Consider the following 57671-nt stretch of genomic DNA (forward strand, 5'->3'; position numbering starts at 1 on the left):
TATCAAATAACCTAGCCCGTTATTTTGATGATAAAAATGCTCCTATTCATTGCCATCATTGTAGTGTTTGCGATGGTCGAACAGCAAAATTACCCATAACTCAGATTAAACAAGTTATTGATGATGCTAAACTTAGACAATACATAGATGAATTAAAACAACACGTTGCCAGTAAAAATATTACTTTAACCCATACTACAATTATTAAGTTTTTAGCGGGTATGAGTGTGCCGATATTTGCTCGGTTGAAAGTTAATAATTTAGCTGGGCACGGGGCGTTAAATGAATGGCGTTATCAAGATATCGCAAATGCAATAAACACTTTGGAGGATAAATGATAACTGACAGTGATGAATTATTAAAAAAACATTCCAATCTAATCCACAGTGATGGGGTTACAGTTGAATCGCACACCCAGCGAGAGCAAGGTGAATGGTTTTTACAAACATTAATGGTTAAAGGTTATGATGTACCTTTTAAGTATCGCCGTAATAAAAAATATAAAAATCTAACCGGACAAAAAGTCAATTTAACCTATTATCCAAAAGAAGAGGTTATTGCAGGCTTTAAAGTTGAAACCATGCAAGTGGTGCGGATCAGAAGATATTAGTTTAGCGATAAACTTAAGCTCGGCGTGCAACCGAGCGTAAGAAAAAACACATATTATTTGCTAAAATTGAATGGGGATTCCGCGCGCCAAACTCTATATCGCAATTCAGTATTTTCCGGTAAATAATATATTTTGGGTAAACGACTGTCGTACTTAACCTTGATACTTTCCCCTAACATAACAAATTGAGTTGTTTTAGGTTCGGTGCACATCATCATAGTGCTTGGTCCAGACATGATCTTATCGACTTTATAATAATCATATCCCCATCCTTCAAGAGTGATTTTTTGCAAATCACCCATCAATTTATGTCGATTACAATCAACCAGTTTATTTTGGCCGATTTGAATCTCGATTAGAAAATCGTCTTCATTCGCTAATTTCTTAAGCGTAATCACGTGTTGTTGCATACCAGTTTCAGCAACAGGGAACATTTTTATTTGTTGCGAAGTACTTGGTTGACTAGCAGTAAATACCCCTGTTTGAATTGATGGAGTATTCAGTTCATTCTGTTTGATAGGACTTGTTGCCATTGCACTTCCTGAGACTGCAAAACCAAAACCGATAAAAGCAGCCATTAAACGGGATGTTTTAATCATAAAAACCTCTGTTGAAAGCCTTAATTTTTAAAGACTTTTAAATGATGTAATTCTGTAACGATAAGTGTAAACGTAATTTTTATTGAATAGGGTTAAAAATTCTAAAAAAACTTCTCAACTTGATTTTGTTTATTATTTTGCGATAAATACGCAAATTAGCACTAACATATAACAGGTAAACATTTGTTTTCCTGTAACAAGTATGACATAACATAGTGACAAGATTTAACATGACAATAGATATTCTTAGGTAGTCCTTGATGATGCAACATAACCAAAACATAGAACAAACTGCTGACATATTAAGATTGGCCGTGCCTAAAATGACAGATCTTGATATTCCTATTACCCCAGAAAACTATGCCATCTGGTATGATTACTTTGCTGAAACAAACTTAAATTTAAAACGCGCCATCGATGGACTGATTGCCAATCAAGTTGTGTTTACCCCTAGTGTAAATGCCGGACTTTATAATCGTTTTATTGAAGAGCGTAGCCCTGAAATCATTGAAAATGTTCAAATTGAAACTCAAATTCTAATAAAAAGCTTATTTAACAAAATTGAAGAGGTAACCGAAGGGACAAGTTCCTTTGGTGAAAACCTACACCAGTTTGGCAGCCAATTGCAGCAAAACCCCACAGCAGAAGAACTGAGTGGGTTGGTATTTAATTTAGTCGCAGAAGTCGACCAAGTCATAGCCACCAATGCAAAAATGAAAACCGATTTATCAGCACTTAGTGAGGAACTATTTAATCTTAAAGATGAAATGGATAATTTAAGTAAAGTCGCTATGACCGATGAGTTAACATCTTTAAATAACCGCAGAGCCTATGAAGCTTTTGCCTTAGAGCAACTTACACGTTTTCAAGATGCACAGGTTGATTGCTGTTTATTATTAATTGATATTGATCATTTTAAAATTTTTAATGATACCTACGGCCATCTAATTGGCGATAAAGTGTTAGCTTATGTGGCTTTAGCGCTAAAGAACGCCGTTAAAGGTGATGACTTTGTCGCCCGTTACGGCGGTGAAGAATTTATTATTATGCTTCCAGACACTAAAATAGCTGACGCATTGACAGTGGCAGAAAAGCTACGTGAACGGGTATGTGCCAAGCAGCTCACTATTGGCAAAGAAACCAAGCAAAATTTAGGTCATATTACCGTATCTATTGGAGTGGCTAAGTTTAAAACGGGAGATGATCTCGATACATTACTAGCAAGGGCGGATAAACAATTATATTTGGCTAAATCTGATGGCAGAAACTGCGTCAAATATTATCAAGAATAACGTTTTAGTGACTAAAATTACGCAGCAGAAATCGATCGATTTCTGCCTAATTTTTTGGCTTCATAAAGCGCTTTATCGGCATCATTAATTAGCTGATCAACTGACAGTCCCATATGATACTCTTTAACCCCAATACTGATTGTGACCTTAATGTCTTCATCATCTAGACTCACAGATTGTTCAAATACAGCACTCCTCAATCGCTCAGCCACTTCAAAAGCCTCTATCTGATCAGTCTGCGGCAAAATAAATAAAAACTCTTCACCGCCCCAACGTGAAACATAATCAGTTTGATTTTTTGTTCTTTGAAATACTTCAGATATTTTAACCAGCACTAAATCACCCGCACCATGGCCATATTTATCGTTTACAAGCTTAAAGTAATCGATATCACATAATAAAATCGAAAATCGCTGTTCAGGGTTAAACACGGCGATATTTTGATTCAATTTAAGTTGCGCATCTCGACGATTATGTAATCCAGTTAATTCGTCAAAATGCGCTAATTTATGTAACTTTTGATTCAATTCTAGGGCATTGTTGTACAATTCATTGCGAGAAAACTCATATAAAGCGGATAAAAAACTGATGGTTAAAAATGAGTAAAGTAAACGTAATTTAAATTCAAAAGGGTAAATGTCTTGGGCGTAAACTGAGTGTGGAAAAAACATAATTAAACAAGTCAATGACACAAAAATGGCAATATTAAGCAGCCCCTTTTTTAAACCATGAACATACAAAGATACAGGTGGAACAATAAAAATCCATAAGGGGCCAGTGGAAGCCACTCCACCGGTGTAAACAAGGTACAACATTAAAATATAAAGTGAATAAATGATGATATAAGAACTGAGTTTGACCTTGCCTTTATTTTTAACCCAATAAAATGCTAACCCATAAATCGCGCTTGCGCTAAGTAAGCACAAGGCAAGGGGCGTGTCATTGTTTAACAGCGCAAAACACATCATCAAAAAGGTTATTGACAGACCTACTAGTGAGAACAAGGCGATCACACGGGCTTGTTGCAATTCTCCAAAACGCTGTAGTTTGTTCTGGTTCTTTATTCTCAAAAGGTGTTCCTTACCAAGGTGACCGTTTTCTCAATAGTATCATCGAGAGTTATAATGGCAAATTGTTGTTTACTATATGAAATAGTCATAAAAACTATATAAGCTGCTTAATTATAAGCCGTTTACAGCATTTATGAATGCTTTAAACCCTGATGAATAGATATCAAATATTCAATCAGTTAATATTCATTGCATCAAATAGAAATTATTGCATCAAGGGCCGAGTATTTATGACACAAGACGTTTATTTTCCAATAGGAACTCCTGGACAACCATGGAATGAACAACACAAGGCGCAGTGGTTAGCGCAAGTGACAATCAAACGTAGTTATCAAGATGAAGTGGTTAGTCAGTTATCTGATTTAAATGATGTATTTGAGCAGGTCAATTACGGCTCGCTTGATTTTGATCCTGTGAAATATCCACTATTTGCATTCAAATCTAAACAGTGGGATAGCAATAAAAAAACAATTTTGGTTACCGGCGGAGTACATGGTTACGAAACCAGTGGTGTGCATGGTGCAATCCAATTTTTAAAGACTAAAGCAGCCTCTTATCAGACTTTCTTTAATATTGTTGTCGCGCCCTGTGTTAGCCCTTGGGGATATGAAACGATTAATCGTTGGAACCCTTATGCAGTAGATCCAAATCGTTCATTTTATGCCAATAGCCCAGCCAATGAATCCGCAGCATTAATGTCCTTTGTCGCCACTCTGGGTGATATTTATGCTCATATTGACTTGCACGAGACTACAGACACTGATGAGCTAGAGTTTCGTCCAGCACTATCTGCACGAGATGGTAAACACTATGAAAAGGGGATTATTCCAGATGGTTTTTACCTAGTCGGTGATTCTGATAACCCAAGCCCTGAATTTCAAAAAGCTATCATTGAATCTGTTGAAAAAGTTACCCATATAGCACCTGACGATGACGGTGAATTAATTGGTGTTGCCATAGAACAGTTTGGGGTAATCAATTATCCAACTAAGAAATTGGGATTATGTGCTGGAATGACTAATAACCAATTCAATACCACCACAGAGGTATACCCAGACAGTCCCTTAGTGACAATTAAGCAATGTAATGATGCTCAGGTTGCTGCGATCACTGGGGCGTTTGACTATATCATTGATTATTTAAAGTAAGCGTTTTTGGGCCTGTTGAGCTTTAAAAGGTTATTTTACAGGGAAGGGTTCAGCAAGAAACTCTTACTATTTGTTGAATGCATCTTTGTGAATACAGAGTTGCTTAGATGGCAGGGTTCAACCCACGGCCTCAATAAAACGTTTTAACTCGAACAAAATTCAACCAGCAAAGAACACAGACCTATTGCAACACTAAAGCAAAATGTACTTGCTTTAGTGTTGTATCCAATGTGTCACCAGTATTTCGTTATACATTCATTTCTCTGAATAATAATTGCATTGTTTATTGCTAATACAGGGCTTTTGGTTGATACACCCTGTAAAAATCTCTATAATACAGCGCTTATTTTTGCTCTGTTTTAATACTTTTTTGTCTATGCCTTGCATGGTGCAGGTCATTATTTTGTCAACTATGCTTGCTAAAGTACGGCATTCGCAGACAACCCGATTTGGAATTTCATTTTGATTACTACAGCTAATATCACAATGCAGTTTGGCGCAAAGCCACTGTTTGAAAACATCTCTGTTAAATTTGGTGGCGGTAATCGCTACGGTTTAATTGGCGCAAATGGTTGTGGTAAATCCACCTTTATGAAAATTCTTGCTGGTGATCTAGAGCCATCAAGCGGCAACGTATCATTAGATGTTAATGAGCGTATGGGTAAATTGAACCAGGATCAATTTGCTTATGAGTCTTTCTCGGTAGTTGATACGGTTATTATGGGTCACCGTGAGCTATGGAAAGTTAAACTTGAGCGCGATCGTATTTACTCACTTCCAGAAATGAGTGAGGAAGATGGCATTAAAGTGGCTGAGCTCGAAATGGAGTTTGCCGAAATGGATGGCTACACAGCTGAATCACGTGCGGGAGATTTACTCTTAGGCGTGGGTATCGGTACTGATCAGCATTTTGGTTTAATGAGTGAAATCGCACCAGGTTTCAAATTACGTGTATTGTTGGCTCAAGCGCTATTTTCTGATCCAGATCTACTGCTTCTTGATGAACCAACCAACAACTTGGATATCGATACCATTCGTTGGTTACAAGACATGTTGAACCAACGTAATAGCACCATGATCATCATTTCGCATGACCGTTATTTCCTCAACTCAGTTTGTACCCACATGGCTGATCTAGATTACGGCGCTTTACGCGTTTATCCTGGTAACTATGATGAATACATGATGGCGGCGCAGCAAGCGCGTGAACGTTTGCAATCTGATAATGCTAAGAAAAAAGCTCAGATAGCTGAATTACAAACCTTCGTAGCGCGCTTCTCTGCTAACGCTTCGAAAGCAAAGCAGGCAACTTCTCGTGCTAAGCAAATTGACAAAATCAAACTTGATGAGATTAAAGCTTCAAGCCGTGTCAATCCGTTTATTCGCTTCGAGCAAGAAAAGAAATTATTCCGTAATGCTTTAGTCGTTGAAAACCTTGCTAAAGGTTATGATGCGCCATTATTCAGTAACTTAAACCTTATGGTTGAAGTCGGTGAGCGCATTGCCATTTTGGGTGAAAACGGTATAGGTAAAACAACATTACTACGGACCTTAGTACACGATATCCCACAGGATGAAGGGACAATCCAATGGTCTGAAAACTCAAATATTGGCTACTACGCGCAGGATCATGAGTCTGATTTTGCCAATGACATGACCTTGTTTGAATGGATGAGTCAGTGGCGTAAAGAAAATGATGACGATCAATCAGTGCGTGGCATTTTAGGTCGTATGTTATTTGGGTCTGATGATATTAAAAAGTCAGTTAAAGTATTATCTGGTGGTGAAAAAGGCCGTATGTATTTCGGCAAGCTCATCATGCAAAAACCTAATATTTTATTGCTTGATGAACCGACCAACCACATGGACATGGAATCGATTGAGTCACTGAATAATGCATTAGAGCTTTACGAAGGTACATTAATATTCGTATCTCACGACCGCGCATTTGTGTCTTCTTTGGCTACGCGTATTATTGAAATTACTGCAAACGGAATTAATGACTTTAAAGGAACTTATGATGAGTTCCTTGCAAGCAAAGGCATCGAAGGTTAATTACAATATTTAAAAATAACTAAGCCCTGAACGAAAGTTCGGGGCTTTTTGTTTTCAGGGATGTAGACTCAATTCATTACTAATCATCAGAGATCATTATGAGCTTAACTCACGAGCAAGTTGTTCAAACTATGACAAAAATGCTTTGTCGAAGTAATTTTAATATTAAGAATGTCACCGAATTTATGCTACCTGAGTTAAAAGAAGCGGTTTATTTACATCAAGAAGCTAAAACGCCTTTATTGATAATTAGACCCGCTTTTGAGGTTTTTTCTGGCGAATTAGCTACCCTTAATGGTGTGCATGCAAAATATGATTATCATCATAATGCACAAATGACACGTTTCCCAACACGCCGTAATAAAGGGGTTTCAGAAGTCCATTACGGTTTAGCTTTTAAGTTTGATGACCAAGATGCCGTTGAAGCGTTTATTTCTCGCCTCATCGAAATAATAACAGGCTGACAATGATCGGCTAATTTTAAGTAAAGGAGGCCTTCATGCCACAGTCGTTTGATATTAATAAATTTAATTATCGATCCACTGGATTCGGTTCGCCTCTTGTTTGGTCTCATGGTTTATTAGCTTGTATGCAAAGCGAGGACGCTTTAGGGATATATGCCTGGCATCGTTTTCCCAAAAAGCTGACTTTACTCAGATATGATGCTTGTGGTCATGGTCTTTCTGCATCATCAAATAACAAAACTGATTATCTATGGACTAATCTTGCGACTAACATAGAACAATTAATATCTGCGGTACTGGGAGATCAAACCGTAATATTAGGTGGCCAGTCAATGGGGTGCGCCAGCAGTTTATTTACGGCATTGAACCACCCCGACAAAGTCAAAGGACTCATTTTAATGAATCCTCCCACGGCCTGGAAATTAAGAGCTTCACAACACGATTACTATATTAAAGTCGCTAAAGCTGCAAAAATTCTTGGTGGAAAAGGGCTGGCAAAGATCAACGCCAATCATATTGATAGAATGCTACCGCCTTGGCTCATTGAGGCACATAAACACAGTGTTCTTGGCATGTTAGACGGTTTAAAAAGTATGAAGCGTTCAAGTCTTGAGTCTATATTCTTAGCTGCAGCAGAAAATGATTTGCCCTCCCATGAGCAGCTTTCGCAATTACACATTCCTTGCTTAATCCTTGCTTGGGATAATGATGTAAATCATCCGTTATCCTCAGCTAAAACCTTAGCGTCATTGCTACCTTCCTCTGAATTGCATCAAGCAAAGAATATGGCTGATGTTGATGAATGGCCGCAGTTAATCATCGACTTCTGTTTAAAATTAGCCTAAATACATGACAGAACTCACAAATATTTGATTATTTTGGGCTGTCACACTTTAGTTTTTTCGCGCTTAGTCCGATATAGTTTATTATTAAAAAGAATAAACACGTGTTAAAAATAGGGATATATATGAATTGGCAATGGATTGGTAACCTTACAATTTTTCAAAAGCTTGCATTACTAGCGCTTCCCCCTTTATTCATATCCATTATTTATGGCGGCATGTTTGTTCATAATAAATATCAAACTCGCCAACAGTTAACGCTTATCATGTCGTTAACAGAGCTCGCAGTCACCAACAGCGCTTTTGTACATGAACTGCAAAAAGAACGTGGCATGAGTGCGGGTTTTATCGGTTCACAAGGTAATGCGTTTAAAGATAATTTGCCCCAACAACGCCAATTAACCAATCAACAAATGCAGCAATTTAACAATTTCATTGCCAATGTTGAGTTGCCACAGGTTTTCAATGCAAAACTCAATCAAGTTTCACAAGCGTTAACTCAGCTTAATTCGATGAGAGACTCAGTTGATTCACTCAGTATTTCAGTGGCTGAAGAAGTGAAATATTACACCTTAATGAATACATTACTTTTATCTATGGTGGATGATGCAGCAACCGAAACCCAAATCAGTGAGCTCGCGTTAAGGTTAAAATCATTCGCTTCTTTTTTACAAGCTAAAGAGCGCGCAGGCATAGAAAGGGCAGTATTAAGCTCCACTTTTGGCCAGCCAGGGTTTAAACCGGGCATGTATCGCAAATTTATTACCTTAGTGGCTGAACAAAACACTTATGCTGAGCGCTTTCTAGCATCTGCTATGCCAGATGAAGCGCAATTATATCAACGCGCGTTAAATACAAGTGCATTTACCGATGTTGACGACATGCGCGAAATTGCTTTTTCACAAGAACCAAGCAAAATTTCACAACAGTCACCTGAAGCTTGGTTCAAAACCTCTTCGGCACGAATTAATGGCTTAAAGGATATTGAAAATCAGCTAACGGAAATGCTGCATCAATCTTCGCAATCGAAGCTTGATAATGCTTCTCAGCATATGTTGACCTCGCTAGTCGCGTTAATTATTGCACTGTCCTTTGTTATCTCGATCACTATGAGTATTTCAAAATATTTGCATGTTAGCTTACGCAAAGTGCAAAAAACTATTACCCATGTGGGCGCTAATTTTGATTTAACCTCTCGGATTGAGCATCAAACTTCCGATGAGTTCGGTCAATTAGCATCTTCTTTTAACAGCATGATGAATGAGTTTGAAACCATCATTTATCAAGTCAGAAAAAATGCCATTACGCTTGTCAATGCTGTAGAAACCATGAATGGCTTTACTCACTCTATGCAAAATGATGTATCTCAAGGTTCAGCAGAAGCGGAACAAGTCGCATCGGCAATGACAGAAATGAGCGCGACAGTTACCCAAATTGCCGCCAATGCGGTGCAAGCCTCCGAAGCTTCAGCTCAAGCTAATTCCGAAGCTAAAACGGGTAACAGTGACGTCAGCAAAACCAGTAATGCGATTAAAACCTTAGCGGTTGAAATTGGTGATGCAGCTGAAGCGATTCAAACCTTAGATAAGGATGTTCAGGATATCGTCGCCCTATTAGATGTGATCAGTTCAATTGCAGAGCAAACCAACTTACTTGCCCTTAATGCAGCAATTGAAGCCGCAAGAGCTGGTGAACAAGGCAGGGGTTTTGCCGTGGTTGCTGATGAAGTAAGAACATTAGCTCAACGTTCGCAAAAGTCGACAGAAGACATTAAATGCATGACAGACAAACTGAAATCTGGCGCAGCACTCGCGGTTCAAGCAATGGAACGCGGTCGAACTCAGGCGCAGCAAAGTGTTGAGGAAGCTGTGCATGCTGGCAAAGAACTTAATTTGATTGTTACACATGTTGGTGTGATCGATAGCATGAACGAGCAAATTGCCACTTCGACCCATGAGCAGTCAGCGGTTGCTGAAGAGGTAAATCGTAATGCACTTAAAATCAGTGAAATATACCAACATACTCGAGAAACAGCGCAACAAATATCAGAGCTGAATGATCAATTACTCAATGACGCTAGTGCTATGTCAAATATTGTCAGTAAGTTTACACTTAACCGTTAATATGATTAAACTTGAGTACTCGCATCATGTTATCTTCAATATATTGAAATTACGGTTAAATAATACGTTTTTGCATTAAGCATTAATTTCACCGATACCGATGACGAGAAAGCATGTATTTTTACATTATTAAACCGAGCAACAGCTCGGTTTTTTTATAGGAAAAAGTCGAATGGATTTATGTAAAGACTACCTCACAGTCAATAAGCAGTCTTGGAATGCGCGAACTGACATTCATGTTGCATCCAAGTTTTACGATATTGACAATTTCTTACTGGGCACATCATCGTTAACTGAAATCGAAACCGCAGAGTTGGGTGACGTGAATGGTAAAAGGTTGTTGCATTTACAGTGTCACTTTGGTCTTGATAGCCTTTCGTTTGCAAGAAAAGGAGCGATAGTTACCGGTGTCGATTTATCCGATAAGGCAATTGATAAAGCCAATGCATTAGCCACTGAAACTCAGTTAAATGCTAAATTTGTTTGTCAGGACGTTTGTGAATTTGGTCAGACGGCTAAAGCCGATTTTGATATTGTGTTTACGTCTTTTGGCGTAATTTGCTGGCTGCCAAACCTATCACTATGGGCTCAAACGATTGCTAACAGTTTAAGATCTGGTGGTACGTTTTACATGGCTGAATTTCATCCATTTCACGATGTTTTTGAAGGCTACCCTTATTTTCATCGTCAGCAGCCAGATGTAGAGCAAGAGAGTACTTATACTGAAAACTGTACTGGCGAAAAACACACCATTATCACCTGGACTCATCCAATTAGTGACGTGATTAATGCGTTACTGTCTGCGGGATTACAACTAAAACATTTCAATGAGTTCGATTATAGCCCTTACAACTGCTTTGCTGAACTGACTCAAGATAACAGTCATTCCACGCCGCGTTATCAGCTGATAAAAAATGACATCCCGATGCCATTAGTTTATTCATTAAGCGCCTTAAAACCTTAATGCGAGTCAGCGATAATTTAAGTTGCCATTTTTATGCGGTGATCAAAGCTTCGCTCACACACTAAATACTTTATGCCAATATACAACGAAAAACTTTGCAAAAAAACTAAAACACCCTAAAATTACTGTATATAAAAACAGTGGTTGTGGTTATGCGTATTATTCCTATCCATGCCAGTGCGGGGATTACCGGTTTTGAATCGCCCGCAGCTGAGTATTTGCAATTATCTTTAAGCTTAGATGAGCTGCTTGTTGAACATCCTAATGCAACATTTATCGGTATTGCTAAGGGAGATTCAATGCAGGGATGCGGTATTTTTTATGGCGATCTATTAATTGTAGATCGACATGAAACCGCACGTCATGGTGATGTGATCGTGGCTAATTTTAATGGTGAGTTTGTCTGTAAAATTCTAGATAAGCACCGCCGAATGTTGCTTTCATCTAATGAAATGCATCAACCGCAGGTGATTAATGCCTATGACTCATTCAATATAGAGGGGGTGGTGATCCGTTCTATTCGTTGTCATCGTCAAAGCCCTTTGCTAACAACACAAATTTAAGTAGCAAGCTATGTTTGCCTTAGTTGATGCCAACTCATTTTACTGCAGTGCTGAGCAGGTTTTTCGCCCCGATTGGCGTGGAAAACCTCTCATTGTATTAAGCAATAACGACGGTTGTATCGTTGCAGCAAACCGTCAAGCTAAAGAACTTGGCGTGCCTAAGTTTGCACCTTATTTTCAAGTAAAAGACTTATGCACCAAACAGGGCGTGATTGTTTGCTCTAGTAATTATGAACTCTATGCCGATTTATCCATGAAAATGATGAATATTATTGGCCGTTTTGCTCCAGATCAGCACGTATATTCAATTGATGAAAGTTTCTTATCCTTTAAGCACTCTTATCCAGCTATTCCATGTTTACACACTCAGGGACATCTCATCCGCCAAGCCGTTTGGAAAGAAGCAAGGTTGCCTGTTTGTGTCGGTATAGGGGCAACATTAACCCTAGCTAAAGTTGCCAATCATGCGGCTAAAAAACTCGCAGGTTACCAAGGTGTTTGCGTTATAGATAACGAACAAAAGCGAGTATCCATATTAGAGTCGATGGAAGTCGGTGATGTATGGGGCATTGGTCGACGTATGAGTAAAAAATTAGCCCTAATGAATATCAATACCGCTTTTGAGCTAGCGAACATGCCAAGTGGATTAGCCCGTAAGCAATTCAGCATTGAAATTGAACGCACTGTGCGTGAGTTAAATGGCCAAGCATGTAAAGTATGGGATGAGGCGAGGGCAGATAAGCAGCAAATCTTTTCAACCCGCAGTGTCGGTGAACGTATTGTTGATTATGACTCATTACTGCAAGCCTTAAGTAAACATGTTGCTATTGCTGCGGCAAAAGCACGTCAGCAGGGTTCACATTGTAAAACCATGATGCTATTTGCTAATAATTCTCCCTATGATGAGCATCCCGTTAGCGTTAAAGTGTTGGTTTATTTTGCTTGCCCGACTCATTGTACTGCAGAGTTAACCAAGGCGATGGCAGAAGCGGCGCCTAAACTATTTAGGCTAGGTGTACGTTATTACAAAATAGGCGTAGGGTTAATTAATTTAACCAGCCAAAAACACGTACAACTGGATTTATTTCATCCACCTAAGGCTAATCCAGCCTTAATGCATGCGCTAGATGGTATCAATCAACGTTATGGTACAGACACCTTGTTTTTAGCGGCTCAAGGTATTGAACAGAAATGGGCCATGCGCCGAGAACTGCTCACCCCGCAATACACAACCCAATGGCAGTCAATTCCTGCCATTAAATGCTAAAGGCACAAGCTTTGATACATAGTGATGATGGATGTACAATTTATCACTTTACCAATACAGCTGGCATAAACACAATCTAGCCCTATACGACTAATTTGTATTCAATAACGCAAAGCTTAGATGCTAAAAAAGAGCTTACTATTTGCTAACAAGTAACTGTTCACGAATGATTTGGCGTATTTGGTTATGGAGTTGAAAGACGCGACTGAGGTCGTTAAGATTCAAAGATATGTTTTCTAACATAACCAGATCTAAATTAAACTCAGGATAGTGAAGTGACATTGACATGTAGCCTGGTAAGTAGCCCGTATGGCTATACTCTGTAATGCCATCTTGTCGATTAATTCTCAGTCCATAACCGTAGCTCATATCAGGCCATAAAAATTTAATACTTGTATGAGAGTGAGTCATAAGTTGATAGCTTTCTGGGCTGATAAAATCTCCATTGTGTAATCTGTGCTGAAATGATGCAAAAGCCTTTGCTGATGCAATCAAGCCGCCAGCAGGAAGTAATGACTCATCAATGACGATATTAGACGGAATTAATGTATCTGATTCATTTAACCCTATAGCAAGTGTAGGTAATCGCACACGAATTGCATCAATACTGCCAACTTCAGCATAAAGTGCACTGAGGTGATTAACCTGAGCAAATTGTGCAATCTGACTAGAAAATGATTGTTGATTAACCTTTTCGAGCAACTCACCTAACAAAGCATAACCAAAGTTTGAATATTCAAATTGGCTTCCAGGTTCAAATCGATTCGGTTTGCCTAACTCAGCTACGCCTGAAGTGTGACTCAATAGATGATGTATGGAAATGTTGTCATCATACCGATTGGGAATAGGGGAAATAGGGCCTGCTTTAGTCTCCAGATCAAGATGACTTGTATTCGAAATTACATCAGCAAAAAGATAATTATTCAGTGAGCGGTTTAAATTTAGTTTGCCCGCATCAACCGCTTGTAAAATCAACGTAGCAGTGATCTGTTTGGAGAGTGATGCTATTACAAAACTCGGTTCAGCAATAATCTCATCGCCTTTTTGCAATGCCAATACAGGATCACCATTATCTAACAAGATCACACTACCACTAAATGGCAATAATGATTGATCGATAGCCTTTGTGGTAGCCATCTTTATTAGGTTAATCCGTGAATTTATGGCATTGGATGCTTCTGTAGTATTTAAAGGGAAAGCATTACTTTGTAATAGTGATTTTTTAGCGTCGCAATGCAGACTTAATGGTAATAGAGAAATTAACCCTAAGGTAATGATGAAGCGAAGCTGCATAAGTTGTCCTTAACTCGGTGGCGCAAAAGTAATGTTAATTGAAGCCACTTAGTAGATAGTTAAGTCATTATCCCATAAATGCAGAGACTTAACATACTAGATACAAATGGCAACAGACATAAGGTCATATTTTTTGCCATTTAAATTGGGAATTTCACGCTGGCATGGGAATCTTGAATGCCTTGAGCCGCTAACAACAAGGTGTCAGTACCATAACGTTATTGATAACACATCGCGGATGCATTAAGGCTGAAATTGAGTGACAAAGGTCACATGTGGTTTTTCATATGAAATGACTTTTGCGTACATCTTGAAAGTTCGCTTAGTGAATTCTATTAATCTTTCTAGGGATAACCTAGAAACCGCGCACGTAGCGTCGCGTTATTAGCATATGCAAATAATGTCAGTTTTCAGCCATCAAATGGCAGAATTGTTCAAACCAAATCCCAACAAAGGGATCCAGCGTTAAAGTGCTAATTACATGTGGCTTCTCATATGAAATGACTTTAGCGTATACGGTAAATCAAAGACTTAGAAAAATTTGTCTCATTCAGAATCGTTAAATTCTCAAACTTTTAGACTTTAAACGCATAACAGTTATAAATGTAATACTCTGATATAAAGGGAAAATTTGTCTTTTTTATTTTTTAGAAGTATATGTATTTATAAACATAAAGTAAATGAGTCCGAGCTCTTAATTTCTAGTGTTAACATAGCTTTAGTGCGATGCAAAAGTAACTAAGGAATTGACTTAATTTGCCTCTTTTCAGATATGCCTAATGAATAAGGCAATTATTTGATATTTTTACCTAATAATATTGTGAATGGATTCCTTGATGTTAGACCGCAAACAGAATTACTTTGAAAAGCTTTTTTCGCAATTCAAAGCCTCTCAAAATGAAGAATTTGCATACCAGCAAGTCCTAGAAGTTTATCTGTATAGAAAGCCTGCTAAAAAACAACAAGGCGTACCGACTGTCAGTCGAGAAGACTGCTTTTGGCATTCAACATTTATTGATGATTTTCCACCTCACCTGTTTGAATCCGATGATTTTATCTTAGCTTTAGCTCGTTATTTTGCACAGGATACCGCTTCTAATCCCAAGTTTATCTCAATGGTCATAAATTCAGGTGCTCTCTCAGTGTTGTTAGTGCCTGAACCTTTTTATTAGATTTAAGTCTTTGTATCTGCATGTAATCATTGGTGTTTGAGCTATTTTGTGGCAAACTAATCTCAATTGCAATTTGTTGTTATGCTAGAAGGACCTAGATTTCATATGAGCATCAATAAAGCCAAGCTTTCCGAAACCGATATCATTAGCAAATTCATCATGCCAGCCATTAAACAAGCGGGCTGGAATGATATGTCGCAAATTCGCCAGGAAGTGAAGTTACGCGACGGTAAAGTGATAGTGCGCGGCCAAATGGGCGTGCGGAAAACGGTTAAGTCTGCTGATATTGTGCTGTATCACAAACCCAGCATGCCACTTGCTGTGATTGAGGCGAAAGCCAATAAGCATGAAGTGGGTAAGGGCATGCAACAGGCGCTTGATTATGCTCGTCTGCTCGATGTACCTTTTATCTTTGCCTCTAACGGTGATGGTTTTATCTTTCATGATAAAACCCATGCTGTGACAAACAATCCAGAGACTGCTGATACTCATCACCTTGAAACTGAAATCCGGCTAGAAGACTTCCCGTCACCACAAGAGCTTTGGACTAAATATTGTATTTGGAAAGGCTACACCGAGGCTCAGCTACCGATTATCAATCAAGAATATCATGATGATGGCACGGGTAAGCATCCGCGCTATTATCAACTTCAAGCCATCAATAAAACCATCGAAGCCATTTCATCTGGCAAAGACCGAGTCTTACTTGTTATGGCGACCGGTACCGGTAAAACCTACACCGCATTTCAAATCATATGGCGTTTATGGAAGTCCCGCGCTAAAAAACGCATCTTGTTTTTAGCCGACCGTAATATCCTGGTTGATCAAACTCGCATTAATGATTTTCAGCCCTTTGGCCCCTCAATGACCAAAATTACTGGGCGTACGGTTGATCCTGCATATGAAATTCATTTAGCGCTTTATCAAGCATTAACCGGTCCAGAAGCAAGCCAAAAAGCCTTTAAACAAGTCGACCCAGACTTTTTCGACCTAATCATTATCGACGAGTGTCATCGTGGCAGTGCCTCAGAAGACAGTGCCTGGCGAGAAATTCTTGAGTATTTTAAAAGCGCTGCCCAGGTTGGCCTTACGGCAACGCCTAAAGAAACTGATGAAGTCTCTAACACGGATTATTTTGGTGAGCCGGTTTATACCTATTCCCTTAAAGAAGGCATTGAAGATGGCTTTTTAGCCCCCTATAAAGTGGTGCGTGTCGATATCGATGTTGATTTACAAGGCTGGCGACCCACAAAAGGCCAAATAGATAACAATGGCGAAGTGATTGAAGACCGGATCTACAACCAGAAAGATTTCGACCGCACTATGGTGATAGATGAACGCACTCAGCTTGTTGCCGAAACCATCACTAACTATCTTAAACGTACCGATCCTATGGCCAAAACCATTGTGTTTTGTAACGATATTGACCACGCAGACCGTATGCGCCGTGCACTAGCTAATCTCAATCCTGAGCAGATGGCTAAAAACGAAAAGTACGTCATGAAAATCACCGGTGATGATGAACTGGGTAAAGCCCAGCTTGATAATTTCATCAATCCTAAGAAAGCTTATCCGGTAATCGCCACCACATCCGAGTTAATGTCCACAGGCGTAGACGCCAAAACCTGTAAGCTAGTGGTACTGGATCAAAACATTCAGTCGATGACCAAGTTTAAACAAATTATTGGCCGTGGAACCCGCATCGATGACAGATACGGCAAACTCTGGTTTACCATTTTAGATTTTAAAAAAGCCACTGAACTGTTTGCCGATGAACGCTTTGACGGTACACCAGAAAAAATCATCAAAGTTACCCCCGAAGATATCGAAGATGAGAACATCGATATTGATGCGTCTGATGATGAATTTGCTGGGGCTGATGGGGCCGATATTCAAGGCGAACATCCAGATGATGATGAAGATAGCAATCAAACTGACACTATCAATGAACCTCAAGGTGATGGCAGCTTTGATAATGAATGGGATGATGGCGAGACCCGTAAAATAAACAAGTATCGCGTGTCTGGCGTCACCGTCAGCAAAGTGGCTGAGCGAGTGCAGTATTACGACAGTGACGGCAAGTTAGTCACCGAATCATTTAAAGATTACACCCGCAAAACCATGGCCAAACAATTCAGCTCACTCGACGAGTTCGTAAAGCGTTGGAACGAGTCCGATCGTAAACAAGCCATTATCGATGAGCTCGCGCTAGAGGGCATTATTTGGTCGGCTTTAGAAGATGAAGTCGGCAAAGACATGGATCCCTTCGACATGATTTGCCATGTGGTTTACGACCAGCCGCCACTCACTCGTGCAGAACGGGTAAATAACGTGCAAAAGCGCAATTACTTCACTAAATATTCCGATACTGCACAAGCAGTACTGAAAAATTTACTGGTAAAATATGCCGATGTTGGCGTGCAAGAAATCGAAAACATGCAAGTGCTTAAAGTCGCGCCCTTTACCGAGTACGGTAATTTGAGTGAAATTGTTAAAAAAGGCTTTGGCGGCAAGCAAGAATACGAACAAGCCATTAGTGACCTGGAAGCGCAGATTTACCAAATACATCAGCAATCAGCTTAATGTACGTTTCATTATTCGCGCCATTGGTTGCTTGTTTGAAATATTGTTTTTAAAGCTTTTTTGAAAGTGTAGAAACCGTGCGCACCATGAGCACGGTTTATATACAATTAGATACACCACACCATTTTATACAGCGGCCAATAACAGCCGCAGTAACTGTTTAAGAGAAACCTATGTCTATCAGTTCAGCCATTAAATCCATCCAAGATATTATGCGTAAAGATGCCGGCGTTGACGGCGACGCTCAGCGATTAGGGCAAATGTCTTGGTTACTTTTCTTAAAAGTATTCGACGCCCAAGAGGAAGAGTTAGAGCTTGAATTAGACGACTACCGCGAGCCCATCCCCGAGCAATTTTTATGGCGCAACTGGGCAGCCGACAACGAAGGCATTACCGGTGACGAACTGCTGGAGTTTGTTAATGATGAGCTATTTCCAGAGCTTAAAAACTTAACCGCACCAATCGATAAAAACCCCCGTGGCTTTGTGGTAAAGGCGGCATTTTCAGATGCCTTTAACTACATGAAAAACGGCACGCTACTGCGACAGGTGATCAACAAGCTTAACGAAATTGATTTTACCGACTCAAACGAGCGTCATTTGTTTGGTGACCTGTACGAGCAAATCTTAAAAGACTTACAAAGCGCCGGTAATGCAGGCGAATTTTATACTCCGAGAGCGATTACTAAATTTATTGTGGCGGTAGCTAACCCACAACTTGGCGAGTCGATTATGGATCCTGCCTGCGGTACGGGCGGCTTTTTAGCGTGCGCATTTGACCATGTTAAAGCCAACTACGTTAAAACCAGTGACGACCACCAAACCCTGCAACAGCAAATATTTGGCGTTGAAAAAAAGCAGCTGCCGCATTTACTCTGTACCACCAACATGATGCTGCATGGCATCGAAGTACCGGTACAAATCAAACACGGCAATACGCTGAATAAGCCGCTTTCAAGTTGGGATGAAGCAATTGATGTCATCATCACCAATCCGCCCTTTGGCGGCACAGAAGAAGACGGTATTGAAAAGAACTTCCCCAGCGAATTTCAAACCCGTGAAACCGCCGACTTGTTCCTGCAATTAATTATTGAGGTGCTGGCAGCGCCTTCAGCCGGTAAAGAGGGCGGGCGCGCCGCCGTGGTATTGCCCGACGGCACCTTGTTTGGTGAAGGCGTTAAAACCAAAATCAAAAAGATGTTAATGGATGAATGTAATCTGCACACCATAGTGCGTTTACCCAATGGGGTGTTTAACCCATACACTGGTATTAAAACCAACATCCTATTTTTCACCAAAGGCACACCGACAAAAGAGGTGTGGTTTTACGAACACCCATACCCAGAAGGGGTTAAAAACTACAACAAAACCAAGCCAATGAAGTTTGAAGAGTTCGAGACCGAACTGGCATGGTGGGGCAATGAGGCCGACGGCTTTGCAGCGCGAGTAGAAAACGAGCAAGCATGGAAAGTCTCCATCGACGATATTATTGCCCGTAACTATAACCTCGACATTAAAAACCCCCATGTGGGCGAGGTTATTAGCCATGATCCGCAAGAATTGTTAACGGATTACGCCAAGCAACAAGCCGATATTAAGGCGATACGCGATCAACTAAAAGGCATATTAAGTAACGCATTACAAGGGTCGGCTAATGAGTGACACCATGAGTGATAGCTCAATAACCACACAAGATAACAACCTGATTAATGAGTTAAAAACCCTCATTGCATCCGCCAAGCAACACGCGCAGTTACAGGTCAATGCACAGATGACCTTACTGTATTGGCAGCTTGGCCACAGGTTACAACATCATTTGCTCAGTAACCAAAGAGCCGACTACGCCAAGCAGGTTGTAAAACAGGTCGCGCAACAACTTACCTATGAATATGGCAAAGGGTTTAATGAAAAAAGCCTACGGAAAATGATGCAGTTTTATCAAGTATTTCCGCAGCAGCAGATTGTCTCGACACTGTCGCGACAATTAAGCTGGTCACATTTTGTTGAGTTATTGCCCATCAAAGTGCCCGTAGCGCGTGAGTTTTATTTGCAAATGGCCATTAACGATCGCTGGAGTGTGCGCACCTTACGTAACCGCATCGACGCCATGCTATTTGAACGCACGGCCGTGTCGAAAAAGCCTGACGAGCTCATCAAGCTTGAATTAGCGCAACTCGAAAACAAGCAACTGAGCCCCAACTTGCTATTAAAAGACCCGTATTTATTAGACTTTTTAGGGGTGCAAGATCACTACTTTGAAAAAGACTTAGAAGACGCCATTTTACGCGACTTAGAGCAGTTTTTATTAGAGCTAGGCTCAGGCTTTAGCTTTATTGGCCGTCAGCATAGAGTGCAAATCGGTCAAGAAGATTTTTACATCGATCTGTTGTTTTACAACCGAAAACTCAAACGCTTAGTCGCTATCGACTTAAAACTCGGTAATTTCAAAGCCGCCTACAAAGGCCAAATGGAATTGTATTTACGCTACCTAGCCAAATACGAACAAGAAGCCGATGAGCGGCCACCGCTGGGCATTATATTATGTGCCAGCAAAGACCAAGAACAAGTCGAGCTGCTTGAGCTTGATAAATCGGGCATTCATGTTGCCGAATACCTCACGGCTTTGCCACCCAAAGAGTTATTACAACAAAAACTGCATCAAGCAATCAGCCAAAATCAGCAACGCTTTCTGACTGAACATGCGCTCAACAACCAAACTGGCCCCTCTTCAAACGAAGAGACAAACGAAGAGGCAAACCATGACTGATTTAACACCCCCCACCCATCAAGCGCCAACAGCAGCCAGTTTGATCACCGACCACATTGATATTTGGACCTCGGCCATTGAGCAAAAGTCGTCAGCAGGGCGTGGCACATCGAACAAGTTTTCGTTATACGGTATTAAAAAATTGCGTGAACTGATTTTAGAACTCGCCGTACGCGGCAAGTTAGTGCCGCAAGATCCCAATGACGAGCCAGCATCAGTATTACTTGAGCGTATTGCTGTAGAGAAAGCCCAGTTGGTGAAAGAGGGCAAGCTTAAAAAACAAAAGCCGTTGCCTGAGATTGGCGAAGATGAAAAGCCGTTTGAATTGCCACAAGGGTGGGAGTGGAGCCGTCTAAATGACGTCTATGATGTTAGAGATGGAACACACAGTACACCTAAGTATCAAGATTCTGGTTACCCATTAGTAACCAGTAAAAATCTATCAAGTGGCCGTCTAGATTTGAGAGATGTTAAATTTATATCGGAAGAAGATCACATTGAAATAGCGCAGAGATCAAATGTTGATAAAAACGACATTTTATTTGCGATGATAGGGAGTATTGGAAATGCGGTAATTGTAGATACGGATATCGATTTCAGTATCAAAAATGTTGCTTTATTTAAATATTATTCTAAAAATTTAGCTTCCCCTGAATATCTTTTACGTTTCCTATCTTTTGCCGAAATTAAGTTTAAATTAGAAGCGTCAGGTGCCGTACAATCTTTTGTATCTCTTGGTAAAGTACGTAGCTTTATTATTGCTTTACCCCCACTCGAAGAGCAGCACCGTATCGTCGCGAAAGTCGATGAGTTAATGCTATTGTGTGATGCTCTTGAAGCGCAAACCGAATCCAGTATTTCAGCGCACCAAACCTTAGTCGAAACCTTGCTCAATGCACTGCTACTGCCTAATACAACCCAGCAAGTGCCGATGAATGCGAGCAACACTTTAGCTGACAGCCTAGCACCCGCTTTTGACAATAGTGATGCAAACAGCCCTGAGCCATCTTTGGCAAACAACTTTGACAAGGCTTGGCTACGTATCGCCGAACATTTCGACACGCTATTCACCACCGCAGCCAGCATCGACACCCTAAAACAAACGATCCTCCAACTCGCCGTAATGGGCAAGCTTGTACCACAAAATGTGAACGACGAACCAGCCGCCAAGCTACTCGAACGTATTGCCAAAGAAAAAGCCCAGCTAATCAAAGACGGTAAAATCAAAAAGCAGAAACCACTGCCCCCCATCACAGATGAAGAAAAGCCGTTTGAACTTCCAAAAGGGTGGGCTTATGAAAGAATTGGAACATTTGGAATAGTCGGTACAGGAGCAACGCCATCAAGAAGTAACCCTTTGTATTGGGATCCAGCAGAAGTTAACTGGGTTTCGAGTGGGGAAACTTCAGATTTCTTCGTCGCTCAAACAAAAGAGAAAGTGTCAAAGCTAGCCATCAAAGAGACAAATGTTTCGATTTACCCGGTAGGAACATTAATTGTAGCAATGTATGGGCAAGGTAAAACTAGAGGCCAGATTACGGAGTTATTAGAGCCTGCTGGTACTAACCAAGCTTGTGCAGCCATCAGGTTAGTCGATAAATCTATAAATCATAAAGATTATGTGAAGTTATTCTTTAGAAAGGCTTACTTAGAATTAAGAGAACACGCCGCAGGTGGAGCACAACCAAATTTAAATGTAGGTAAAATTGCTGCCACAATAGTGCCTATTCCTCCACTCGAAGAACAACACCGCATCGTCGCCAAAGTCGATGAGCTAATGGCACTGTGCGACCAACTCAAGGCCCGTTTAAGTAATGCCCAAACCACTCAACTGCACCTCACTGACGCCATCGTCGAACAAGTAACTGGCAATGTTATTAATAATAATAAAAATGAGATACAGGAAGAAGTACCCATGAAAATTATAACACCTTTAACGACTACTTCTGAGTTTCATGGCCAATCTGAAGCTTTGTTGGCAGGAATTATCAGAACTTTAGATGATGCTGATGCTAAAAGTGTTTGGTCAAAGTCAGGGTTAACGTTACCAGACTTTTATAAACAATTAAAAAAAGAAATTGATGCCGGTTTTGTTAACTTGCCCTCGAAAGCAGATTTTTTATAAAGGTATATTATGAAGTTAAAGGAACTAACATTAGATAATTACAAAGGCTTTGTTGATTTTAAAACGACCTTTGATGCTGATTCGCCTATAACGACAATCATTGGGCAAAATGGAGTCGGTAAGTCAAACTTAATTGAAGCTATTATCTCAATTTTTAGGATGCTAGATCTAGGCGGGGCAGATAATACCGACTTCTCTTACGCCTTGATATATGAGTGTCGAGGCCATGAACTTGAGGTTAGATATGATGTAAACAACTCTGCGAAGAGCTTAGTCAATGTTGACGGGACAAAGAAAAGTTTTACTTTTCTTAAGAATAATGCAAATGAATATTTACCCTTAAATGTTTTTGCGTATTACTCTGGTACCAATTGGCGAGTAGAAGAGTTATTTGTAAAACATCAAACTCACTTTTATAAGCGTCTTACAGAGGGTGATGACTCATTGTTGAGGCGTTTTTTTTATTGTAGAGATGTCCATAGCTTTTTTGTGTTATTAGCATTTTTGGTCGACGATGATCCTGCTTGTAAAAATCTATTAAAGAAACTTGATATTAAAAAATTAGATTCAGTTATATTCTGTCTGAAGAAGCCTTACTGGTTTAAAAGTAAACCGAGCGAAATTATGCTTAAAGAAGGTGATCCTCGTTTTTGGTATTCAAGAGGGGTAGTACAAGATTTCTTGGGAAATCTGTGGAATCACTCAATAGCTCCCATAGATAATAAAGAACGGAAAAATATTGATTTTAGAGGTCGTTCTGAGCAACAAGAGCGCCTTTATATGTTTATTCCCAATGAGACAGCATTAAGGTCACTATCCTCCGAGTACGCTAGTACGACATCATTCTTTAAGAATATTGAGAGTACCTATATAGCAGACTTGCTTGAAAGTGTTACTGTTGCTGTGACACTTGAAAATGGACAAGAATTAACATTTGATAAATTGTCTGAGGGTGAGCGTCAACTGATGACGGTCCTTGGATTGATGAAGTTTACTAGAGATGATGAGTCCTTATTTCTTTTAGATGAACCAGATACACATTTAAACCCTCGCTGGAAGTTAGACTATTTTGACCAAATCGAAAGTATTCTGGATCATAAGATTGAGGGTACAGATAAGTCGGCTTGGGATTCAAGCCAAATAATTTTAACTACGCATGACCCATTAATGCTTACATCTCTGCGAGCTGCCCAAATTCGTGTCTTAACTGAGAATGATGAAGGGAAACGCTCTAATATACCTGATGAAGATCCAATTAATTTAGGTGTTGAAGCAATAATACAATCTGATTTGTATGGTATTCGAACAAGTCTTGATAAAGAGATCCAACATAAGATAGATCTTAGAAATAGACTGCTATCTTCACTAAGGGCTGGGGAAGACGTTTCTGAATCATTATTGAGAATTAATAGCGAGTTGGATGCTATCGGCTTTTCTCAAGCACATCCTAACCCTTACTTTTCAAACTTCGCAAAAGCTATTAGCCGTAATCCGAAGTTTAGAAGGCCTGAACTATCAGCTGATGACTATAAAATGGTACAAGCATTATCTGATGAACTTCTTCAAAAAGTGATAGATGAGGAGGCGGGCGATGATAAAAGTCAACGTACCTGATGTGTTACCAGAGAATATTCAAGCATGGGTCACTAGAGCTGGTGAAATAAGAGATGAAATCTTAGCTGCGCCTTCTTTAGAGGAGAAGCACCAACTTATTGACAGGCATAAGGCACACTGGCGTGACGAGGCGCTTGTAGAGTGGTTGTCTTCATTAAACCATGATAAGTGCTGGTATACAGAAACTAAGTTTGGTGGTGACTATCAAGAAGTAGAGCACTTTAGACCCAAAAAGGCGACCAAGTGCGATGATGGTAAGATACATCCGACACATCCTGGATATTATTGGCTCGCTTTTGAGCTTTCTAACTACCGCCTTTGTAAAAGCCGACCAAATAGAAGGAAAAGCACATTTTTTCCAATCATAGATGAGCGCTTCAGAGCAGCGGTTCAAGCCCAAGCGTGGCAAGACGAAACACCTTTGTTTCTTGATCCTCTTAAGGATTCAGATGTATTGCTGTTGAGTTTTAATGATGATGGTGTCCCAATAGCTCAAGATGGCATTGGAGAAGTAGATTTAAACCGAGTTAACTTTACCATTGACAAGTATTTTCTTAATGAGAGGGTTCTAAACTCGAGAAGAAGCGTTACTTGGCAAACCAGTCGGTCATTATTTTATAGTTATCAAAGAGAGCTTAATACAGCTAATAAGAATGGCAGTGTGGCTGCGAGAACCAAAGCAGAAGAAGAGCTTAAACAATTAAAGGAGTTATTATCACCTGGTTCAGAATTTTCATCAGTAGCCAAAGAGTCCTTATGCAAGTTGGGAGACATTATGGCAATCAAGATTGCCTGCGCATAAAGCGTGTTTTTTACGGCTATATATGGAGTTAAAGGAAATAATATGATCATTAAACAAGGATTGTGGACGATTGACGCTAAGCCACGATCGTTAATACAAATTCAACTTGATGGTGAACAACAGTTTGAAACAGTTATTGGCGCTTTATAATCATGGCAATTGTCTTCCATCAGCCTCAAACCATTGTGCAGTTATTGGAAAAGTCACTCACAATTCCTGAGTATCAACGCCCCTATAAATGGCAAGCCAAGCACGTTAATCAGTTAATTGATGACATTTTTAACCACCGCACTAAGCCGTGTTATCGCCTTGGTACTGTGGTGCTACATCAAGACAAAGAATCAGAAAGAGAGGCTGAAAAGGGCATACTTAACATTGTTGATGGTCAACAGCGCCTGCTTACTTTAACGCTGCTTTGTACCATTCTCGATGGAGAAGATAAAACCATTTCATCTAGCCTGCTTGAGCACAAATTTGAATCATCCGTCAGTATTGAAAACCTCAAAAATAATGCACAAATTGTCTCTGAGCGAGTAGCAAGTCTGCAAGCCACCGAAAAGCAGGCGTTACTCAACTTTGTCCTTCACAAGTGTGAGCTTGTTCAAGTTACGTTAGATGACTTGAGTGAAGCGTTTCAGTTTTTCGATTCGCAAAATGCCCGAGGCAAGGCGCTTGCCCCTCATGACTTGCTAAAAGCGTATCACCTACGTGAAATGATGGACTCTACAGAGCAAACAGAGCGTTTGCACCACGTAAGCTTGTGGGAGCAAGGCGTTAACCCTGATGATGATTCTGCCGACTTGCACACCATAATGGGAGAGTTTTTGTTCCGTATGCGTCGCTGGATTGACGGTGATTACGGCATTCAGTTTAGCCGTCATAACATTGAAGTATTCAAGGGTATTAACTTGGGAAACACACAATACGCTTATGTCGATGCCATGCTGGCGCTGGATTACGCGGTTGAAACCTTTAACGCTGATCCCGCACGAAAATGGGACAAGCAAACCAAGGGTTATCCATTTCAAGTGGGTCAGGTGATGATCAACGGCAAACGCTTTTTTGAGTACATTCAACACTACATGGGTATTCACACAAGCTTGTTTGTTGGCAATGAAGCAAGGCTCTCTGCATTCGTATATGAGCATGCTGTTAAGTACAATGGCAGTAACCGTAAAGGTGACAGCTATGTGCGAAATCTATTTTTGTGTGCAGTGATGTATTACTACGACAAGTTCGGTGATGTGGAGTTAGACAAAGCGGCGCAGATTTGTTATCGCTGGGCATATCATCTTAGGCTTGAACTGCAACGCATTGGCATGGAGTCAGTTGATAACCATGCCAAAGATAGAACTGGTTTATTTAGAGCGATTAGCAAAGCAGTTCACCCTCAGCAGGTGCTGAACTTTCAGCCCCCTTACATAGTGAAGCCGAACTTTACTAATGCATCAGAGGTGCAAACATCCATCGAAAAAATGAAGTCAGGAAAGCTACATGAGCCAAGCTAACCCAGTAGAGTCTTTGTCTGTCAAAGCGATTTTCGACAAGAATACTCAATATATTATCCCTATCTATCAGCGAAACTATGCTTGGGGTGCGCCTGAAATTGAGCAGCTTATTCAAGATATCAGTGACGCCGCAGGGCTAATTACTCAATCAGAACAATCAAATGGAAGCGTTAACGTTAAGCAAACAACGTATTATCTGGGTAGCCTTGTGGTTTATCAGCGTACAGCGCAGTTTCAGCAATCAAAAGTGGTGTACGAAACCATTGATGGACAACAAAGGCATACCACACTCTCTATTTTATTAGCGTATCTAAAACATCGGGAGGTACTGGATACAGATAAACTAGAAGGGTTAGTCATCAATTTAACCTTTGATAGTAGGCCAAAATCTTCCAGAGCGTTAGATGATATTTATACAGGTAATACCAACGGCGAGTCAGAAGAGCCTAACATTCATGCTGCGTTTAACATTATTCAGCGCTTCTTCAAAACCAAAGGGCTTGATACAGGGGCTAATACTCAGCAGTTTTTAAAGTACCTGTTAGATAACGTCGTCATATTGAGAGTTGTCGTTCCACCACAAACCGATCTTAATCACTACTTTGAGATAATGAATAACCGTGGTGAACAGCTAGAAAAGCATGAAGTATTGAAAGCTAAATTCATGGCTTCACTTGACAGTGAAGAGGAAAGAAACTGTTTTTCAACCATCTGGGAGGCTTGCTCAAATATGACACGCTATACCCAGATGGGCTTTCAATCTGACCTTCGTAAAGCCGTATTTGGTGACGATTGGCAAACGATGCCAGCAAGCTTTGACGCGATCCAAGCAAAGCATACGAGTAAGCTGCAAAAACAAGATGCAATGACGCTGCGCGATATCATTGCCAACAAGGCATCCAGTGCCAACAGCTATGATGAAGCGCGCGAGAAGCAAGAACGCTTTGGTACGGTTATCGACTTTTCAAACTTTTTACTTCATGTGTTAAAGCTGATGAAGACGCAAGAGAGCGTGTCGTTAGATGATAAGAAGCTTATTGATGCGTTTATCTCTAATGATTTTGGCTTGAGGGTTGATGCCAAAGCCTTTGTGTATGAACTGCTTAAGCAGCGAATTTTATTTGATAGCTACATAATTAAGCCTGATCAACACGATGAAAAGCGTAAGTGGAGTTTGCTCACACTGGATCATTCCTCAAGCAGTAGCAGTTTTAGCTATATAAATTCGTTCGGTAAAGAACAAGATACAACGCTTAATGAAAAGCTTATGATGATCTTAGCGATGTTTCATGTGTCTAACCCAGCAATGGTATATAAGCGTTGGCTCAATGACGCGCTAAGCATTTTGAACCAGAGTACCGTACAGAAAGAGAATTTGATTGTTGATGGCGAGGTGTACTTAACTGAGCTTGAACGCTTAAGTGAACGCTATTTTACAGACATCACAGAAGGTAAAAGTTTAGCGTTTAGTGAGGACAACTCTGGTGTATTGCATCAAGGTACAGGTGTTCATAACTTCGTGTTTAACCGATTGGATTACCTATTGTGGAAGCGACTATCAGACAATGAGACATTTGATGGTATAGGTAAAATAAACCTTGGAAAGCACTTTGATGATTTCCAGTTTTCATTTCGCACCTCTGTTGAGCATTACTTTCCCCAAACCGATCCATCGGGTGCAAGCAAAATGAAGGATGTAGATCGTTTTGGCAACCTATGTCTTATTTCGCCAAGTAGTAATTCAAAACTTAGCAATTATTATCCAGAAGGGAAAAAGTCATTCTATCGTGAAAACAATCGCGCTGAGAGCTTAAAGCAAGCAATCATGATGAGTTACGATAAATGGGGCCCTGATGTCATTGGTCTAGAAAATATCGTAAAACATGAAACGCTTATGTTAGAGGTTTTATCTGGAACAAAAATATGAGTTAGCCTTAAGGTATGAATTAGTTTTATTGGAATAATATCGATTTGGCAATAAAACAGGCAAAAACATGGATTTAAAACTGACGATACAAACTACTCACCTGGGTTTTGACTATGATATAGAGCTGCATAGTTGGCATCAAAAACTATGTGCTTATAGAGTATTTAATAACACTGAGCGCAAAGAGTTATTAGAAGGTGGGCTAGGGTTAGGACTTAACTTTATCACTCAGTTTGCATTAGGTGATGAATGGTTGGCGCAAATTCCCGAGCAGTATATTTCAATCACGAATGCTTTTCCTGAGCATCAGTATCAGCTTTTGTGGCTTGCCGCTAATAGTGAACAAGCCGCGCAATTGCTATTAATGCGCCCATTATTATTAGTGCTTATTTGTGAGCAGTATCCAATTGATAACGAAAAGGCATTAGCATTGAGTCTGCTAGGACAACGCGACATTCTGAGAGGACTCGGATACGACAACGCGAAAGCCATACTCAAATTTATCGACAAGCTAACACTCAAGTTTGATAGAGATATAGAGTTAAAGTTTTTGAAAAAACTGTTAGACAAGAGAATGTGTCGTTACAAAGTCTTTAAACATCATCAGGTAATAAACTATTTGACCATAAGCCTGGATAACCGATACCCATTTTTAACCTGCACAAAATTGGGCCATGCTATAGCAAATGATAAAAGTATCAAAAGAGGGCCGTTACGTGCGTGTTTAGCTGACACCATAGCACTTGGTTTAGCGCTCGGAATAAATGAGCCTGCTAACAGAATTGGCCAACTTTCGTCATTTGATGAGCTTGAAAGATTGCATCAACAATGGATTGATCTTCGTAATGATATTGACCGATTGGAACACAGACCAGTCGATGCTGATGCACCATATCCACAATTGATCGCGAGTGAGCCTAACTTTGTCGCAATAGATAATTATGATGCGCTGATTAATGAAGGTATGACTCAAAAACATTGTATTGCTGTTTATCACAATCGTATTGTCGCAGGACATTATTGCGCATTTAAAATGGAACACCCACAAAGAGTAACCATTGGAGTGAAAGTCAATAAACGCATTGGCATGCTTGAATTGGACCAAATCAAGGGAATACGCAATGCAATCGCAACTAATGAAACCCAAGAGTTAGTCTATGCATGGTTTGAGAGAGTGAAGAAAATCTATAAGCAAGGTTATGATCATCAGGTGGAGTTAAAAGCTTAGTTGTCTAATTCACAAACTCTGGCTTTGGTGATTGCAAAAATGCGTTTCAACAATTTCAACATCACATCACCAGGTAAGCTCGAATTTCGATCGACCAATGTTAGGTAACAGTCGTAAAGCATGCACAAACAGCTCAAAAAAATATACCACGCATTTTAAAAAAGTCAGGTGGTGAAAACTGACATAAAAAGCGCTCTGATGTGTTTTTTGCACCAAAGTTGTGCGGTTAAATCGTTGGTGTCAATATAACTATCTGATTATAAATACTAAAAGTCAGATCCACGAAGTGAGACAAAAACCATTTGAAATGAGAAAGCACAACAGTAAGGACGTTATGGTAATACACAAATACTCTATTTAACATAATATACATTGTGCGCAGTTATGTATGGGTGTGGTGATGGGGGCTATTTGTGTCTAAATGGCGCTTCTTCTGTGATTAAACTTAAATGGCCGTTGCAGTGCTGGCATACAATGAACAGCGACTCGTATTGGTCAAACCATGACGGCTTATGGCAATCATCACACTGCAGTTCTGGTTTATCTTTTTACTTAGTCTGTATCGCGTCGCTGCTTGTTTACTTGGCTAATTTGCTGAGTGTTTGCCCGAAACGTTTAAGCTCAAGACTGCCAAAGTTGTTAACTATATAAGTTGTTATCGATAGAATTAGCAATCAAGTGTGTATTCACCTGTTGCGTCAGCTTCACATAAAAGTTTAGTTTCAGGGTAATTAAATAAGAAATCTATTTTATAAATAGCATAAGTGGCTTGCTTGTAGAATTACAGCAAGGTTTTACTATCTTTGGGCGCAATAACGCGTAACGATGATTGTATATCTCTTTGATACGCTGAGAATTTTACCACTTAACATGGTTTTTTCGTTGGAAAATTTAACCAGCGTCAGCTGCTATGCAGTCAATAGTGACTCAATCTTGTGTCTCCAGTTTTATATTCACAGAAAATAATGAATACGGTTCAAAATCACATGGAATTGAACACATTGTCGCGATGAATACAGACTTAATTCAACTCGAGGATGTTTTAGATATTTGGCTAATATACTGGCAATAAAGGGTTCTGACTTTGTTCGTGCTCGTCCCGATGACAAGCAACTTGTTTGCAATGAATTCTGTTTTGACAACACCATAAACACAACTGCCAAATAATTTGTTTACTCGATTTATCAAGACATTGAATGTCTGCCGCACACAGGTGCCCCTCATTAATCAACTGGGCAATTTTCGTTTCACTCAAACCAATATTCACATTATTCATGTCATTTCCCCATAAAAGAACACAACAATGATTATACTTAAATGATAATGATTATCAAATGCATTTGTGTGATTTAAAATATTTTTGTGATCTCCGCACATTTAGTTCTACGTACATATATGTGGTCTACACTTAAACCAGAATGTGTTCATACATCGTCTTGTAGAGAGGTGAAAATGCTTTTTGATATAGCAAAGAAAAAGCCTTTATTTTCAGCAAACAAAAGCAATGATCAAACGCCAGATTTACCCCCCTGGAAAATTTTGATTGTTGATGACGAACCTGACATACACTCAGTCACCAAATTAGCTTTATCCCGGTTTAAATTGGATGGGCGTTCGTTATCATTCTTAAATGCATATAGTGGACTGCAGGCTAAAGAACTTTTAGAAAAGGAAAAAGACATCGCCATTGCTTTTATCGATGTGGTGATGGAAAGCGATCATGCTGGCTTAGAATTAATCAAATGGATCCGTGATGATTTTGGCAATCGAACCATGCGAATTATTTTACGCACTGGACAACCAGGTCAGGCTCCTGAAGAAGATGTGATTGTTAATTATGATATTAATGATTACAAAGCAAAAGCTGAGCTCGACTCTCGCAAGCTAATGACTAGCGTCTACTCTGCCCTTCGCTCCTACCGCGACATAATGGAAATTGAACAAGCTAGGATTGCACAGGCTCAACATCGACAAGGTCTAGAGCGAGTATTAGAAGCAACTTCGGGGCTATTCGAACTTCGGACTCTGCATCGATTTGCTGATGGACTATTAAATCAAGTTGCTTCGCTATTAAATCTAAGTAATGAAACCCTGCTGTTGACCTGTAATGCTATCGATGCCATGAGCGGCCATGTTGATAATAAAGATATTGAAATTTTGGCTGGTACCGGACGATTTCAAGATTGTAATAGTAAAGCATTACCTGAAGATATCATGTCTTTGTTGAACCGTGCGTTAGATGAAAAACGTTGTTTATATGAAAATAATTGTTTTATAGGATATTTCCCCACTAAATCAAGTAAATGGATAAACATTCTGTACATGGATGGTTTAGACAAAATAAGCGATCTTGATAAGAAGCTTGTCGATATATTCGCGATTAATGTTGGTGTAGCCTTTGAGAATCTATTATTAAATCAGGAAGTAGAAGATACTCAATCGGAATTAATTTTACGTTTAGGGGACGTAGTTGAAAGTCGTTCAAAAGAAGCCGCACACCACGTAAAACGTATGGCTGAATATTGTTATGAGCTGGCTTTACTTGCTGGGTTATCTGAACGAGATGCTGATTTAATAAAACGTGCTTCACCGATGCATGATGTTGGCAAAATAGCCACGCCAGATTCTGTGCTACTAAAACCCAGTAAATTAGATGATGATGAATGGGACATAATGAAGCAGCATCCAGTTATAGGCCATCAAATATTGGCAAATTCAGATAGACCTATTTTAAAAGCAGCATCAATAATTTCACTTCAACATCATGAAAAATATGACGGAAGTGGTTATCCACATGGCATAACAGGCAAAGAAATTCACATATTTGCTCGAATTGTGGCTATAGCTGATGTGTTCGATGCCTTGGTACATAAGCGTTGCTATAAAGATGCATGGCCATTAAAGGACGTATTAGCAGAAATGACTCGATGCTCAGGAAGTCACTTTGATCCTGATTTATTAAAGCTTTTTATTGATAATATAGATATTTTTGAACAAATAAAAATCCATTGGGTAGATGTTTAGACCATTATTGAGGTTGAGCATCAGCTAAGAAATCAAACCACACTTGACGCGTGGTGCCTTGGTAATTAAAGGTAACAGTTGCGCGCCAAACCATATAGTCACTGCTACATGAACCATAAATTAACTGTGCTTGGTATGATTGCTGATCTTCAGTGTTTAATAATACCGGTATCATCCCCATAAACATGTCACGCCCTTCTACCGACATTTTTACGTCGCTGACAATATTTGAAAATGAAAGTGCAAGATCAATAGGTTGCTCACTGGGTGCCTTTGATTGCGCAAAAGAAAGTTGCACTTCTATTTCATTAACATTCTTACTACAAGCGCCGGAAAAAAAATCACACAGACTTGTGTCTATTGCGAATGAAGCATGATTTTTAACGACTTTAGGCTCGCATGCCATTAAAAAACATAGCGAAAATAGCAAAAGTCCATAAAACGATAGTTTTTGCACAAATTTTAACCTAATGATTCAAGTTGATAACATTATCTTTCAGACATTGATCTAGATCAACGTTCGACGCCCGAGTTAAGTTTCTTTTTTGATCTAGCTCAAGTATCATTACATCGCCTAGTGATAGATAACAAATTCACATGGTAACACCTTGACTATAAGTGATAAAAAAGACAGTAAGTCTGCTTTAGCACTTTATGTCAACTAAACAGGTAAAGTTATACTTTACCAATAATATAAGTAAAAGTAATAAGCCGTGGAAGCATTATGATGAACCATTCCCAGTCTACAGGCGCTGATTACAACTACACTATTGTCCGCCAATTTGCCTTAACCACAGTGTTATGGGGTATTGTTGGTATGTCAGTGGGTGTATTGATTGCTGCTCAGTTAATCTGGCCGCAACTGAACTTTGATACAGCTTGGTTAACGTATAGTCGTTTACGACCATTACACACCAATGCGGTAATCTTCGCGTTCGGTACTTCAGCCCTTTTCGCTACATCCTACTATGTTGTGCAACGCACTTGTCAAACCCGTTTATTTGCACCTAAATTAGCTGCATTTACTTTCTGGGGCTGGCAAGCAATTATTCTTTCAGCTGCTATTACATTACCTTTAGGTTTTACCTCAGGTAAAGAATATGCAGAACTAGAATGGCCTATTGATATCGCGATTACCGTTGTTTGGGTATGTTATGCGATTGTATTCTTTGGCACTATCGTAAAAAGAACGACATCACATATTTATGTGGCTAACTGGTTCTTTGGTGCTTTCATTATTACGGTTGCTGTATTGCACATTGTTAACTCGATGGCAGTTCCAGTGAGTTTGACTAAGTCATACTCAATGTACTCAGGCGCTGTAGATGCAATGGTACAATGGTGGTATGGCCATAATGCGGTAGGTTTCTTACTTACAGCAGGTTTCTTAGGGATGATGTATTACTTCGTGCCTAAGCAAGCGGGTCGTCCAGTATACTCATACCGCTTATCAATTGTTCACTTCTGGGCATTGATTGCATTATACATTTGGGCTGGTCCTCACCACTTACATTACACTGCCCTACCTGACTGGACTCAGTCTTTAGGTATGGTTATGTCGTTAATTCTATTTGCACCTTCTTGGGGTGGCATGATTAACGGTATTATGACGCTTTCAGGTGCTTGGCATAAGCTTCGTACTGACCCAGTGCTTCGTTTCTTAGTTGTTTCATTATCTTTCTATGGTATGTCTACCTTTGAAGGTCCAATGATGGCAATTAAAACCGTTAACGCCTTATCACACTACACTGACTGGACCGTAGGTCACGTTCACTCTGGTGCGTTAGGTTGGGTTGCTATGGTATCAATTGGTTCTTTATACCATTTAATTCCTGTGTTATTTAACCAAGGACGTATGTACAGCACTAACTTAGTGAATGTGCATTTCTGGTTAGCAACTATCGGTACTGTGTTATATATCGTATCTATGTGGATTTCTGGTGTGATGCAAGGTCTGATGTGGCGTGCAGTTAACTCTGACGGTACATTAACCTATAGCTTTGTAGAAAGCTTAGAAGCATCTTATCCTTTCTACTTTGTACGCTTTATTGGTGGTGTATTCTTCTTAACTGGTATGTTTATCATGGCATACAACGTTATTCGTACAGTTAAAGCCCCTAAAGATTCATTGCCAGCATTAGCTGAAGCAAAAGCATAAGGAGCAGATTCGATGAAATTTAGTCATGAGTTAATTGAAAAGAACATCGGTTTGCTTGGTATTTTTACTGTTATCGCCATTAGTTTTGGTGGTTTAGTGCAAATTACCCCGCTTTTATTCCAAAAAGACACAACTAAGCCAGTTGAAGGATTAATTCCTTATACAGCATTGCAGATTGAAGGTCGCGATATCTATGTTCGTGAGGGTTGTTATAACTGTCACAGCCAAATGATCCGTCCTTTACGTGCTGAAACTGAACGTTATGGTCATTACTCTGTTGCGGGTGAATCTGTTTGGGATCATCCTTTCCAATGGGGTTCGAAACGTACAGGTCCTGATCTTGCTCGTGTGGGTGGTCGTTATAGTGATAAATGGCATGAAGTGCATTTAATCGACCCTCGTGCTGTGGTACCTCAATCAAACATGCCGGGTTTCCCTTGGCTTATGGACAACACCTTAGACGGTAAGTTGACCCGTAAGAAAATGGAAATACTTAGCAACTTCCACCCAGACGACAATATGTATTCTGAAGAAGAGTTTGCAGGAGCACAAAAAGCGGTTGAAGGTAAAACTGAAATGGAAGCACTAATCGCATACTTACAGTCTTTGGGTCACGCACTCAAGTAGGAGGTAATGATGGATTATGGCACTTTTCAAGGCATTTTAACCATTGTTGTAATGGTGACATTTGTTGGTATTTTCTTCTGGGCATACAGTAAGCATAGCAAGTCTAAATTTGACGAAGCGGCTAACTTAGTATTCGCAGACGATGATAAACCAGCAACGTCGCAAGACTCAGGAGCACAGAAGTAATGATTATGAGTAACTTCTGGAGTATTTGGATTACCGTACTCACATTAATCGTAATAGCAGGCTGTTTTTTCATCCTTCGTAAAATGTCGCAAAATAATACCGGCATAAAAGAAGGTGAATCTATGGGTCACAGCTTTGACGGTATTGAAGAACTGAATAACCCACTACCAAAGTGGTGGTCTTATATGTTCTATATCACTATCGTATTTGGCTTGATTTATTTAGCTATGTACCCAGGTCTTGGAAACTACAAAGGCTTATTTGGTTGGACAAGTTCAAACCAAAGCGTTCGGTCGATGGAAGAATCTAAAGCCGCAGTGGAATCAGCAAAAGCTGAAAACCGTTTATCTCAATACGATCGTGAAGTAGCGAACGCTGATGAGAAATACGGTCCAATCTTCGCTGCTTACTTAGCCACTCCTTTGGAAGAGCTAGTAAAAAATGAAGAAGCGTTAAAAGTAGGTGGTCGCCTATTTTTACAAAACTGCGCGCAATGTCATGGTTCTGATGCTCGTGGCTCTAAAGGCTTCCCTAACCTAACCGACAAAGCCTGGTTATATGGCGGCGAATTAGCTGATATCAAAACCACATTAATGAATGGCCGTAACGGCATGATGCCTCCAAAAGGCGGTTTACCAATTGATGACAGTGAGCTTGAAGGCTTAGCTGAATACGTTGTTAAACTTTCTGGTGGCGAGCATGACGCTACTCTTGCTGCGCAAGGTCAAGGTTCATTCATGAAAGGCTGTTTTGCTTGTCATGGTATGGACGGAACGGGTAACAAATTCATGGGCGCACCTAACTTAACTGACAGTGATTGGTTATATGGTGGCAGTCGTGGCGCTATTGTTGAATCTATTCAGTATGGTCGTGCTGGTGTTATGCCTGCATGGAAAGACATATTAGGTGAAGAGAAAGTTCACGTAATTACTGCTTACGTTTATAGCTTATCAAACAAATAGTTACATAAGTGAAAAATATAAGGCCTCGTCTCAATCGAGGCCTTTTTTTTAAGTGATTATTCAGGTTCAACCCTGTAAAATGGTCATACTATTTTGATTTTAACTTTAAGGTTCACCATGTCAGATATTCAACCCTGGTATAAGCAGTTTTGGCCGTGGTTTTTAATTGTATTGCCTCTTTGTGCCGTTGTTGCCAGTATCAATCTGTTATTCATTGCATTAGATAACTCTGACTCGTTAGTGGCAGAAGATTATTACAAGGAAGGTAAAGCCATCAACATGGACTTGCGTAAAATTAATTATGCAAAACAAATTGGCATGCAATTCCAAGCTAAAATAGATGACAATATGGTCGAAATTACCCAACACGGCGGGCCTTCTTATACCGCGGCTCTGAATATCGAGTTTTACCACAGAACCATTAAAGAATCTGACCTCAGCTTCAAAGTAACCGCTGATGGTGCAGGCATATATCGTATTCCTTTAGATGAGTCGATAAAAGGCCCGTGGGAAATTCGTATTGAAGGATTTGATGGTCAGTGGCGTATTCAACAACGCATTGATATTACAGACGACGTAGAGTATTGGTTAAATTAACCCCCCTGATCTGAGCTGTATATCATGACCACCTGTTTTCACTGTAATGAGCCTGTATTAACGGGTGATAAATTCTCAACTAATATTAATGGGCAAGCACAAGTAATGTGTTGCCCAGGTTGCCAAGCTGTCTCGCAAGCGATTATCGATTCTGGACTATCAAATTATTATCGTTACAGAAGTGAACCAGGTAATAAACAAAGCGCATTAATTCCAGACGCGCTCAATCAATTCAGTGCCTATGACTTGCCTGAAGTACAGCAAGATTTAGTTCATCGTCAAGGTGAGCTTGACAGTATTTCATTAACCATTGATGGCATTACCTGTGCTGCATGTGCATGGTTAATTGAGCATAAAGTAAAAACCTTAAAAGGTGTTACCCAAATCGGGGTGAACTCTACCACGCAGCGTGCCATGGTAACCTGGCAAACCGACACCATCGCACTAAGCACCATTTTAAAGCAGATCAGTGACATTGGTTATCAAGCTGCCCCATATCAGGTTGATGACCAAGAAAAACTCAGTAAAGCAGAAGGTCGAAAATTTTTACTGCGCCTTGGATTAGCAGGCTTTGCCACAATGCAAGTGATGATGTTTGCATTTGCATTGTATTCAGGTTATTTCACTGATTTAGACGTTGAATTACGTGATTACTTTAGATGGGTCAGTATGATTTTTGCTGCGCCTGTGGTGTTTTATTCAGCACAACCCTTTTACTTTAGTGCCATACGAAGCTTACTCTCAGGCAAATTGAATATGGACTTATCTGTGTCTATTGCCATTGCGGGTGCTTATATCGCCAGCTGTATAGCCACAATTAATGGCACCGGAGAAGTGTATTTCGAATCGGTATCCATGTTCACCTTCTTTTTATTATTAGGCCGCTATTTTGAGCAACAAGCAAAGCAAAAAGCTTCTGTCAGTTCAAGTAATTTGCATAAACTGATCCCTGTTACTGCCCATATAATGCAAGATGGTAAAGCAGTAGAAATCGCCGCTAAAAAGTTAAAAGTCGATGATATTATTTTAGTTCGCCCTGGTGATATTGTTGCTGCGGACGGCGAAATTATCTCAGGTTTATCCAGTGTCAATGAGTCGATGCTGACTGGTGAACAAATGCCTGTTACCAAACATATTGGTCAAAAGGTATTTGCAGGTACAATTAATATTGACCAGCCAATAGAAGTTTTGGTAAGTGCGCTTGGTCAAGATCAGCTAGTTGCTGAAATTATTCGTCTTCAAGAATTTGCATCAAACAATAAGCCTAACATTGCTTTACTGGCCGATAGGTTAGCCAGATATTTTTCAGCCACCATTTTAACCATTGCTACCCTCACCTATGTTATCTGGCTACAAATATCACCTGAGGATGCATTTTGGATTACGCTATCTGTGTTAGTTGCTACTTGTCCCTGTGCTTTAGCACTTGCAACACCCACTGCGGTAACTTGTGCTACGGCAATATTTACCAAACTGGGTATTATCACCCGTAAATCCGGAGTGTTTGAAAAGCTGCCACAAATTAATCATGTGGTGTTTGATAAAACCGGCACTTTAACCTGCGGTCAATTATCTTTAGGATCAGTGCAACTGTTTGCTGATATCGATCAAGACACTGCATTATCTTTAGTGGCTAACTTAGAACAAGGTTCGTTACACCCTATTGCGCAAGTGTTTACGCCATTTTGTAATAATAATTTGTTAATAACGGATATAAACCATCTAGTGGGTAAAGGTGTTGAGGGTATTTACCAACAGCAGGTTATAAAACTGGGTTCTTTAGCTTATTGTTTACCAAGTACAGAACATTTGCACATTGATGCACATAGCCAACACCAACATGTCTACTTAAGTATTGCAGATAAACTGATTGCATCATTCGAGCTTAATGATCTTATTCGTCCCGATAGTGAGGACGTGATAAAAACATTAAATGCACAATCTATTGCTGTCAGTATGGCTACTGGTGATAGCTCTGGTCATGTAAAGTTTTTAGCTGATAGGTTAAACATTATCGATGTTCATTCGGGCATGAGTCCTGAGTCAAAACTTGATTTTATTAATCAATTACAGCAAACAAAGCAAGTCGCTATGTTTGGTGATGGCATCAATGATGCTCCAGTACTTGCTGGAGCAAATATATCGATAGCGATGGGAAGTGGTAGTGCGATTGCAAAAAACAGTGCAGATTTAATTTTGCTTGGTGATCATCTTTCGCGCTTCAACGATGCGATTACAGTTGCAAAATGTACTAATAAAATTATTAAGCAAAATTTGGCATGGGCTTTTGGTTATAATGTTATTATTTTACCGCTTGCCGTAACAGGTCATGTGGTTCCTTACATTGCCGCTATTGGAATGTCATTAAGTTCGATTATTGTCGTCAGTAACAGTTTAAGACTGCTTAGGTTAAAATTATGAGTATCATATATGTACTAATTCCCATTGCCATGCTGTTTGTGTTAATTGCTGTGGCGATCTTTTTTTGGGCGGTAAAAACTGAGCAATTTGACGATCTCGATAGACAAAGTGTCTCGATACTGTTTGATGATGAACAACCACTTAATTCACCCACACCCTCCAAAACTGAAGTTTTAACCAAAGAAAAATCTGAGTTACCTTCGTGATCGAATTTAACTATTTAGGTGCCTTCCTTGTCGGCTTAATGGGCGCTGCGCATTGCTTTGGTATGTGCGGTGGCCTTATTGGGGCATTTTCAACTAACCTGCCACAGCGCCCTGGTAATCAACTTGCCCATCAACTGAGTTTCTTATTAAGTTATAATCTAGGTCGAGTACTAAGTTACACCCTTGCAGGGGCACTTGTTGGTGCTAGCGCGGCGACGTTAGGGCAGATGTTTGCTGTTGATAACTACTTATTATATTTACGATTTTTCGCCGGCATTATGATGATCTTAACCGGTTTGTATATTGCTCAAATTTGGTTTGGTATCGTATATATAGAAGCTCTTGGAAAAGGCCTTTGGAAAATATTACAGCCACTGACTAAACTGGTAATACCGATAAAACACCCAGGCCAAGCCGTCTTAGCGGGTATGGTTTGGGGCTGGCTTCCCTGTGGCCTAGTTTATAGTACCCTGACATGGTCTGTGGCTTCAGGTAGTGCACTTAAGGGAGGAATAATAATGTTTTTCTTCGGTTTAGGAACACTTCCGGCGTTACTTACGGCTGGTTTCGCGGCAAAGTCATTAGCCTCTTGGGTGCAAAAAAAAGCAGTAAAGTTAGTCAGTGGACTGCTACTAGTTAGCTTTGGTTTACAGACAATCTATGTCGCAATTCAGCAACTTTAGTGGCTGCAAAAATTGATTTAGTTTACCATGTGAATGTCATCAAGATTTAGGAATAGATATGCCAAGCGATACACTCAAAGTTAAGCGCCCAAACACTGGTGGTTGTGCCATTCATTGTCATGATTGCAGCATGGGAACACTTTGTATTCCTTTCACTCTGAACAATTCAGAGCTTGATAAACTTGATAACATAATTGAAAGAAAGAAACCTGTTCAAAAAGGTGATCAAATTTTTAAGTCTGGTGATAGCCTTCGCGCGTTATACGCTATCCGTTCAGGTACGATTAAAAGCTACACTATTACTGAGCAAGGCGACGAGCAAATAACCGGCTTCCATTTAGCTGGAGATGTTATTGGCTTCGACGGCATTCATTCCCAGATGCATCAAAGTTTTGCTCAAGCTCTAGAAACATCTATGGTATGTGAAATCCCCTTCGACACTTTAGATGAACTTTCTGGCACTATGCCCAAATTAAGACAACAAATAATGCGTTTAATGAGTAATGAAATCATGGTTGATCAAGAAATGATTTTATTATTGTCTAAAAAGAATGCAGAAGAGCGCTTAGCCGCTTTTATTTATAATCTTGCAAAACGTTTTGGTGAACGAGGCTTTTCCCCTAAAGAATTTCGCTTAACCATGACCCGAGGTGATATCGGTAATTATTTAGGCTTAACCGTTGAAACAATCAGTCGCTTGTTAGGCCGTTTTCAAAAGTCAGATTTCATTGAAGTAAACGGAAAATATATCTCGATTAAAGATCATAGCGCGTTAGGTTTATTAGCGGGTCATTCACGCCTATAAATATAATGGTGAATGTTTGATCTAGCTCAAGTTATATTTATTAGTAAAAGGTGATACTGCTTATATCACTAACTGCTTAAATTTAAATAGCTTTGGAGGTTTTATGAAGGAATATAAGAAAATACTGGTTATTATTAACCCCACTACCGACCATCAAGCCGCCTTAGATAGAGCAATTGAATTAGCTTCTAAAAGCCAAGCAAAGATTACCGCGTTTTTATCTATTTTTGACTTTTCCTACGAGATGACCTCTATCCTGTCTGCACATGAACGTGAAGCCATGAGACAGGGCGTTATCGATCAACGTACAGCTTGGCTAAATGAACTTATCAGTAAATCCAATTTAAACCATATCGACATTAATTCTCAGGTTGTGTGGCATAACCGCCCTTTTGAGTCAGTCATCAATTACGCAATCGAAGGTGATTACGATTTAATTGTTAAAAGTACTCATGCACATGACAAACTTAAAGCGGTTATTTTTACCCCAACGGATTGGCATTTAATGCGTAAAGCACCTCAGCCGGTTCTTATGGTAAAAGAGCATGATTGGCCAGTCGCAGGAAAAATTCTTTGTGCTGTTAATGTCGCTTCAGAGGATGAAGATCAACAAAATCTCAATGGAAAAATCATTAAGTACGCACAGGATTTGGCATCAAAGTTTTCTGCCAGTGTGCATTTAGTTAATGGTTATCCTGGCACGCCTGTTAATTTAGCTATTGAGTTACCTGATTTTGATGCCAATGCTTACAATGATAGTGTACGCATGCAACATGAACAGCGTGTTCAGTATCTGGCAAATTCATATAACATTCCTGTTGATAATTGTCATGTTGAAGAAGGCTTACCAGAAGATGTGATCCCTGAGCTGGCTGAAAAACTTGATGCTGAACTGGTTATCTTAGGCACAGTAGGTCGCACCGGTTTTTCAGCGGCCCTTATTGGCAACACCGCTGAGCATGTTATTGATAGCTTGAATTGTGATTTATTAGCATTGAAACCCGATGGTTATAAATCACCTTTAGCTGAATAACTCAACTATAACGTTGAGTTGTACTTTACCCAGTAACCGATTACTGGAATAATACGCGCCCTGAAACACATAGTTACTGGGCGCATTTTTATGTCTGAAGTAGATCTACAAGAACAAGTTAAAAAAAATACCACCCGCATGAACAAACTTCAAAAACGTTTACGTCGTGAAGTGGGCTCTGCTATCGCTGATTACAATATGATTGAAGACGGCGATCTTGTCATGTGTTGTCTATCTGGTGGTAAAGATAGCTATGCCATGCTTGATATCTTAATCAATCTTCAGCAACGAGCGCCAATCTCTTTCAAAATTGTTGCGGTCAATCTTGATCAAAAACAACCTGGTTTTCCTGAGCATATCTTACCTGCATACTTAGATACCTTAGGTATTGCGTACCATATTCTTGAAAAAGACACTTATTCAATTGTTAAAGATAAAATTCCAGAAGGTAAAACCACTTGCTCTTTGTGCTCTCGATTGCGTCGTGGCACCTTATACGGATTTGCGCAGCGTATTGGCGCAACTAAAATTGCCCTCGGCCATCACCGTGACGACATAATAGAAACCCTGTTTTTAAATATGTTTTATGGCGGAAAGATGAAAGCTATGCCACCTAAATTATTATCTGATGACGGTGCGAATATGGTGATTAGACCATTAGCATATAGCAGAGAAAAAGACATTGCAGAATATGCCGCGTTAAAGCAATTTCCGATCATACCTTGTAACTTATGCGGTTCTCAGGAAAATTTAAAGCGCGGCGCAATTAAAGACATGCTTAACTTATGGGATAAACAACATCCTGGCAGAATTGAAACCATATTCACTGCGATGCAAAATACCGCACCATCACAAGGCGTTGACCGCGAGAACTTTAATTTTTTAAGTCTTAAACGTGATGAGAATGCCCCTATGAAAGGAGATGTGGCTGAGTCAAATTTACCTGCATTCGATTTTTTAGATATTAGCAATAATGGCCATATTGATCTTGATGCTGCAAAACGTATTGATGTGGTGACAACTTTCAAACCTTAAAATATCATCAACAATACCAGCTGGTGATAAGCTTTTGGTATCTTAAAGCGGTAACCTTATCAAAAATAAAAAGCCCTGATTATTCAGGGCTTTTTATTAATCAATTACAACTAGTTAACCCAAGGACTCAATACGCTAGGTTTATGGGAAAATGACAACTCTGTAAGCATGCCAATCTCTTCAGCACTGATGGTAAAACGGGACTGAATGGCTCTTGATTCACCATTCATCGTTAAAGTTAAAGGCATATCACCAGAAAATTCGAACGTTAACCCTGTTAATGGCTTTCTGAAGTATTTCATCGGGAACCCTTGTAAAGTATCAAGCAACCCGTTCATATCGTCCAAGACTAACTGTAATTCTTTACTAGTGTAACGAGTTAAAGTTTCACGTGCCCTAACCTGCATTGCAATACCACATTGATTAGCATCACCCTGAACTTCTATATTCACTAAACCGCGATTTGATTTTAAATCATCATCAAAAGGCATGAAAATACGTTGTTCATGGGTATAGGTAAGCGGAAATGATTGTGATTCAGTAGTAATATTACCCGATAAAATAGTACAGTTTTCCGATTTAGGTACACTAAACACTAATTCAACATAGGGATAGCTTGCCTTATTAACTCGTTTTAACGGGTTATAAAATCCGCTGTATTCTAAAGAAACAGTATCTGAAGTGGCGTTAAAACTTGTAAACACTAATAACGTTAACCCTAGTACAACACTCTTATGTAATAACATACAACAATCCTGTTCAAACAATAAACAACAATCAAATATGCCTAGAATATTGCATTTTTTTTGCGTTTATTACTGTAATCTATAATACAATCGAAGCGATATTCTATCACATTAATCTACTTAAATTCTCAAGGAAAGAGTCTGTAATGATATGTTAAATCAACGATTAGCCAGCTTTAATAAAGTAGTAGCGATTGGCGGTGGCCACGGCCTTGGTCGTGTATTAGCCTCTTTGTCTTTTTTGGGCGATAGATTAACTGGTATTGTGGCAACTACCGACAATGGTGGTTCTACTGGGCGGCTTAGGCAAGACCAACACACAATAGCATGGGGTGACTTAAGAAATTGTCTTTCGCACTTAGCACCTAGGCCATCGTTAAGTTCACAGTTATTTGACCATAGATTTATGGGTAATAATGAGCTATCTGGACACAATTTAGGGAATGTCATTCTGCATGCACTAGATCAACTTTGTGTTAGGCCACTTGATGCCGTCAACCTTGTACGTTCTTTACTTAAAATCAACACCTCAATTATACCTATGTCTGAAGCATCAACTCATTTAACAGCATTGACTTATTGTGGCAATAAAATTATTGGTGAATTAAGCGTTGATGAAATGAAAGAGGCCCCCGTTGCACTTAGCCTAGAACCAGAAGTGGATGCCACAATTGAAGCATGCGATGCTATTGCAAGTGCAGATCTGATAATACTAGGACCAGGTAGCTTTTTAACTAGCATAATCCCGCCACTGCTATTACCAAGAATTGCTAACAGTATTCAACGGTCGCAAGCGAAAGTAATATTAATTGATAATTTAACCGATGAGTATTCTGTCGCTAATCAATTTAGTATTGGCGAGAAAATAAATTGGATCCACCAAGTTATCGGCGCAGAGATCATCAGTGATGTTATTCAACAATGCCATCAGTCTTCGACTATCAATAGCGAACATTCAGCAATTAATTTTCATCAATTTGATTTAGTCAGCTCTCATCATAAAGGCTTACATGACAAAACCGCATTAGGTGATGCTATCTGTCAGATCACTCGCATATAAAAAAGGACTGCCTAGGCAGTCCTTTTTTATTAAACGTAAAAATTAGAGTACTTTTGCAATCGCCTTGCATACTGCAGGCATATTGTCTTTAGTCAAACCTGCAACACTAATCCGACCTGAACCAACAATATAAATTGCAAACTCATCACGTAGACGGTTCACTTGATCTTTGTTTAAGCCAGAGAAACTGAACATGCCGTTTTGGCGCGAAATAAAGCTAAAATCTTGAGTGACGCCTTCTGCTTTTAAACTTTCAACGAATAAGGTCCGCATTTGTGCAATACGTTGACGCATTTCAGTTAATTCAGCTTCCCATTCAGCTCTAAGAGCATCATCAGCCAAAATAGTACTGACAATCAAACCGCCGTGTGCTGGTGGATTTGAATAATTTGAACGAATGGTCTTTTTAATCTGACTGAAACTTCTATCAGCCGTTGCCTTATCTTCAGCAACAAGGGTAACAGCACCAATGCGTTCGTTATATAAACCAAAGTTTTTAGAAAAAGAATTAGCGATTAAAAGTTCAGGCACAACCTTAGCTACAGCGCGCAACCCTTGAGCATCTTCTTCAATACCTGCCCCAAAACCTTGGTAAGCAAAGTCAAACAAAGGTAATAATGACTTTTCTAAACAAAGCTGAGCAACCAGTTTCCATTGTTCAATGTTTAAATCAATACCGGTCGGATTATGACAACAGCCATGAAGTAACACGATATCACCAGCAGAGGCTTGTTCTAAGTCTGCGAGCATTGCATCAAAATCCATATCATGGGTAGCTGCAGCATAATATTGATATTGCTTAACCGTTAAGCCAGCTGTTTCGAAAATATTTTGGTGGTTAGCCCAGGTTGGATTACTCACCCAAATCGTCTTTGAACTTGTATTAGTGGCTAAAAATTCAGCTGCAACACGTAACGCTCCGGTACCACCAGGCGCTTGTGCCGTAACGGCACGGTGTTGGCTAACTAATTCACTTTTATCACCGAATAATAAGTTTTGTACAACTTGGTTGTAAGCTTGAACACCTTCAATTCCAAGGTAGTTTTTAGTTTTCTCAATTTCAAGTAACTTAGCTTCAGCTTTTTTAACTGATTTTAGCACCGGAGTTTGGCCTGCTTCGTCTTTGTAGATCCCTACCCCTAAATTGACTTTATGTGCACGAGTATCCGCTTTAAATGTATCAGTTAGACCTAGGATTGGATCAGCAGGAGCTTGAGAAACTTGAGAGAAAATCATTACAACATTCCTAAAAATAGTGAAGTACAGATTGGTGTAGCTCTTTATACCACCCTAGTGGGTTTGTGAGTAGTGAGAAGTTTGATTGATGGTTCGATAAATACAGTAAACTTAAGATATATCAAAAAATTGACAAATTAATGCAGATTATAAAATAAAGACGCGCAATTATTGTCATCGATGATAAGTTGTCTTATCTGTATGAGTGTATCTAGGGTTATTTATGTCCTTAACAATTAGTGTCTATGGTAATACGGCCTTTAAACTCTATTTTCTAGTTAAATTGCACAAACCTAAATAAATATCGCATTATCGATATGATAATTACGATTTAACAAGCATAAAAAAAGCCTCATCTAATGATGAGGCTTTCTCTAATTTGGCGGAGCGGACGGGACTCGAACCCGCGACCCCCGGCGTGACAGGCCGGTATTCTAACCAACTGAACTACCGCTCCAAATTTGTTTAAGTTAATTTCACATTAACTTACTGAAAACTAGACTTAATAACCACGATTTATTGGCTGCCGTTTTCAATTGCGTTGAATAATAATCTTGAGAATAAACCTCGTCAACCCTTTTCTATTAAAATATTTCTGATTTGCGAAAAAATAATCAACTAGTCTACATTTTAGCCTTTATCATCAGGTATCATTAAATCAATGTCATCCAGGTCTAAATTATCCTCAGACGATGCGCCTCCGCTTTTAAGCTCCTGTTCTTTTAATCTGGTTTCAGCAGCAGCAAGTGCTTTTGATAACGCTTGCTTTTTACGCCAGATAATAAATCCAATAATACCTATAAATAGTAAAACACCATTTACCGTTGCTATCCAAAAGATGGCGTCATCTTTGGCTTTTTGCTCTTCTACCAACGCGATTTTAGCGGCTTTCTCAGCCAATTCTTCTTCGCTAGGAGGTGGTGCTGGAGGTTCTATAAGATTAAAAAACATTTCAGGGATATTAAGTAAAATTTCACGCCCACGTATCGCGGTACTGGCGACAGTACCTTTAACCCGATAACTGCCAAACTCGGAAACCGTTGGAAGGGGTAACATATATTCAGGAGTGGGAATATCCATCAGTACCACAGGAATTTGTAAACCCGCAGGCCCGACTAACTCGAATTGTAAATGAGTTTGTGACAACAACACTTCGGCTTCGTTGACCGATATAGCTAAATGCCAAGTCCCCGTTAATGGATCATCGGGAGCAATCATTTTGACGTTAATAGGTTGCCTAGATAAAAGAAAGGGCATGTTATATTCACGTTCAAAAATATTATTACGTGCAGTAACACTTAATTTATAATGACCCGCTGGTTGTTCTAGATTAGTGCTACCAGTGAATATTCCGTCATCTGGTCGCTCATCTAAATCTTCACCATTATCTTTATAAGCCCCAACAATAATCGTACCGGTAGCAAAATTATCATCACCAGGTTGGTGCTCACTGGTAAATTTAGACGTCCACTCAATCATGAAATCTAAACCAGGCATGCGCATGGTTAAATCATCGGCGGTTAATCTTGCAACAATTTTAAGACGTTCACCTTGATATAAAGGTTGTGGAAGAGGCTCTACATCAATATTGATTTTAGATACTTTTTCAATTTTAGAACCGGGTAAAACATCACCAAGCAATTGCCATGGGCCTGGGGTTGGGTTTGCTATGGCAATAATGTCGCCCGTTATTCCGTCTACCCACTTGACCGAACCGGGATGACGTGATGAATACCACTTACTACCGTCAGGTTGGACGACTACAACGGGAGATGAGCCGTAATTGCGTTGCACAATTAAGGTAACTTGTTCAACTTCATGATCGATTCTAAATCGATTTTTTAATTCCATAGCATATGGTGCTGGAACATAATCACTAAAGGAATCAGTGTTAGTTGCAGTGTATCCGCCATATGGCAACATAGAACAAATGCCAAATAGAATGGCGTAAAATTTAGCACCGGTTAATTTCATTAAATAATTTATCCTCTCCAGAGGCATTTTCCTGATTTAGCAACCAAATCAAGTCTTTGTTCATGTAGTACTATTTCATCGGCCGATGCGTTGATCACTTTAAGATTAAACGCATTTTGTTCAATTCTTTTAATGCCGCCAGCTTCTTGCCCTGCTTTCTCACTGGATAAATTAAATTTGATTTGACCACCAGTCATAATCAAATAAACATCCGCTAAAATTTCGGCATCAAGCAGTGCGCCGTGATAGGTACGGCGGGAGTTATCTATGCCATAACGGCGACACAAGGCATCAAGGTTGTTTTTCTGCCCTGGGTGTAAACGCTTGGCAATCGCTAAAGTATCAAGAATGTCGCAGATATCTTTGGTCTTAGGACCAATAGGATTGAGTTTTGCAAACTCATGATCCATAAAACTTACATCGAAGTTTGCGTTATGTGCGACAATTTCAGCGCCATCAATGAAATCGATAAACTCTTGAGCAATTTGATGAAATCTTGGCTCACCCGCTACGCGCTGATCAGTAATACCGTGAACTTGTATAGCCTCGGGGTCAATCAATTGGCCAGGATTAATGTATTGATGATAAGTTCGCCCAGTTAATCGACGATTGATAACCTCTACACAACCAATTTCGATGATCCTATGGCCAATATATACCGGACCACCTGCTTGGTTCATACCGGTTGTTTCAGTATCTAAAATAATTTGTCGTGATGCGGATGAAATGATATTCATTTATTTAGTCATCTTCATGTTGTGAGTATACTAACGCCAAAGTTTTCTTAATAAGTAAGTGTAGCAAGTCAATGACTGAACTAAAACCACTTCATATTTATACTGATGGCTCATGCCTTGGAAACCCTGGCCCTGGGGGTTATGGTGTCGTGATGAAATATAAACAACAGCAAAAGGAATTGTCAGCGGGTTTTAAGTTGACCACGAATAATCGCATGGAATTACTTGCCCCCATCATAGCTTTAGAATCCTTATTTGATAGCTGTAACATTATTTTAATCAGTGATAGTCAATACATGCGTAAAGGGATCACCGAATGGATCCATGGATGGAAAAGAAAAAACTGGATAACTTCAGCCAATGAACCTGTCAAAAATGTCGATTTATGGAAACGATTAGATACAGTTAGTCAAAAACACAAAATTGATTGGCGCTGGGTAAAGGGTCATTCCGGTCAAATTGAAAACGAGCGATGTGATGAACTAGCACGTATAGCGGCAATGGGAACGGATCTTCAAGAGGATGTCCACTATCAGCCCAAATAATTTTTATTTATGGTTTCAATCCCGCTCGCCCTACACTGGCTGCTGTGGACCAATTAGTAGGCTTAACTTTTTGCTTATCTCTTATTGGTGTTAACGGCGTATCCACTTTTTTAGCAACGATAATGTATAAGCCACCGGTACTGGGTAACCATTTTTCCAGTTGTTTGTGCCAAGCAATTTTACTGGGATATTCAGTCAATAAGTGGTGATAGACTAATCTTTCATCGGATAATATCTGATAACCTAACAAACCAAGCCAATCTTTTACCCTGGACGGCATAAAGAAATGTCCACTCCATGGTGCAATATTCTGAAAGTCGGGTAATAACTTACCAAAAAAAATCGGACTTATTGGATTAAACCCGCTCAGAATGATATGCCCACCCGAGACAAGCACCCTATCAACCTCGCGCAAAACACGATAGGGATCTTGCTCAAACTCAAGTAATGAGGTCATCAACACAGTGTCGATAGTATTATTCTGCAATGGTAGGTCTTTTGTAGAAGCTTGGATGGCACCGCCTTCAGTTTCAAAAAGGCTAAAGTGATAATTGATTTGACACTGCAAACTGTTTATTTCGGCACTTAAAGAACCTAATTTTAAAAGATGATAGCCAAAGATCCTCGGCCACCACATATTTAAACGGGCTTCCAGCTCGGTTTTCAGTTGCTCACCTGAAGCAAACTCAAGCCAACTCAGTGGTGAATGTGCTTCGGTAGGAATATGTGCCAATGAAAGCTCCTTCAAATTACCTATAGATTGCAGTCAATCTCAGTAATGTTTACTCTAGCAAATCTGTTAGCGAAACTCGAGAATCATAATGTATAAAACCCACCAAATTTCAGCATTTAACGATAATTACATTTGGGTAATCGAAGACAATTATGGTGCGGCTTATGTGGTTGATCCAGGATGTGGACAAAGTGTGATTGACTATGTGAACTCAAACAAAATTCAATTAGTGGGTATTTTAATTACCCATCATCATAAAGATCACACCGGGGGAATTGCATTATTGCAGCAAGCTAATGATCAGCAATTGTGTGTTTATGGCCCAGTAAATGAAGCCATTGACGGATTAACGGCACCCATTTCTATCGCTGAACATACATCAGCTGAACTCAACTTGCAGAATTGGTATCAACCGATACAAGTAATCAGTGTTCCAGGACACACGCTTGGGCATATCGCTTATGTAATCGATGACAACTTATTTTGCGGCGATACTTTGTTTAGTGGTGGATGCGGACGCGTATTTGAAGGCACAGCGGCTCAAATGAGTAAGTCACTTTCGTTATTATCCAAGTTACCCGATTCAACAAAAGTTTTTTGCGCCCATGAATATACACAATCTAATCTTAAATTCGCTATTACCGCAATGCCAAACAACAAAGCGTTAAAAAACTATATTGAACAAGTAGATAGTCTGCGTAAGCAAGGTTTATCAACCATCCCATCCAACATTTTACAAGAGAAAAAAGTCAATCCATTTTTACGTTGTGAAGATGAAGAAATCAAATTAAGCCTGAGTTCAAAATTTAATCAAAAAATTACAGATAATATTCAAGCATTTAAAAATTTAAGGCTGTGGAAAGACCATTTTTGACCCTACATAAAGAGAGTTTAATAAGACAGGCAAATAAATTTAATCTACAATGCTGGATTCGATATTTCTAGGCTGAGAAAAACGTCTCGATAAAGTTAGAAAACATCATATCAGATTTAGGTTCTGAATCTTAGGTTTAGGGATTTTTATTCAATGAAAACAAAGTTATCACTACTTTCTGCTAGTGTAATATTAATGTTGGGCTGTCAATCAATTACCCCCAATATTAATGACGACGCGATTAACGATACTTCGTCGGTAAAAGTCCCAACGAAAACCAGTAAACAGCAGCCAACGACCATTGAAGATATCGAGCAAGATGTTGCCGAGGTCAATGATATTTGGCAACGTGTCCGTGATGGGATGCAATTAAAAATAGCCGAGAAAGAGTTAGTTGATAAATATCGACAGTGGTACATCGACAACCCTAAACACTTAGATATAGTTGCCCAGCGTGCTGAACCGTTTCTTTACTTCATCCTCGAAGAAATTGAAAAACGTAACCTACCGACTGAATTGGCTCTATTGCCTGTCATTGAGAGTGCTTTTAACCCTACAGCCTATTCGCCAAGTGATGCATCAGGCCTGTGGCAATTAACACTTCCAACAGCAAATGCATTTAAAGTAAAAACAAACTGGTGGTATGACGGCAGACGAGATGTGAGAGCATCAACCATAGCCGCATTAGACTTACTTGAATATCTTTATGTAAAAATGGGCAAAAACTGGAATTATGCTATTGCAGCCTATAATTCAGGTGAAGGCCGAGTACTAAATGCTATCAAACGCAATAAAAATAATGGCAAAGAAACTAACTTTTGGATGTTAAAACTACCAAAAGAAACTGCACATTATGTACCGCAATTGATGGCGCTTGCCGATATTATTAAAAATTCCCATGAATTAGGTATTAATTTACCCGCTATAGAGAATAAGCCTCAAATAGAAGTGGTGAATATAGAAAGTCAGTTAGATTTAAATTTAGCGGCAGAAATGGCGAAAATTTCGGTTGATGAATTAAAATCACTGAATCCGGGTTTATTGCGCTGGGCTACCGCACCATTGGGACCGCATTTATTAACTGTGCCTGCAGACAGTGCTAAAACATTTAAACAATCTTTAGCATCACTTGAACCAGAGGCTCGGATTAACTGGGTCAGATATAAGATCAAATCAGGTGACAGTATTGGTGAAATTGCTCAACAATTCGAAACTTCACCAACTATGATCCGCAGTAGTAATGGCATCAAGGGGAATAATATTGTTGCAGGTAAATTTTTAATCATTCCTGTTGCCAGTAAAGATCCAGATTTAGCCAGCATGAGTGCCGATCAATTGCTTGCGCGCAAACCGATTATTCAATCTAGTAATCAACGTAATACCTATACTGTAAAGTCTGGTGACAGTTTATGGGCTATCGCTAGCAAAAACAGCGTGTCGATAGACCAAATTACCAAATGGAACAAGCTTAAGAAAGATCAGTCACTTAAAATTGGTCAAACGCTAGTATTTTATCCAAACCAAATTGCCAAAGTTGACTCAAGTAATGAGAAAGTGGTCAGTTACAAGGTAAAATCGGGTGATTCGCTCGTACGAATTGCGGCCCGTTATAAAGTCACAGTTGCTGATTTAATTGAATGGAACAGCTTGAAAAAGAATAACTATTTACAACCAGGACAGATGTTGAAACTGTTAATAAGTAATAGCTAATAAGTGATAGTTAATCAATAAAACAATAAAAAGCGGTTTAACCTCAGTTAAACCGCTTTTTTATTAGTCAAGACACTCACTATGTTCATAATAACAAGTATTGATGCCTATATTAATGTCTGATAGTACGAATACCTTAATCGACTATCAGCAATTCTACACTGATCTCATTCATTGTCGGTAAACGGCTTTCTAACGCCTTTCCAACAAACTTAGCCTGTAATCTATAACCTTTGGTATCAATTTTAGTCAGAACATCCGCAGGCACATTAAAACTTGTGTTTAATGATTTACCAGCACCAATTCTAACTTGCCTAAGTGCTTGGGTGAACATCATAGTGTCAGACCATGCCCACACTTTGCCACCTTTAGGATCAAGTAACCACAAATCCGCTGACATACCGGAAAAAAATTGAATATCTACCCCGTATGCAGCTTGATTTGTCACAGTTAAAGAAACCGCCATTGATTTTGCATCTTGATAAAATGGCTCTACATCTAGATGACCATGTAATACCGACTCGTTCATGGTTTGCATTTCTTCTCCGGCAGACAACTTCATTATCTTGTGGGTGTCAGTAACCGGCTTTACATGATTGGCTTGAACGTCAGAGTTCATCCCGCCGGCACAACCAATTAAAGTCATTAACGACATCGCCGCAATTATGTTGCGCATTACAATCCTCCGAGCTTCTTAAATAAACTGTCTTTTAATTTATCTGTTTCTTTGTTTAACTTGCCTTTCATTAATGCTTGTGTGTCCAAAGCAAATTTCGGCTCATCAAAACTGCCATTTATTTTAAGCGGAATATCAATACCCGATAATGGATCGGTTTCAGCCCCCTGTCCCGCCAAAGAACCAACCACTTTGGTAACCAGATTGTAATCGATTTGCTGAGTGATAATATTGGCAGTCCCTTTACCATCTAAGCGAATTAACGGTGAAGCCATAGCAAGATCCGGATTTGTTAATACACCTTCAAGCAGAGAGAATCCGCCGGTTAAACTGGTAAAATCCGTCTTCAATTCTTGTTTACCTTCAGCAGATAAGTCACCCGCTAATTTCTTTTGACCGCTACGGATCATCTGAGGAATATTAACCCCATATAAAGAACCATCGGCAATTTCGAATTGTCCATTAGCAACGAGTTGCTGTTTAAGTTTTGCAGGGATAAGGCTGCGGCCTTTACCTTTAACTGAAAAATTCGCGGTGCCTGATAATAAATCGAGTTCTGCTAAATCGGATAACAATGGTCTTATTTGGACATTTTCGAGCTGTTGATTGTATTGATAGCTTGCAACCTTATTTCGACCATCAATGGTTGCTTGAACGTTTAATTTGCCTTGATAAAGTTCAGCGCTTAACTGCTTTATATCTATGATCCCTTGTTTGACATGGGTGTTTAACTGCCAGTTTTGAGTCGTAAGATTATTCACTTTAATGGATTTGGCCTTAAGTTTGACGCTCAAATCGAGTTCTTTTAATCCGCTTAAGTCAGGCTCAGACTCGACAGCGGCATTCTGCTGAGATGGTTCACTATTGCTTTCACTATTTTCTGTAGATTTAGGCAATAAGGCATTTAAATCAATCTCGCCAAATTCAGCAGTTAAATCAATGATCGGAACTTTTTTTCCATAGTTAACAGTGAGTTTGGCTGAAGCTTGAATGCTATCAATTGAAAGCTGGCTGATTATCAGGTCAATATTTTTAGTGTCTAGAGCCAAGGAAAAATCAGCTAGAATAGCCGCTTTTACGGTTTTGTTGGGTAAATCATTGCCGGTAAACACGTTCTGTATTGAGAAATCGCTGATTTGAATCTTATCAATATTAGAAGAAACGTTAATTTTTCCAGAACCTGAAGAAGATAATTTCATATCAGGTAAATCAGCTTCAAATTCGTAAGCCATATCTGCAAACTTACCCAATGAAAACTCACCTAAGGTAAATGACTTAAGGGTAAAATGTTGTTCTGAATTTGCTTGCATATCAATCATATTAATCTGCATATTGGTGATCGCCACACCACCTATCTCAAAGCTGGCTAAAGGTATACGGAGATTATTATTGCTGGTTTCTACAGCGTGAGGTTTATCTGTTGAGCCTGGTGACAAGTCGTCAAAACTGCTATTACCTTTTTTATCTGTGATTAAATTGAGCGTCAGACCGTCTAAAGTTAAATTATCAATTTTAACTTGTTGGCTAAATAAAGGCAGTAAAGCAACGTTAGCAACAGCCTGTTTTACTTGCAACATCTGCTGTGGTTGAAAATTATCAGGGTTACTAAACGCAATTGAACCTACGTTAATTCCGAGTGTAGGAAAAAAGCTCCAGCTTAAATCCTGAACAATGGTTAAAGTACGTCCAGTATGTTGCTTAACGGCATCAACAATTTGAGGCTTAAAATCATTAACATTGAAAAATACTGTCAAATAAAGCACTGCACAAATACCGATCGCAAGTATTGATATCACCAGCCATTTTATTACTTTCATAACCAATCCTTAGCTTAATATTGTTTAAGATACAGGTAATAAATCATAGTCATTATAGCGTTAATTGGGTGTCACTAATGGCTACACCATTTAAGTCAGCATAAATCATCATGCCATCCATAATTTCAATTGAATTTATTTCAAGGTTAACACCAATTTCGCCTAAATCTTTTTTGTCCGTTTTAATCGGATTAACGCCTAAAGCTTTAACGCCAATATTCATAGCATTAATGGTGGCAACATCTCGAATACAACCGTTAATAATGATACCTTGCCATCCATTATCCACTGCGCTTTGGGCTATCATATCCCCTAGTAAAGCTCGTCGATTGGAGCCTCCGCCATCAACAACTAACACTTTACCTTGCCCAGATGTTGCCAAAACAGATTTCACCTTTGAATTATCTTCAAAGCACTTAACTGTGACTATTTGGCCTGAAAACACAGCATTCTGACCAAATGTTTGCCAAGGTAAATTAATCAGTTGTAATTCTTGAGGGTATTGATCAAAAAGATCAGGAAGTAAATCAAGCATAATGCCTCCGTGCGATATAAAGCTAATATTGATTGAAAATTAAGATTAAAGAAAAAACCATGATTGAACAAGTGGTTATAGAACAGATTATTCAACTCTATCATTGTTATCACAGGTTAAAGTCGATCGGTTGGTTCTATTATATAAGTCTTATCTATAAATTAAGTAACTAATATAAGTGACTATTTTTTGATTGTTATTTATACTTTGTTTTTTTATTGATACACAAATCACCCATGAAAAATGATCTAGATCTTGCTCGCGTTATCAATGCATTTGAAGAACTTGAATTTGAACAACGCACCACGACAAACCTTGAAAATGCTCGTAACCAAGCGCAAATGCGTACTTACCTTCAGTCATTGGACTTTAGCTTACGTCGTTTAAAAATCCTCCAAGAAACGATTAATGATCTTGTTGAAGACAAACAAGCAGAGTTAATTCGTCAAGAGAAAATACAGACATATAAATCTAAAATTATCAATTTATCGCGCCAATACAATATCAGTTACCAAGACGTGCTCAATATCATGTTAAAATTAAAATAATACAGCCTGAGTTTTGTCAAAAATCTCCCACTTTTTAAAGGTGTATTTAGCGATAACCATTGAAAATATTGGCTAATAAATTCGCTTCACTTTTGTCGTTTTTAACTACCTTAACAAAAGTGAATAACGCTAATTCTGCTAGTTTAAATTTCATATTTTGCGTGCGCATGATTTGTCAGTTTTAGCGAAAGTGTCTGAAAATAGGCAATCGTCACCTAAAAATCCTATTGCTATATTCTCATTGGTTTTTTATTAATTTCCTAGCGCAAATCGCCAGCCCATTAATGGTTTTGGATAGAACTCATCTTTAATATTGTCATTGAAATTTTATCACCACGCACACTAAATTAAAGACTTAAGGTTTCTAACTTTACGCCGAGATTGACTCAAAAGTGCATGAGTTACCCCCTATTCCTTACATCGCCAATTAAATTAATCAATCAAAAAATCTTACTCAGCAAAATTTTAAGGGCACGGTATCCCCTTGGCATGCTCGCCCATTGCAGAATGTAAATGACTTCTCAATATTAAGTACTTATTGAATCAAATAAGCTAATTAACAAAATAATTTCTTTATCTTATTTGGGTCAAAATGTCCCACATTAAATGCAATAACGGATCAAGATCAAAAAATTAACAACTGCTACATTTGAAATTTACATTTGTCCTTTGAGGATTGATTTAAATCAAGTTCAAGGCTTAAAGACCAACATATAGTGGAATAGATC

Annotated in this window: 50 protein-coding genes and 1 tRNA gene (1 of these 51 running past the window's edge); 38 read left to right on the top strand and 13 right to left on the bottom strand. The window is 39.3% G+C overall.

The window, feature by feature from the left end; translation table 11 throughout:
- Together IEY03_RS02285 and IEY03_RS02290 are read left to right on the top strand one after the other, a co-directional pair.
- A protein-coding gene (locus tag IEY03_RS02285) for a RecQ family ATP-dependent DNA helicase (protein ID WP_188839709.1) crosses the window boundary here: on the top strand, positions 1-338 show its 3' end. It extends 1621 nt beyond the left edge of the window; only the last 338 of its 1959 coding nucleotides appear in the window; its start codon lies off the left edge, out of view; its stop codon occupies positions 336-338.
- On the top strand, positions 335-610 hold the full coding sequence (locus IEY03_RS02290; RefSeq protein ID WP_188839710.1) for a hypothetical protein: 276 nt from the start codon (positions 335-337) through the stop codon (positions 608-610). Before IEY03_RS02285 ends, IEY03_RS02290 begins: the two co-directional genes overlap by 4 nt.
- 53 nt (positions 611-663) lie before the next feature.
- On the opposite strand, the gene eco is transcribed toward IEY03_RS02290, so the two are convergent.
- Complete coding sequence (gene eco, locus IEY03_RS02295; protein WP_188839711.1) at positions 664-1209, bottom strand: serine protease inhibitor ecotin; 546 nt, start codon at positions 1207-1209, stop codon at positions 664-666.
- A 263-nt stretch (positions 1210-1472) separates the two neighbouring features.
- On the opposite strand from eco, the gene IEY03_RS02300 reads away from it, so the two are divergent.
- Positions 1473-2501, top strand: a complete 1029-nt coding sequence (locus IEY03_RS02300) for a GGDEF domain-containing protein (RefSeq protein ID WP_188840024.1) — start codon at positions 1473-1475, stop codon at positions 2499-2501.
- A gap of 17 nt (positions 2502-2518) precedes the next feature.
- Here IEY03_RS02300 and IEY03_RS02305 read toward each other — a convergent pair whose 3' ends face one another.
- Entirely contained in the window at positions 2519-3571 is a 1053-nt protein-coding gene (locus IEY03_RS02305) for a GGDEF domain-containing protein (protein WP_188839712.1), read from the bottom strand.
- Positions 3572-3801: 230 nt separating this feature from the next.
- On the opposite strand from IEY03_RS02305, the gene IEY03_RS02310 reads away from it, so the two are divergent.
- From IEY03_RS02310 to IEY03_RS02345, 8 genes are all read left to right on the top strand, one after another.
- Positions 3802-4719: a M14 family metallopeptidase gene (locus tag IEY03_RS02310; RefSeq protein ID WP_188839713.1), complete on the top strand. Its 918-nt coding sequence runs from the start codon at positions 3802-3804 to the stop codon at positions 4717-4719.
- A 462-nt stretch (positions 4720-5181) separates the two neighbouring features.
- Positions 5182-6774: an ABC-F family ATPase gene (locus IEY03_RS02315; RefSeq protein WP_188839714.1), complete on the top strand. Its 1593-nt coding sequence runs from the start codon at positions 5182-5184 to the stop codon at positions 6772-6774.
- A 98-nt stretch (positions 6775-6872) separates the two neighbouring features.
- On the top strand, positions 6873-7238 hold the full coding sequence (locus IEY03_RS02320; protein ID WP_188839715.1) for a hypothetical protein: 366 nt from the start codon (positions 6873-6875) through the stop codon (positions 7236-7238).
- 35 nt (positions 7239-7273) lie between these two features.
- The gene (locus IEY03_RS02325; protein ID WP_188839716.1) at positions 7274-8083 is read left to right on the top strand and encodes an alpha/beta fold hydrolase; all 810 of its coding nucleotides are present in this window, start codon (positions 7274-7276) and stop codon (positions 8081-8083) included.
- Positions 8084-8205: 122 nt separating this feature from the next.
- On the top strand, positions 8206-10203 hold the full coding sequence (locus IEY03_RS02330) for a methyl-accepting chemotaxis protein (RefSeq protein WP_188839717.1): 1998 nt from the start codon (positions 8206-8208) through the stop codon (positions 10201-10203).
- Positions 10204-10375: 172 nt separating this feature from the next.
- Positions 10376-11167, top strand: a complete 792-nt coding sequence (locus IEY03_RS02335) for a class I SAM-dependent methyltransferase (protein ID WP_188839718.1) — start codon at positions 10376-10378, stop codon at positions 11165-11167.
- Positions 11168-11319: 152 nt separating this feature from the next.
- Positions 11320-11730, top strand: coding sequence for a LexA family protein (locus tag IEY03_RS02340; RefSeq protein ID WP_188839719.1), 411 nt, complete (start codon positions 11320-11322; stop codon positions 11728-11730).
- Between the two features lie 10 nt (positions 11731-11740).
- Positions 11741-12997 carry a Y-family DNA polymerase gene (locus IEY03_RS02345; RefSeq protein ID WP_188839720.1) on the top strand — a complete coding sequence of 419 codons (1257 nt, stop codon included), beginning with the start codon at positions 11741-11743 and terminating at the stop codon, positions 12995-12997.
- Positions 12998-13135: 138 nt separating this feature from the next.
- On the opposite strand, the gene IEY03_RS02350 is transcribed toward IEY03_RS02345, so the two are convergent.
- Entirely contained in the window at positions 13136-14290 is a 1155-nt protein-coding gene (locus IEY03_RS02350) for a serine hydrolase domain-containing protein (RefSeq protein WP_188839721.1), read from the bottom strand.
- 836 nt (positions 14291-15126) lie between these two features.
- Between IEY03_RS02350 and IEY03_RS02355 the strand changes: the two genes are divergently transcribed.
- From IEY03_RS02355 to IEY03_RS02405, 11 genes are all read left to right on the top strand, one after another.
- Positions 15127-15462, top strand: a complete 336-nt coding sequence (locus IEY03_RS02355; RefSeq protein WP_188839722.1) for a hypothetical protein — start codon at positions 15127-15129, stop codon at positions 15460-15462.
- A 105-nt stretch (positions 15463-15567) separates the two neighbouring features.
- A complete protein-coding gene (gene hsdR, locus IEY03_RS02360; protein ID WP_188839723.1) occupies positions 15568-18045 on the top strand; it encodes an EcoAI/FtnUII family type I restriction enzme subunit R in 2478 nt (825 codons plus the stop codon).
- A gap of 173 nt (positions 18046-18218) precedes the next feature.
- Positions 18219-19706, top strand: coding sequence for an N-6 DNA methylase (locus tag IEY03_RS02365; RefSeq protein WP_188839724.1), 1488 nt, complete (start codon positions 18219-18221; stop codon positions 19704-19706).
- Complete coding sequence (locus tag IEY03_RS02370) at positions 19699-20811, top strand: PDDEXK nuclease domain-containing protein (protein WP_188839725.1); 1113 nt, start codon at positions 19699-19701, stop codon at positions 20809-20811. Before IEY03_RS02365 ends, IEY03_RS02370 begins: the two co-directional genes overlap by 8 nt.
- Positions 20804-22936, top strand: a complete 2133-nt coding sequence (locus IEY03_RS02375; RefSeq protein ID WP_188839726.1) for a restriction endonuclease subunit S — start codon at positions 20804-20806, stop codon at positions 22934-22936. The genes IEY03_RS02370 and IEY03_RS02375 overlap by 8 nt, the downstream gene beginning before the upstream one ends.
- A gap of 9 nt (positions 22937-22945) precedes the next feature.
- Positions 22946-24550, top strand: a complete 1605-nt coding sequence (locus tag IEY03_RS02380; protein WP_188839727.1) for an AAA family ATPase — start codon at positions 22946-22948, stop codon at positions 24548-24550.
- Positions 24528-25352: an HNH endonuclease family protein gene (locus IEY03_RS02385; protein WP_188839728.1), complete on the top strand. Its 825-nt coding sequence runs from the start codon at positions 24528-24530 to the stop codon at positions 25350-25352. The genes IEY03_RS02380 and IEY03_RS02385 overlap by 23 nt, the downstream gene beginning before the upstream one ends.
- Positions 25353-25504: 152 nt before the next feature.
- Complete coding sequence (locus tag IEY03_RS02390) at positions 25505-26860, top strand: DUF262 domain-containing protein (RefSeq protein WP_188839729.1); 1356 nt, start codon at positions 25505-25507, stop codon at positions 26858-26860.
- Positions 26847-28787: a DUF262 domain-containing protein gene (locus tag IEY03_RS02395; RefSeq protein WP_188839730.1), complete on the top strand. Its 1941-nt coding sequence runs from the start codon at positions 26847-26849 to the stop codon at positions 28785-28787. Before IEY03_RS02390 ends, IEY03_RS02395 begins: the two co-directional genes overlap by 14 nt.
- A gap of 67 nt (positions 28788-28854) precedes the next feature.
- Positions 28855-30015: a PcfJ domain-containing protein gene (locus IEY03_RS02400; RefSeq protein WP_188839731.1), complete on the top strand. Its 1161-nt coding sequence runs from the start codon at positions 28855-28857 to the stop codon at positions 30013-30015.
- A gap of 1452 nt (positions 30016-31467) precedes the next feature.
- On the top strand, positions 31468-33039 hold the full coding sequence (locus IEY03_RS02405; protein WP_188839732.1) for a DUF3369 domain-containing protein: 1572 nt from the start codon (positions 31468-31470) through the stop codon (positions 33037-33039).
- Between the two features lie 4 nt (positions 33040-33043).
- Here IEY03_RS02405 and IEY03_RS02410 read toward each other — a convergent pair whose 3' ends face one another.
- The gene (locus IEY03_RS02410; protein WP_188839733.1) at positions 33044-33337 is read right to left on the bottom strand and encodes a hypothetical protein; all 294 of its coding nucleotides are present in this window, start codon (positions 33335-33337) and stop codon (positions 33044-33046) included.
- Between the two features lie 426 nt (positions 33338-33763).
- Between IEY03_RS02410 and ccoN the strand changes: the two genes are divergently transcribed.
- From ccoN to ttcA, 11 genes are all read left to right on the top strand, one after another.
- On the top strand, positions 33764-35197 hold the full coding sequence (gene ccoN / locus IEY03_RS02415) for a cytochrome-c oxidase, cbb3-type subunit I (RefSeq protein WP_188839734.1): 1434 nt from the start codon (positions 33764-33766) through the stop codon (positions 35195-35197).
- Positions 35198-35209: 12 nt separating this feature from the next.
- Complete coding sequence (ccoO, locus tag IEY03_RS02420) at positions 35210-35824, top strand: cytochrome-c oxidase, cbb3-type subunit II (protein WP_188839735.1); 615 nt, start codon at positions 35210-35212, stop codon at positions 35822-35824.
- Positions 35825-35833: 9 nt separating this feature from the next.
- Positions 35834-36010, top strand: coding sequence for a cbb3-type cytochrome oxidase subunit 3 (locus tag IEY03_RS02425; protein ID WP_188840025.1), 177 nt, complete (start codon positions 35834-35836; stop codon positions 36008-36010).
- A gap of 5 nt (positions 36011-36015) precedes the next feature.
- Positions 36016-36972, top strand: coding sequence for a cytochrome-c oxidase, cbb3-type subunit III (ccoP, locus tag IEY03_RS02430; protein ID WP_188839736.1), 957 nt, complete (start codon positions 36016-36018; stop codon positions 36970-36972).
- Between the two features lie 117 nt (positions 36973-37089).
- Positions 37090-37569 carry a FixH family protein gene (locus tag IEY03_RS02435; RefSeq protein WP_188839737.1) on the top strand — a complete coding sequence of 160 codons (480 nt, stop codon included), beginning with the start codon at positions 37090-37092 and terminating at the stop codon, positions 37567-37569.
- 24 nt (positions 37570-37593) lie between these two features.
- Complete coding sequence (locus IEY03_RS02440) at positions 37594-39990, top strand: heavy metal translocating P-type ATPase (protein WP_188839738.1); 2397 nt, start codon at positions 37594-37596, stop codon at positions 39988-39990.
- The gene (gene ccoS / locus IEY03_RS02445; RefSeq protein WP_188839739.1) at positions 39987-40196 is read left to right on the top strand and encodes a cbb3-type cytochrome oxidase assembly protein CcoS; all 210 of its coding nucleotides are present in this window, start codon (positions 39987-39989) and stop codon (positions 40194-40196) included. The genes IEY03_RS02440 and ccoS overlap by 4 nt, the downstream gene beginning before the upstream one ends.
- The gene (locus IEY03_RS02450; protein ID WP_188839740.1) at positions 40193-40879 is read left to right on the top strand and encodes a sulfite exporter TauE/SafE family protein; all 687 of its coding nucleotides are present in this window, start codon (positions 40193-40195) and stop codon (positions 40877-40879) included. Before ccoS ends, IEY03_RS02450 begins: the two co-directional genes overlap by 4 nt.
- Before the next feature lie 58 nt (positions 40880-40937).
- Positions 40938-41684, top strand: coding sequence for an electron transport transcriptional regulator EtrA (etrA, locus tag IEY03_RS02455; protein ID WP_188839741.1), 747 nt, complete (start codon positions 40938-40940; stop codon positions 41682-41684).
- Positions 41685-41787: 103 nt separating this feature from the next.
- The gene (uspE, locus tag IEY03_RS02460; RefSeq protein WP_188839742.1) at positions 41788-42717 is read left to right on the top strand and encodes a universal stress protein UspE; all 930 of its coding nucleotides are present in this window, start codon (positions 41788-41790) and stop codon (positions 42715-42717) included.
- Between the two features lie 90 nt (positions 42718-42807).
- Entirely contained in the window at positions 42808-43752 is a 945-nt protein-coding gene (gene ttcA, locus IEY03_RS02465; protein WP_188839743.1) for a tRNA 2-thiocytidine(32) synthetase TtcA, read from the top strand.
- A 110-nt stretch (positions 43753-43862) separates the two neighbouring features.
- Here ttcA and IEY03_RS02470 read toward each other — a convergent pair whose 3' ends face one another.
- Entirely contained in the window at positions 43863-44498 is a 636-nt protein-coding gene (locus tag IEY03_RS02470; RefSeq protein WP_188839744.1) for a DUF2987 domain-containing protein, read from the bottom strand.
- 151 nt (positions 44499-44649) lie between these two features.
- Between IEY03_RS02470 and yvcK the strand changes: the two genes are divergently transcribed.
- Positions 44650-45558 carry a uridine diphosphate-N-acetylglucosamine-binding protein YvcK gene (gene yvcK / locus IEY03_RS02475; RefSeq protein ID WP_188839745.1) on the top strand — a complete coding sequence of 303 codons (909 nt, stop codon included), beginning with the start codon at positions 44650-44652 and terminating at the stop codon, positions 45556-45558.
- Between the two features lie 42 nt (positions 45559-45600).
- On the opposite strand, the gene IEY03_RS02480 is transcribed toward yvcK, so the two are convergent.
- From IEY03_RS02480 to dnaQ, 4 genes are all read right to left on the bottom strand, one after another.
- Complete coding sequence (locus tag IEY03_RS02480) at positions 45601-46794, bottom strand: amino acid aminotransferase (RefSeq protein WP_188839746.1); 1194 nt, start codon at positions 46792-46794, stop codon at positions 45601-45603.
- A gap of 380 nt (positions 46795-47174) precedes the next feature.
- A tRNA-Asp gene (locus IEY03_RS02485) sits at positions 47175-47251 on the bottom strand.
- A gap of 173 nt (positions 47252-47424) precedes the next feature.
- On the bottom strand, positions 47425-48768 hold the full coding sequence (locus IEY03_RS02490) for a TIGR03503 family protein (protein ID WP_188839747.1): 1344 nt from the start codon (positions 48766-48768) through the stop codon (positions 47425-47427).
- A gap of 8 nt (positions 48769-48776) precedes the next feature.
- The gene (dnaQ, locus tag IEY03_RS02495) at positions 48777-49505 is read right to left on the bottom strand and encodes a DNA polymerase III subunit epsilon (RefSeq protein ID WP_188839748.1); all 729 of its coding nucleotides are present in this window, start codon (positions 49503-49505) and stop codon (positions 48777-48779) included.
- Positions 49506-49576: 71 nt separating this feature from the next.
- On the opposite strand from dnaQ, the gene rnhA reads away from it, so the two are divergent.
- Positions 49577-50050 carry a ribonuclease HI gene (rnhA, locus tag IEY03_RS02500; protein WP_188839749.1) on the top strand — a complete coding sequence of 158 codons (474 nt, stop codon included), beginning with the start codon at positions 49577-49579 and terminating at the stop codon, positions 50048-50050.
- 7 nt (positions 50051-50057) lie between these two features.
- On the opposite strand, the gene IEY03_RS02505 is transcribed toward rnhA, so the two are convergent.
- On the bottom strand, positions 50058-50783 hold the full coding sequence (locus IEY03_RS02505) for a methyltransferase domain-containing protein (RefSeq protein ID WP_229778173.1): 726 nt from the start codon (positions 50781-50783) through the stop codon (positions 50058-50060).
- A gap of 88 nt (positions 50784-50871) precedes the next feature.
- Here IEY03_RS02505 and gloB point away from each other — a divergent pair, with 88 nt between their 5' ends.
- A complete protein-coding gene (gloB, locus tag IEY03_RS02510) occupies positions 50872-51657 on the top strand; it encodes a hydroxyacylglutathione hydrolase (protein WP_188839750.1) in 786 nt (261 codons plus the stop codon).
- Positions 51658-51810: 153 nt separating this feature from the next.
- On the top strand, positions 51811-53367 hold the full coding sequence (locus IEY03_RS02515; RefSeq protein ID WP_188839751.1) for a LysM peptidoglycan-binding domain-containing protein: 1557 nt from the start codon (positions 51811-51813) through the stop codon (positions 53365-53367).
- A gap of 136 nt (positions 53368-53503) precedes the next feature.
- On the opposite strand, the gene IEY03_RS02520 is transcribed toward IEY03_RS02515, so the two are convergent.
- The 3 genes from IEY03_RS02520 to IEY03_RS02530 are packed head-to-tail and all read right to left on the bottom strand — an operon-like array spanning position 53504 to position 56395.
- Complete coding sequence (locus IEY03_RS02520; RefSeq protein WP_188839752.1) at positions 53504-54043, bottom strand: BsuPI-related putative proteinase inhibitor; 540 nt, start codon at positions 54041-54043, stop codon at positions 53504-53506.
- On the bottom strand, positions 54043-55860 hold the full coding sequence (locus tag IEY03_RS02525; RefSeq protein WP_188839753.1) for an AsmA family protein: 1818 nt from the start codon (positions 55858-55860) through the stop codon (positions 54043-54045). The genes IEY03_RS02520 and IEY03_RS02525 overlap by 1 nt, the downstream gene beginning before the upstream one ends.
- 52 nt (positions 55861-55912) lie before the next feature.
- Positions 55913-56395 carry a putative 4-hydroxy-4-methyl-2-oxoglutarate aldolase gene (locus tag IEY03_RS02530; RefSeq protein WP_188839754.1) on the bottom strand — a complete coding sequence of 161 codons (483 nt, stop codon included), beginning with the start codon at positions 56393-56395 and terminating at the stop codon, positions 55913-55915.
- Between the two features lie 236 nt (positions 56396-56631).
- Between IEY03_RS02530 and IEY03_RS02535 the strand changes: the two genes are divergently transcribed.
- Entirely contained in the window at positions 56632-56943 is a 312-nt protein-coding gene (locus IEY03_RS02535) for a hypothetical protein (protein ID WP_188839755.1), read from the top strand.
- Positions 56944-57671: the final 728 nt, after the last annotated feature.

This window comes from Shewanella aestuarii (genome assembly GCF_014647215.1).
In the GTDB taxonomy this organism is placed as follows: domain Bacteria; phylum Pseudomonadota; class Gammaproteobacteria; order Enterobacterales; family Shewanellaceae; genus Shewanella; species Shewanella aestuarii.

Bases quoted from the DNA above. Each gene is read 5' to 3' on its own strand.
- IEY03_RS02290 (WP_188839710.1), top strand. From the start codon at position 335: ATGATAACTGACAGTGATGAATTATTAAAAAAACATTCCAATCTAATC.
- eco (WP_188839711.1), bottom strand. From the start codon at position 1,209: ATGATTAAAACATCCCGTTTAATGGCTGCTTTTATCGGTTTTGGTTTT.
- IEY03_RS02300 (WP_188840024.1), top strand. From the start codon at position 1,473: ATGCAACATAACCAAAACATAGAACAAACTGCTGACATATTAAGATTG.
- IEY03_RS02310 (WP_188839713.1), top strand. From the start codon at position 3,802: ATGACACAAGACGTTTATTTTCCAATAGGAACTCCTGGACAACCATGG.
- IEY03_RS02320 (WP_188839715.1), top strand. From the start codon at position 6,873: ATGAGCTTAACTCACGAGCAAGTTGTTCAAACTATGACAAAAATGCTT.
- IEY03_RS02325 (WP_188839716.1), top strand. From the start codon at position 7,274: ATGCCACAGTCGTTTGATATTAATAAATTTAATTATCGATCCACTGGA.
- IEY03_RS02330 (WP_188839717.1), top strand. From the start codon at position 8,206: ATGAATTGGCAATGGATTGGTAACCTTACAATTTTTCAAAAGCTTGCA.
- IEY03_RS02335 (WP_188839718.1), top strand. From the start codon at position 10,376: ATGGATTTATGTAAAGACTACCTCACAGTCAATAAGCAGTCTTGGAAT.
- IEY03_RS02340 (WP_188839719.1), top strand. From the start codon at position 11,320: ATGCGTATTATTCCTATCCATGCCAGTGCGGGGATTACCGGTTTTGAA.
- IEY03_RS02345 (WP_188839720.1), top strand. From the start codon at position 11,741: ATGTTTGCCTTAGTTGATGCCAACTCATTTTACTGCAGTGCTGAGCAG.
- IEY03_RS02350 (WP_188839721.1), bottom strand. From the start codon at position 14,290: ATGCAGCTTCGCTTCATCATTACCTTAGGGTTAATTTCTCTATTACCA.
- IEY03_RS02355 (WP_188839722.1), top strand. From the start codon at position 15,127: ATGTTAGACCGCAAACAGAATTACTTTGAAAAGCTTTTTTCGCAATTC.
- hsdR (WP_188839723.1), top strand. From the start codon at position 15,568: ATGAGCATCAATAAAGCCAAGCTTTCCGAAACCGATATCATTAGCAAA.
- IEY03_RS02365 (WP_188839724.1), top strand. From the start codon at position 18,219: ATGTCTATCAGTTCAGCCATTAAATCCATCCAAGATATTATGCGTAAA.
- IEY03_RS02370 (WP_188839725.1), top strand. From the start codon at position 19,699: ATGAGTGACACCATGAGTGATAGCTCAATAACCACACAAGATAACAAC.
- IEY03_RS02375 (WP_188839726.1), top strand. From the start codon at position 20,804: ATGACTGATTTAACACCCCCCACCCATCAAGCGCCAACAGCAGCCAGT.
- IEY03_RS02380 (WP_188839727.1), top strand. From the start codon at position 22,946: ATGAAGTTAAAGGAACTAACATTAGATAATTACAAAGGCTTTGTTGAT.
- IEY03_RS02385 (WP_188839728.1), top strand. From the start codon at position 24,528: ATGATAAAAGTCAACGTACCTGATGTGTTACCAGAGAATATTCAAGCA.
- IEY03_RS02390 (WP_188839729.1), top strand. From the start codon at position 25,505: ATGGCAATTGTCTTCCATCAGCCTCAAACCATTGTGCAGTTATTGGAA.
- IEY03_RS02395 (WP_188839730.1), top strand. From the start codon at position 26,847: ATGAGCCAAGCTAACCCAGTAGAGTCTTTGTCTGTCAAAGCGATTTTC.
- IEY03_RS02400 (WP_188839731.1), top strand. From the start codon at position 28,855: ATGGATTTAAAACTGACGATACAAACTACTCACCTGGGTTTTGACTAT.
- IEY03_RS02405 (WP_188839732.1), top strand. From the start codon at position 31,468: ATGCTTTTTGATATAGCAAAGAAAAAGCCTTTATTTTCAGCAAACAAA.
- ccoN (WP_188839734.1), top strand. From the start codon at position 33,764: ATGATGAACCATTCCCAGTCTACAGGCGCTGATTACAACTACACTATT.
- ccoO (WP_188839735.1), top strand. From the start codon at position 35,210: ATGAAATTTAGTCATGAGTTAATTGAAAAGAACATCGGTTTGCTTGGT.
- IEY03_RS02425 (WP_188840025.1), top strand. From the start codon at position 35,834: ATGGATTATGGCACTTTTCAAGGCATTTTAACCATTGTTGTAATGGTG.
- ccoP (WP_188839736.1), top strand. From the start codon at position 36,016: ATGAGTAACTTCTGGAGTATTTGGATTACCGTACTCACATTAATCGTA.
- IEY03_RS02435 (WP_188839737.1), top strand. From the start codon at position 37,090: ATGTCAGATATTCAACCCTGGTATAAGCAGTTTTGGCCGTGGTTTTTA.
- IEY03_RS02440 (WP_188839738.1), top strand. From the start codon at position 37,594: ATGACCACCTGTTTTCACTGTAATGAGCCTGTATTAACGGGTGATAAA.
- ccoS (WP_188839739.1), top strand. From the start codon at position 39,987: ATGAGTATCATATATGTACTAATTCCCATTGCCATGCTGTTTGTGTTA.
- etrA (WP_188839741.1), top strand. From the start codon at position 40,938: ATGCCAAGCGATACACTCAAAGTTAAGCGCCCAAACACTGGTGGTTGT.
- uspE (WP_188839742.1), top strand. From the start codon at position 41,788: ATGAAGGAATATAAGAAAATACTGGTTATTATTAACCCCACTACCGAC.
- ttcA (WP_188839743.1), top strand. From the start codon at position 42,808: ATGTCTGAAGTAGATCTACAAGAACAAGTTAAAAAAAATACCACCCGC.
- IEY03_RS02470 (WP_188839744.1), bottom strand. From the start codon at position 44,498: ATGTTATTACATAAGAGTGTTGTACTAGGGTTAACGTTATTAGTGTTT.
- yvcK (WP_188839745.1), top strand. From the start codon at position 44,650: ATGTTAAATCAACGATTAGCCAGCTTTAATAAAGTAGTAGCGATTGGC.
- IEY03_RS02480 (WP_188839746.1), bottom strand. From the start codon at position 46,794: ATGATTTTCTCTCAAGTTTCTCAAGCTCCTGCTGATCCAATCCTAGGT.
- IEY03_RS02490 (WP_188839747.1), bottom strand. From the start codon at position 48,768: ATGAAATTAACCGGTGCTAAATTTTACGCCATTCTATTTGGCATTTGT.
- dnaQ (WP_188839748.1), bottom strand. From the start codon at position 49,505: ATGAATATCATTTCATCCGCATCACGACAAATTATTTTAGATACTGAA.
- rnhA (WP_188839749.1), top strand. From the start codon at position 49,577: ATGACTGAACTAAAACCACTTCATATTTATACTGATGGCTCATGCCTT.
- gloB (WP_188839750.1), top strand. From the start codon at position 50,872: ATGTATAAAACCCACCAAATTTCAGCATTTAACGATAATTACATTTGG.
- IEY03_RS02515 (WP_188839751.1), top strand. From the start codon at position 51,811: ATGAAAACAAAGTTATCACTACTTTCTGCTAGTGTAATATTAATGTTG.
- IEY03_RS02520 (WP_188839752.1), bottom strand. From the start codon at position 54,043: ATGCGCAACATAATTGCGGCGATGTCGTTAATGACTTTAATTGGTTGT.
- IEY03_RS02525 (WP_188839753.1), bottom strand. From the start codon at position 55,860: ATGAAAGTAATAAAATGGCTGGTGATATCAATACTTGCGATCGGTATT.
- IEY03_RS02530 (WP_188839754.1), bottom strand. From the start codon at position 56,395: ATGCTTGATTTACTTCCTGATCTTTTTGATCAATACCCTCAAGAATTA.
- IEY03_RS02535 (WP_188839755.1), top strand. From the start codon at position 56,632: ATGAAAAATGATCTAGATCTTGCTCGCGTTATCAATGCATTTGAAGAA.